Origin of the sequence: Schumannella sp. 10F1B-5-1 (assembly GCF_006517535.1) — a bacterium.
In the GTDB taxonomy this organism is placed as follows: domain Bacteria; phylum Actinomycetota; class Actinomycetes; order Actinomycetales; family Microbacteriaceae; genus Schumannella.
On record NZ_VHQH01000039.1, the window covers coordinates 56,182 to 113,852 of the forward strand.

The following is a 57,671-nucleotide window of genomic DNA, read 5'->3' on the forward strand; positions in this document are numbered from 1 at the left end:
CGACTCGGCATCGCCCTCGCCGATCTGCTCGACGAGCGGCCGCCGAGCGCGCGCGCCGCACTCGAGATCGAGCTCGACCGCGCGCAGAGCAGCGCCGCCTACGCCGAGCTCGGCTTGCCCGCGATCCGAGCCGGCCGCACGATGAGCGACGAGACGCTGGAAGCGATCGTCGGCCTGCACCGGGAGATCGCCCGCCGCGCGACCGAGGCCGTGGCGACGCCCGAGGAGGCGCGCCGCGCCAACACCGAGACCCGCGAGTGGATGCGCGAGCGCGACCACTTCGTGCCCGAGATCGACCGCCTCGCCGAGGAGCAGCTGAAGGCGGCGGGACACACGACCGGCGCGCTGACGCACCGCACGGTCAGTCGCATGGCCGAGCGCCTCGGCTTCCAGCTCGTGCACGTCAACGACCTGCCGCACTCGGCGCGCTCGGTCACCGATCTCGAGAACGGGCGCATCTACCTGCCGCCGGCATCCATCCCGGGCGGTCACGGCCTGCGCTCGATGGCGCTGCAGGCGATGGCGCACCGGGTGCTCGGGCACACCGCTCCGCGCAGCTACGCGGACTTCCTGCGGCAGCGGCTCGAGATCAACTACTACGCGGCCGCGTGCCTCATGCCGCTCGCGCAGTCGATCGCGTTCCTGCAGCAGGCCAAGAGCGAGCGCGACATCGCCGTCGAGGACTTCCGCGACGCCTTCGGCGTCACGCACGAGTCGGCGGCGCTGCGCTTCCTCAACCTGGCGACCGTGCACCTCGACATCCCGGTGCACTTCCTGCGCGTCGGCGACGACGGCGCCGTCACGAAGGCGTACGCGAACGACGGGCTGCGACTGCCGGTGGATGTGACGGGATCGACCGAGGGACAGCCGGTCTGCCGCTACTGGGCTGCCCGCACCGCGTTCGCGCGCACGAATCGCACGACCGAGTTCTACCAGTACACCGACACGCCCGAGGGCACGTTCTTCGAGTCGAGCCAGACCGGCACGGGCACCCACGACGAGTTCTCGATCACCGTCGGGGTGCCGTTCGCGCACGCGAAGTGGTTCCGCGGCCGGGAGACGACGCTGCGCGAGACCTCACGCTGCCCCGACGCGAGCTGCTGCAAGAGGCCGCCGGTCGACCTGGCCGAGCGGTGGAGCGGCCGCGCCTGGTCGAGCGCGAAGGTGCACGCGCACATCTTCTCGCCGCTGCCCGCCGGGCGGTTCCCGGGCGTCGATGATCGCGAGCTGTACGAGTTCCTGCAGACGCACGCGGCGGACGCCTGAGTGCGGTGGTGGTCGTGCGACGCGCTGTGGATGACGTGTGAAGTGCGTCTGAGAGGATTCGAACCTCCGACACCCGCCTCCGGAGGGCGGTGCTCTATCCACTGAGCTACAGACGCCGGCGAGCCGAGCCTACCCGATCGCCGGAGTCCGTCGGCGCGGTCGCGCTAGCGTGGCGGGATGGCCGAGGAACCCGTTCTGCAGCACGGCGACTGGCGTCGTCGGCTGCGGGCGCTGCCGGTGCTCGAGGGCCGTCTCGACGGTCTCGACGTCGCCGCGCTGCCCGCGCATCCGCTGTCTCTGCTCGAGGAGTGGCTGTCGGCCGCGATCGATGACGGCCTGCCGCAGCCCCATGTCGCGGCGCTCGCGACGGCCGGCGCCGACGGCGCGGTGGCGAACCGGATGCTGATCGTGAAGGACCTCACGGCCGACGCGGTCTGGTTCTCGTCGTCGGCCCGCAGCCCGAAGGGCGTCGATCTGGCCGCGAACCCGCGGGCGGCGCTCACGCTGTACTGGCGCGAGCACGGTCGGCAGGTGCGTCTGAGCGGCACGGTGGATGCGCCGTCGACCGAGGTGAGCGCGGCCGACTTCCGGGAGCGCAGCACGTTCGCGCGCCGCGAGATGCTGGTGGATCGGCAGAGCTCGCCGCGCACCGACGAGGCCGAGGCCGCACGGCTGCTGGAGAGCGCGCAGACGGCGCTCGACGCGGATCCCGAGATCGTGGCGCCGTCGTGGCGCGCCTACCGGCTCACGCCGGACCGGATGGAGTTCTGGGCCGCCGCGACGGGACGGGCGCACGATCGCGTCGCCGCGACCCGCTCGGGGGAGACCTGGCACTGGGAGCGACTGTGGACCTGAACGCGGAGCCGGCATCGGCGCCGGGCGCGTCGCCGGCATCGACCCGCGTGACGGCGCGGATGCAGCTGAGACTGTCCGAGCCCGCCGAGATCGCGCTCGCGGTCGCCGTGTCGGGCCCGGGGCTGGTCGAGGAGGCGCTGAGGATCGAGAGCGCCGGACGTGCGCTGACGGGCCGGGAGCTGCGCGGGCAGCGCGGGACGCGCATCCACCGACTGTCGGCGCCGGCCGGCGATCTGCTCGTCGAGTACGGCGCGCTCGTCGTGAGCCCGACGCCGTCGCCGGAGCAGGGAAGCGATCTCGAGCTGCTGGAGGCGCAGCGCCCGAGCCGGTACGCCGAGTCGGATGCCCTGGTCGACCTGGCGAGGTCGGAGTTCGCGGGCGTGGCCCCGACGTCGCTGCCGGCGGCGATCGGCGAGTGGGTGCACGAGCGCCTCGCCTACGAGCTCGGCTCGAGCTCGCCGACCGACGGCGCGCTCGCGACGCTCGACGCGGGACGCGGCGTCTGCCGCGACTTCGCGCACGTGACCGTGGCGCTGCTGCGCGCGCTCGACGTGCCGGCGCGGCTCGCCGCCGTCTACGCGCCCCAGCTCGAGCCGATGGACTTCCACGCGGTCGCCGAGGCGCACGTCGACGGCCGCTGGGAGGTCGTCGACGCGACCCGGCTCGCGCCGCGCGAGGGGCTGGTGCGCATCGCCACCGGTCGCGATGCCGCCGACACGGCGTTCCTCACGAACTGGGGATCCGACCTCGAGCTGCGCTCGCTGGTCGTGGATGCGCACCGCTCCGTGCGGTTGGCTGCCGATGAGGGGGCGGGACCGGTGCTGCTCGCCTGAGGTGCTGGCCGGAACCGGCTAGGCGACCGCCGCCGCCGCGGAGTCGACGAAGATCTTCGCGTCGAGCGACTGCCCGAACACGACGGAGGACGCCACGATCCACACGCTCCCCTCGACGGCGGAGGCCGTGCCCACGCCGCCGGAACTGGCGAAGTAGCCGCGGTCGGCGGCGTAGTCCGCGCTCGCGGTGCCGGCCGTCGCCTCGAGCGCGGCGAGCTGGTCGGCGTCGCGTGCTTCGGCCGAGACGTAGATCAGCACGCCGCTCGTCGTGTTCTGCCAGGCGCACCCGACACCGCCGTCGGCCTCGGCCTGGGCGGCGGCCGAGCCGGCGGGCAGGTCGGGGTCGTCGAGCAGGACGAAGTTCGGGTTGAAGTCGTAGACGGTGCCGGCCGACACGAGATCGCCGCAGTCGAGGTCGATGCCGGCGGGGTCCGACGCGGAGGCGGAGGGCGAGGGCGACGCGGATGCGGTCTTCGACGGCGAGGGCGACGTCGTGGACGCGGCGTCGTCGTCGCCGGTCGGGGTGCAGCCGACCAGGGCGAGCGCGGCGGCGGCCGCGGTGACGAGCAGGACAGGGGCGCGGAGGGAACGGCTCACGCGCACATCCTGCCGCGGTCGCGCGTGGCGGCGGCTCCGGCACGCGGTGGCGGCGGGATGCGATCGTCGTCGCCGCGCCCACTCGGACAGGGGGACCCGTCGCGGCGAATAGACTCGGTGCCCGTGAATCCCGCCGAGCTCTCCGCCGCCATCCTCCGTGTCGTCACCGCCGCCGCGGAGCGACGCGAGGCCGCCGCCCCGACGGCCGACGGGATCGTGCTCGAGCGCCCGCGCAACCGCGATCACGGCGACTGGACGACGAACGTGGCGATGCGTCTGGCGAAGCCCTGGGGGCTCGCGCCGCGCGACCTCGCGCAGGAACTGGCCGAGGGCATCCAGGGCATCGACGGCGTCGCCTCGGTCGAGGTCGCCGGTCCCGGCTTCCTCAACATCCGACTGGATGCGGCGGCCGCGGGTGCGCTCGCGCTGACGATCCTCGAGCGGGGCGACGTCTACGGCCACAACGACTCCGCGGCCGGCCAGTCGATCAACCTCGAGTTCGTATCGGCGAACCCGACGGGCCCGTTGCACATCGGCCACACCCGCTGGGCCGCGCTCGGCGACGCGATGGCGCGCCTGCTGAAGGCGTCCGGCGCCGATCTGGTCAGCGAGTTCTACATCAACGACGCCGGCGAGCAGATGGACCGCTTCGGCGCCTCGGTGCTCGCCGCGCTGCGTGGACGCCCCACGCCCGAGAACGGATACCCGGGCGCGTACATCACCGACCTCGCCGCCCGCGTGCTCGAGGCCGAGCCGAGCATCGAGGACCTCTCCGACGACGATGCGCTGCCGCGCGCCCGCGAGCTCGGCTACCAGCTGCAGCTCGCCGACATCACGGCGTCGCTCGCGCGCTTCAACGTGCACTTCGACGTGTGGTTCAGCGAGCGCGCGCTGCACGCGCCCGACGCGGCGACCGGCGTCAGCCCGGTCGACGGTGCTGTCGAGCGCCTGCGCGAGCAGGGCCACGTCTTCGACGCCGACGACGCGATCTGGGTGCGCACGACCGAGTTCGGTGACGACAAGGACCGCGTCATCCGCCGCGGCAACGGCATCTACACCTACTTCGCCGCGGATGCCGCGTACTACCTGTCGAAGACCGACCGCGGCTTCCAGCACAAGATCTACCTGCTCGGCGCCGACCACCACGGCTACGTGCACCGTCTGAAGGCGATCGCGGGCGCGGCCGGCGACGACCCGCAGAAGGACATCGAGGTGCTGATCGGGCAGCTCGTGACGATCAACGGCGCCCGCCTGTCCAAGCGCGCGGGCAACATCATCGAGCTCGACGACCTGCAGGCGTGGCTCGGCACCGACGCGCTGCGCTACTCGCTGGCGCGCTACCCGGCCGACTCGCCGATCACGCTCGATCCCGAGATCCTGCAGCGCCGCACGAACGACAACCCCGTCTTCTACGTGCAGTACGCGCACGCCCGCACGCAGGCCGTGGCGCGCAACGCCGCCGGGCTCGGCGTCGAGGCGACGGAGTTCGACGCGAGCCTGCTGGTGCACGAGACCGAGAGCGCGCTGCTCGGCGCCCTGGCCGACTTCCCCCGCGTCGTCGCGCAGGCGGCCGAGCTGCGCGAGCCGCACCGCGTCGCGCGCTACCTCGAAGAGCTCGCGGGCAGCTACCACCGCTGGTACGACAGCTGCCGCGTCACGCCGATGGGCGACGACCCGGTCGAGACGGTGCACCGCACGCGTCTGCAGCTGAACTCCGCCACCGGTCAGGTGCTGCGCAACGGCCTCGACCTGCTCGGGGTGAGCGCTCCCGAGCGCATGTGAGACGATCTCGGCAGCCGCGACCCCCGCGCGGCGCCGCCGAGAGGATCGACATGAGCGACCCCGCCGCCACGCCCGACACACCGGTCGCGACCGCCGAGGCACCCGCGCCGGGATCTCCGCGACGGCGACGCCCGCGCGCGCTGATCGTGGTGGCGGCCATCGTGGTCGTGATGATCGTGCTCGTAATCGTCGCCGAGTTCGCGGGTCGCGCGGTCGCCGCCGGCTACGTGCGCGATCGCGTGGTCTCGGCCCTCGACCTGACCAGCAGTCAGCGGGTCGACGTCGACCTCGGCGGCGGCTCGATCCTGCTGCAGGCGCTCGCCGGCCGCGCCGACCGGGTCGTCGTCGAGGTGCCCGACGCGAAGATCGCCGGCGTGACGGGTCCGCTGTCGCTCACGGCCTCCGGCATCCCGATCCGCGGCGGAGGTGCGGCCGAGCGGGTCGCCGCCCGCTTCGTGATCGAGAAGGAGCAGGAGGCCGGCTTCCAGAGCTACTTCCAGCGCGCGGGATTCGACTCGGTCGCCTTCGACGGCGACCGCGTCGAGATCGCCAGCTCGCTGTCGCTGCTGGAGCAGAGCATCCCGGTGCAGATCGATCTCTCGCTCGGGGCCGACGGCGGCGCGCTCGTCTTCACCCCGACGACCGTGCACCTCGGCGGCGAGGCGATCGAGCTGGCCGAGGTGGCCGACAGCCCCTTCGGTCCGGCGCTCGAGCGCTACATCGGTCCCAAGACCTTCTGCGTGAACGAGCAGCTGCCCGCGGGCATCGGCCTGCGCAGCGCCGTCATGAAGGACGGCGACATCACGCTGCGCTTCGCGGGCGACGACGTCGCCCTCGCTGGCGGCGCCGCGAAGGGCACCTGCAGCTGACGACGCCGCGCGGGTGAACGCCGGGCGTCGCGGAGGGGTCCGCGCGATTCGCTAGCATGGATGCGGCTTCAGGGACCAAGCCGGGTCCGCTCGCCTCGATCCGATCATCTCCGACCGCGAGGCCCAGCGTGACCGTGAACCCGCTCGCTCCGGCGTGGCTCGACCACCCGGCCGACGCGAACGCTCTGACCCCCGCCGTGTGGCCGTCCTCGGCCGAGCGCGACGCCGACGGACGGCTCGTGATCGCCGGCGTGGCCGCGACCGCCCTCGCAGCCGAGCACGGCACTCCGCTCTATGTCGTCGACGAAGTGGATGCGCGGTCGCGCGCCGCCCGCATCCGCTCGGCGTTCGAGTCGGCCTTCGAGCGCCTCGGCACGACCGTCGGCGTCTACTACGCCGGCAAGGCGTTCCTCAGCGCCGCCGTGGCCCGGTGGATGCGCGACGAGGGCCTGCGCATCGACGTGTGCAGCGGGGGTGAGCTGGCCGTCGCCCTGGCGGCCGGTGTGGAGCCGGCCGCGATCGGCTTCCACGGCAACAACAAGAGCCTCGCCGAGATCGACCGTGCGGTCGGCATCGGCGTGGGCGCGCTCGTTCTCGACAGCGTCGTCGAGATCGATCGTGTCGCCGAGGCCGCACGTCGTCATGGCCGCACGCAGGCGGTGCGTCTGCGCATCAACAGCGGCGTGCACGCGAGCACGCACGAGTACCTGGCGACCTCGCGCGAGGACCAGAAGTTCGGCATCCCGATCGCGGATGCTCCCGACGCGGTCGCCCGCATCCGCGCGCACGACGGTCTCGAGTTCCTCGGCCTGCACTCGCACATCGGCTCGCAGATCTTCGAGTCGTCGGGCTTCGCCGAGGCGGCGCGTCGTCTGCTCGCGCTGCACGCGGAGCTGTCGGCCGCAGCCCCGGTGCCCGAGCTCAACATCGGCGGCGGCTTCGGCATCGCCTACACGGCCGCCGACGAGGTCATGCCGATCGAGACGATCGCCGACGAGCTCGCCCGGGCCGTCGCGGGGGAGTGCGACCGGCTCGGCATCCCTGTGCCGCGCATCGCGATCGAGCCGGGTCGCTCGATCATCGGCCCGGCGGGCGTGACGCTCTACGAGGTCGGCACGATCAAGGACGTCCGGGTCGGCGACGGCGCCGACGCGGCCGTGCGCCGCTACGTCAGCGTCGACGGCGGGATGAGCGACAACGCCCGTCCGTCGCTCTACGGCGCCGACTACTCGGTGCGTCTCGCCGGCCGCGTCTCCGCCGCCGACGCCGCCCTGGTGCGGATCGCCGGCAAGCACTGCGAGTCGGGCGACATCGTGGTGCAGGCCGACTACCTGCCCGGCGACGTGACGGCGGGCGACCTCGTCGCCGTCCCGGCCACGGGCGCCTACTGCTGGTCGCTCGCCAGCAACTACAACCACCTCGGCCGTCCCGCCGTCGTCGCCGTGCGCGACGGCGCCGGCCGCGTCATCGTGCGCGGCGAGGCGATCGACGACCTCCTCGCCCGCGACGTCGACGCCGCGGCCCCCGCCCTGACCGCCCCTGCGCCGCGATCGGCGGCCGAGACGACAGAGAAGACCGCGTGATCGAATACCGCAACCTCCGCATCGCCCTCCTCGGATCCGGCTCCGTCGGGTCGCAGGTCGCCTCGCTGCTGCTCGAGCACGGCGACGAGCTCGCCCAGCGCGTCGGAGCGGGCCTCGAGCTCGTCGGCATCGCGGTGCGCGACGTCGAGAAGCACCGCGGCCAGGGCATCCCCGACGAGCTGTTCACGACCGACGCGGAGTCGCTCATCCTCGGCGCCGACATCGTCGTCGAGGTCATGGGCGGGCTCGAGCCGGCGCGCGAGCTCATCACGCTCGCCATGACGAGCGGTGCGGATGTCGTCACCGCCAATAAGGCACTGCTCGCGACCCACGGTCCGGAGCTGTTCGAGCTGGCCGAGCAGCTCGGCGCCCAGCTCTACTACGAGGCCTCGGTCGCGGCGGCGATCCCGATCATCCGGCCCCTGCGCGAGAGCCTCGCCGGCGACCGCATCGAGCGCATCTACGGCATCGTCAACGGCTCGACCAACTACATCCTCGACCGCATGGACGTCGACGACCTGCCCGCCGAGGAGGCGCAGCGCATCGCGCTCGAGCTCGGCTACCTCGAGGCCGACCCGACGCTCGACGTCGAGGGCTACGACGCCGCGCAGAAGGCCGCGATCCTCGCGAGCCTGGCGTTCCACACGACGGTGCCGCTCGAGGCGGTGCACCGCGAGGGCATCTCGGGCGTGACCCGCGAGCAGGTCCGCGCCGCGCGCGACGCCGGCTACGTCGTCAAGCTCCTCGCGGTGTGCGAGCGCCTGACCGACCCGGCGACCGGCGGCGACGGAGTGAGCGTGCGCGTCCACCCGGCCCTCGTGCCGCGCACGCACCCGCTCGGCGCGGTGCACGGCGGCAATAACGCGGTGTTCCTCGAGGCCTCGGCGGCCGGCCCGCTGATGTTCTACGGCGCGGGCGCGGGCGGCATCCAGACCGCCTCGGCCGTGCTGGGCGATGTCGTGTCGGCCGCGCGCCGGCACGTGCTCGGCGGCCCGGGTGTGGCCGAGTCGACCCACGCCAATCTGCCGGTGCTGCCGATCGCGAACGTCGTCACGCGCTACCAGGTGACCCTGCGCGTCGTCGACGAGCCCGGGGTGCTGGCGCACATCGCCGGCGTCTTCAGCGAGCACGGCGTCTCGGTCGAGACCGTGCAGCAGTCGCCGTTCTCCGGCGGCACGGAACCGGGTGCGGCCACCGCTACCCTGGTGATCGTGACCCACGCGGCCACCGAGGCGGCCCTGACCGCCACCGTCGCCGCTCTGACGGCCAGTGACGCCGTCACCGAGGTCGCCAGCGTGCTCCGAGTCGAAGGAATCTGATCATGGCCCACCAGTGGCGCGGAGTCGTCCGCGAATACGCCGACCGTCTCGACGTCAGCGACGCGACCCCGATCATCTCGCTCGGCGAGGGCGGCACCCCGCTCATCCCGGCCCCGGCCCTGAGCGCCCGCACCGGCGCCCGCGTCTGGGTCAAGTTCGAGGGCATGAACCCGACCGGCTCCTTCAAGGACCGCGGCATGACGATGGCCGTCACCAAGGCCGTCGAGCACGGTGCGAAGGCGATCATCTGCGCCTCGACCGGCAACACGTCCGCCTCCGCGGCCGCCTACGCGGCGCACGCCGGCATCGCGGCGGCGGTGCTCGTGCCCGAGGGCAAGATCGCCATGGGCAAGATGAGCCAGGCGGTCGCGCACGGCGCCTCGATCATCCAGTTGCGCGGCAACTTCGACGACTGCCTCGACATCGCCCGCGAGCTCGCGACGAACTACCCCGTGCATCTGGTCAACTCGGTCAACAACGACCGCATCGAGGGCCAGAAGACGGCCGCGTTCGAGGTCGTCGAGGTGCTCGGCGACGCGCCTGACATCCACATCGTGCCGGTCGGCAACGCCGGCAACTACACGGCCTACCACCGCGGCTACACCGAGGAGCTCGCCCGCGGCGCCGCCGGTCGCAAGCCCCGCATGTTCGGCTTCCAGGCCGAGGGCAGCGCGCCGATCGTGCGCGGCGAGGTCGTGCGCGAGCCCGAGACGATCGCCAGCGCGATCCGCATCGGCAACCCCGCCTCGTGGGAGCTCGCGCTCACGGCGCGCGACGACAGCGACGGCTACTTCGGCGCGATCAGCGACAGCGACATCCTCGAGGCGCACCGCATCCTCTCCCGCGAGGTCGGCATCTTCGTCGAGCCGGCCTCCGCGATCAGCGTCGCCGGCCTGCTCGAGCGCAGCGCCGCCGGCGCGATCCCGAAGGATGCCACGGTCGTGCTGACGGTGACCGGTCACGGACTCAAGGACCCGCAGTGGGCCCTCCGCGCCGCCGACGGCGGCGAGGTCTCGCCGACCGTCGTCGACGTCGACGTGCAGGACGTCGCCGGGCAGCTCGGACTCGTGCCGAGCCCGGCCGGCTCGACGGCATGAGCCTCGTCGGCCGCGCCGTCGCGGTGAAGACCCCGGCGACCACCGCGAACCTCGGCCCCGGCTTCGACACGCTGGGCCTCGCGCTCTCGGTCTACGACGAGCTCGAGGTCACCGCGGTCGCCGAGCCGGGCGTCGTCGTCGAGGTGCACGGCGTCGGCGAGGGCGAGGTGCCCACCGGCGAGACGAACCTCGTGGCGCGCTCGATCGCGCACGTCTTCGCCGACCAGAGCATCGAGATGCCGGGCCTGCGCCTCGTGGCCCGCAACGGCATTCCGCACGGCCGGGGGATGGGCAGCTCGGGCGCCGCGATCGTCGCCGGCGTGATGGCGGCGAAGGGTCTGCTCGAGGGCGTCGTCGAGCTCGACTCGCGCGCGCTGCTGCGTCTCGCGACCGAGCTCGAGGGGCACCCCGACAACGTCGCGCCCGCGCTGTTCGGCGGGCTCACGATCGCCTGGATGTCGGAGGACGGCCCCGAGCACAAGAAGCTCTCGGTGCACCGCGGCGTGTCGCCGCTGGTCGCCGTTCCCGAGCAGATCACCATGTCGACCGCGCTGGCGCGCAGCCTGCAGCCGTCGTCGGTGCCGCACGAGGACGCGATCTTCAACGTCTCGCGGTCGGCTCTGCTGATCGCCGCGCTCATCCAAAGCCCCGAGCTGCTGCACGCCGCCACCGAGGACAAGCTGCACCAGAGCTACCGCGCGAGCGCGATGCCCGAGACGGATGCGCTGATCCGCCTGCTGCGCCAGGAGGGTCTCGCGGCGGTGGTCTCCGGCGCCGGCCCGTCGATCCTCGTGCTGGGCAGCGACCCCGCGCAGCGCCTGGTCGCCGCCGAGCTGATCGAGCGACACGCCACGACCGTGTGGCGCCCGCTCATGCTGGCCGTCGACTTCCGCGGTGCTACAGTGGGACCGCTTCCGGCCGCCGCAGTGGCCTAGCCCGCACGGCCCGGAGCATTCACCCGGCATTCGCCGAACGCGGTTCCGCACGATCCCGCAGTGCTCCGGCATGGAGCGGAGGAGTGCATCCGAACCGCGGAAACCCGTGTGTCCCGTCCCCGAGCGTTTCTGTGCTCGGATCGAGAGAAGGAACCGCAATCCGTGTCTGATGTCACTGCACCCCTGCCCGGCGACCGCGCCGCGCTGACCAAGCTGAAGCTCGCCGAGCTGCAGGCCCTCGCCGCCGAGCGCGGCGTGCCCGGCGCCGCCCGCCTGCGCAAGGGCGAGCTCGTCGAGCTGCTGATCTCCTCGGCGAACCCCGAGGCCGCCGCTGAGGCGCCGGCCGAGAGCGCCCCCGCTCCGGCCGCCGAGACCGCGGCCGCCTCGGCCGAGGCGCCGGCCGCCGAGGTCGTCGCTGAGGCGCCCGCCGCCGCGCCGGCCCGTCGCTCGCGCCGCGCCACCGCATCCACCGCCGACGCCGCCGCTCTCGCGACCGCGCCGGCCGAGACCCCCGCTTCCGACAACGCCGCGACCGCCGACGCCGCCGCGTCGGCGACCGAGCAGCCCGCCGAGCGCCCGCAGGGCGAGGGCCGCGGTCGCGGTCGTCGCGGCGGAGAGCGCCGCGGCGCCGACCAGCACGCCGCGGGCGGCGCGACCGGAACGCAGTCGGCCGGCGCCGACGCGCCGGAGAAGGCCGACTCGGCCGAGAAGGCCGGCGCGTCCGACAAGCCCGCCGAGTCGGAGCAGTCCGCCGACGGCGAGACCCAGCCCCGCGAGGGTCAGGGCTCGAGCCGTCGCCGCGGTCGCAACCGCGGCAAGGGCCAGCAGAACGGCCAGAGCCAGAACGGCCAGCAGAACCAGGGCGGCCAGAACGGCAACGGCGCCTCGAGCCAGGCCGAGGAGTCGAGCTCGCAGAACCAGGGCGGCAACGGCCCCGACCAGCAGGGCGCCCACGATGACGACCAGGACGGCCAGGGCGGCAGCCGCCGCAGCCGCTACCGCGACCGCAAGCGCGGCCGCGGCGGCCAGAACGACGACGAGCCCGAGATCAGCGACGACGACGTGCTGATCCCGATCGGCGGCATCCTCGACGTACTCGACAACTACGCCTTCGTGCGCACGACCGGCTACCTGCCCGGCCCGAACGACGTCTACGTCTCGCTCGGCCAGGTGAAGAAGTACCACCTGCGCAAGGGCGACGCGGTCGTCGGCGCGATCCGCCAGCCGCGCGAGGGCGACAGCCAGAGCGGCCGTCAGAAGTACAACGCGCTCGTGAAGGTCGACCTGGTCAACGGCCAGCCCGTCGATCAGCTCGAGAACCGCGTCGAGTTCGGCAGCCTGACCCCGATCTACCCGAACGAGCGCCTGCGCCTCGAGACGGAGCCCGGCAAGCTGTCGACCCGCATCATCGATCTGATCTCGCCGATCGGCAAGGGCCAGCGCGGCCTCATCGTCGCGCCCCCGAAGGCCGGCAAGACGCTCATCCTCCAGGCGATCGCCAAGGCGATCGCCGAGAACAACCCCGAGACGCACATCATGGTCGTGCTCGTCGACGAGCGCCCCGAAGAGGTCACCGACATGCAGCGCTCGGTGCGCGGCGAGGTCATCGCGTCGACCTTCGACCGCCCGGCCGAGGACCACACGACGGTCGCCGAGCTCGCGATCGAGCGCGCGAAGCGCCTCGTCGAGCTGGGCAACGACGTCGTCGTGCTGCTCGACTCGATCACCCGCCTCGGCCGTGCCTACAACCTCGCCTCCCCGGCGAGCGGTCGCGTGCTCTCGGGCGGCGTCGACGCCTCGGCGCTCTACCCGCCGAAGCGCTTCTTCGGCGCCGCGCGCAACATCGAGGGCGGTGGCTCGCTGACCATCCTCGCGACCGCGCTCGTCGAGACCGGATCGAAGATGGACGAGGTGATCTTCGAGGAGTTCAAGGGCACCGGCAACATGGAGCTGCGCCTCTCGCGTCAGCTCGCCGACAAGCGCATCTTCCCGGCGGTCGACCTCTACGCGTCGAGCACCCGCCGCGAGGAGGAGCTGCTCAGCGCCGACGAGGTCAAGATCACCTGGCGCCTGCGCCGCGCTCTGGCCGGTCTCGAGCTGCAGCAGCAGCTCGAGGTCGTGCTCGGCAAGCTCAAGGAGACCTCGTCGAACACCGAGTTCCTCGTGCAGATCCAGAACTCGCTCCCGAGCGGCGGCCACCAGAACGGCGCCGGCCACAAGGAGTAACCCGTGTTCGAATCGGTCGCCGCGCTGCGGGCCGAGCACGACCAGCTTCAGGAGCAGCTGGCCGACCCGGCCCTGCACGCGGATGCCGCGCGCGCGAAGAAGGTCAATCGGCGCTACGCCGAGCTGAGCCAGATCGTGCACGCCCACTCCACGTGGAGCCAGGCGCAGGACGACCTGGCGGCCGCGCGCGAGCTCGCGAAGGAGGACGACGCCTTCGCCGAGGAGGTGCCCGGCCTCGAGGAGGGGCTCGCGGCATCCCAGGAGAAGCTGCGCCGGCTGCTGATCCCGCGCGACCCGGACGACGGCCGCGACGTGATCATGGAGATCAAGGGCGGCGAGGGCGGCGAGGAGTCGGCTCTGTTCGCGGCGGACCTGCTGCGCATGTACGTGCACTACGCCGAGTCGCGCGGCTGGAAGACCGAGCTGCTCGAGCGCACCGAGTCGGACCTGGGCGGCTACAAGGACGTGCAGGTCGCGATCAAGTCGTCGGCCAGCGACCCGGCCGAGGGCGTGTGGGCCAGCCTGAAGTACGAGGGCGGCGTGCACCGCGTGCAGCGGGTTCCCGCGACCGAGTCGCAGGGGCGCATCCACACCTCGACGACGGGCGTGCTCGTGTTCCCCGAGGTCGACGAGCCCGAAGAGGTCGAGATCAACCAGAACGATCTCAAGATCGACGTGTTCCGCTCCTCGGGGCCCGGCGGCCAGAGCGTCAACACGACCGACTCGGCCGTGCGCATCACGCACCAGCCGACCGGCATCGTGGTCTCGATGCAGAACGAGAAGAGCCAGCTGCAGAACCGCGAGGCGGCCATGCGCGTGCTGCGTGCCCGTCTGCTCGCGCGCCAGCAGGAGGAGCTCGCGGCCGCGGCGTCGGATGCGCGCAAGACGCAGATCCGCACCATGGACCGCTCGGAGCGCATCCGCACCTACAACTTCCCCGAGAACCGCATCGCCGATCACCGCACCGGCTACAAGGCCTACAACCTGGATGCGGTCATGAACGGCGCCCTCGCTCCGGTCATCGAGTCCCTGATCTCCGCCGACGAGGAGGCCCGCCTGGCCGACCTCGGCGACAGCGCCGGATGAGGGCCGTGACCGAGAGCGCGCCCACCGGCCACGCCGTGCCGCGCACGATCGCCGAGCTGCGCGGCGAGGCCGTGCGCGTGCTCACGGCGGCCCGCATCCCGACGCCCGAGGCCGACGCCGAGCTGCTGATCGGCCACGTGCTCGGGCTCAGCCGCGGCCAGATCCAGGCGAAGTCGCTCACGGGCGCCGGCGTCGACGCCGAGCAGCGCCTGCAGGTGATCGAGGCGGTCGAGCGCCGCGCCGCGCGCGAGCCGCTGCAGCACATCACCGGCCGCGCTCCCTTCCGGATGCTCGAGCTCGCGGTCGGACCCGGCGTCTTCGTGCCGCGCCCCGAGACCGAGTCGGTCGCGCAGATCGCGATCGACGCGCTGCGCGCCGTCGCGAGCCCCGAGCCGATCGCGGTCGACCTCGGCACGGGCAGCGGCGCGATCGCGATCGCGCTCGCCACCGAGGTGCCGCACGCGCAGGTCGTCGCGGTCGAGAACTCGCCGCAGGCCTTCATCTGGACCAAGCAGAACGCCCGCGAGAGCGGCGCCGACAACCTCCGTCTCGTGTTCGCCGACCTCGGCGTGGCCGTGCCCGAGCTGGATGGCCGGGTCGACGTCGTGGTCTCGAATCCGCCCTACATCCCGCTCGCCGCGGTCCCGCGCGATCCGGAGGTGCGGCTGTTCGACCCGCCCGCCGCCCTCTACGCGGGAGAGGACGGACTCGACGTCGTCCGCTCCCTGTCGCAGCGCGCGCTGGCGCTGCTGCGACCCGGCGGCACGCTCGTGATCGAGCACGGCGAGCTGCAGGGCGAGCAGATCCGCGAGCTTCTGACGGCGGACGGCTGGCGTGCGGCCGCGACGTCGCGCGACCTGCTGGGCCGCGACCGGGCGACTACCGCTCTGCGTTGACCGGGTCGTCGGCGCCGCCCGCAGGCCCGCCTTCGAGATCGGCGTGGGCGGCCGCGAACGCCTCGATCGCGGCACGCAGTCCCGGCGCATCCCGGTACTGGTGGGCGGTGATGCCGACGGACGCGGCGCCCGCGACGTTCTCGGCCAGGTCGTCCGCGAAGAACACCTCGCCGGGATCGCGGTCGTAGGCCTCGAGCAGCGAGCGGAAGACGGCGGGGTCGGGCTTGCGCGCGCCGTAGTACGACGTCGAGCGCAGGCCGTCGCCGAACAGCTCGGCGACCTCGGGCACGAGTCGGTGCAGGTTCTCGCCGATGAAGGCGCCGTTGTTGGTCAGCATCGTCACCTCGCCGAGCTGCTTGGCCCGCTCGATCGCGGCGATGACGGCCGGGCGCGGCGCCATCGCGTCACGACGCGCCGCGAGCCAGGCGTCGCCGGGCACGTCGACGCCGAGCGCCGTGTTGACGGCCTCCAGGTACTCGGCACCCGTGCGCCAGCCGCCCGCCTCGGCCTTCATCTCGCCGTCGGGGTGAATCCACCACCGCTCGCGAAGCTCCTGGAAGGGGAGCCCGGTGAGCTCGCTCAGCCCCGCCATCCGGCGGCGCCAGTCGTAGTCGTAGATGACCTCGTCCATGTCGAAGGCGAAGAGCAGTGTCACGGGTCCAGTCTTCCAGGTGGCCGACAGTAGGATTGCCACCGCCATGACCACGCTCTACGACTGCTCCGAGCCCTCCGAGCTGCTGACCGGGATGCGCCTCGCGCGTCAGGCGATCGGCCGCGGCGAGCTCGTGGTGCTGCCGACCGACACCGTCTACGGGGTCGGCGCCGACGCCTTCTCGCCGGCGGCCGTGCAGCGGCTGCTCGACGCGAAGGGACGCGACCGCACCGCGCCGCCGCCCGTGCTCGTGCCGGGCAAGCAGACCCTCGAGGCGCTGGCCGAGACCGTTCCCGACCTCGTGCACGACCTCGTCGACGAGTTCTGGCCCGGCGGGCTGACGATCGTGCTCCGGGCGCGGCCGACCCTCGACTGGGACCTCGGCGAGACCCGGGGCACCGTGGCACTGCGCCAGCCGAGCGACACGCTCGCCCTCGAGCTGCTCGCCGAGACGGGGCCTCTCGCCGTCTCGAGCGCCAACCTCACGGGCGAGCCCGCCGCCATGACCGCTCAGTCGGCGCTCGACATGCTCGGCGACAGTGTCGCCGTCTACCTCGACGGCGGGCCGGCGGGGGAGGGCTACGCCGATGCGGTCGCCAGCACGGGCTCGACCATCGTCGACGCGACCCTGCTCGAGCATCCCGAGGGCAAGCTGCGCATCCTGCGCCACGGCGTGATCCCCGACGAGGAGATCGTCCGGGTCGTGGGAGCCGATCGGTGCGCATAGTCTTCTACGCCCTCGTCCTCGGCATCGCCGCCGTCGTGACGTTCACGGTCTCGCTGCTGATCTGGAGGCTGAGCCACAAGTACCGGCTGTACCCCAAGATCAGGGCGCGCGACGTGCACACCCGGCCGACCCCGCGTCTCGGCGGCATCGCGATGTTCGTCGGCGTGATCGCCGCGTTCGCGGTCGCGTCGAAGCTGCCGGCCTTTGAGCTGGTCTTCTCCGACACCGGCAAGATCCTGGGCGTGCTCGGCGCGGCGCTGCTCACGGTCGTGATCGGCGTGATCGACGACGTGATCGACCTGGACTGGGTGACCAAGCTCGCCGGTCAGGTCATCGCGGCCGCACTGCTCGCCTGGCAGGGCGCGCAGCTCGCCTCGCTGCCGATCCCCGGCGGCCTGCTGATCGGCTCGCCGTTCCTGTCGCTCGCGGCGACGATCTTCATCTGCATGCTCGTGATGAACGCCGTCAACTTCATCGACGGTCTCGACGGGCTCGTCGCGGGCGTCGCGATCATCGCCAGCAGCGTCTTCTTCGTCTACACCTACGTGCTCAGCGTCGGTCCGACCCAGACGGAGTACTTCAACCTGGCGTCGTTCCTCGCGGTGACCGTGATCGGCATCTGCCTCGGGTTCCTGCCGCTGAACTGGCGACCCGCACGGCTGTTCATGGGGGATGCCGGCGCCCTGCTGGTCGGGCTCCTCATGGCCGCCTCGACGATCGCCGCCACCGGTCAGCTCGACCCCGGCACGGTGACGGTGCAGGTTCCGACGCCCGACAGCGGCGTCGTGCTCGGCGGATCGGGTCTGCTCCCGGCGTTCATCCCGATCCTGCTGCCCTTCGCGGTGCTCATCGTGCCGCTGCTCGACTTCGGCCTCGCCGTCACCCGGCGTCTGCGGGCCGGCAAGTCGCCGTTCAGCGCTGATCGCAAGCACCTGCACCACCGCCTGCTCGACATGGGCCACTCGCACCTGCACGCCGTGCTGATCTTCTACGGCTGGACCCTCGCGGCCTCGGTCGGGTGCCTGCTCTTCCTCTTCGTCGACTGGTGGTGGGCGCTCATCGTGACCGCCCTCGGCTTCCTGGTCTGCGCCATCATCACGCTGTCGCCGCTCAGCCGGCGCAAGGCGGTCGAGGTGGCGGTGCAGAGCGCCCGTGGCGACGAGCAGCTCGCGCAGTTCGATCCGCTCGACTCCGCCGCGCGCGACGAGGAGCCCAGCGACGCCGCGGCCGAGGCCGCCCTGCGCCGCGTCGCCACCGGCGGCATCCCCCTGCCCGGTCGTCGCCCCGGCGACACCCCCTCCCGACAGGAGCCCACCCCGTGACCACCGCCCCGCTGTTCCGCCGCGTCCTGCGCGACGGAGCCATCCTGGCCCTCGTCGTCGCCGTCCTCGGCGGCGGGATCGGTCTGATCGCCGCCGGCCTGCCCGGGCTCTGGGGCGGGCTGATCGGCGCGGTGCTCGCCGCCGTCTTTCTCGCCCTCACCGCCGCGAGCGTGCTGCTGGCGGGCCGGGCGACCGGTGGAGACCTCGCCAGCCCGGTGTTCTTCGGCATCGTGCTCGGCGTCTGGCTGCTGAAGCTCGTGCTGTTCCTGGTGCTGTCGATCGTGCTGCGCGGTCAGCCGTGGCTGAACCCCTACGTCTTCTTCGCGGCCGTCGTGGTCGCGGTGCTCGGCTCGCTCGTGATCGACGTCGTCGCCTTCCAGAAGAGCCGCGTGCCCTATGTGGATGCGCCGCTGCCCGGCGAGCCGACCGGCACGGATGTGCAGGCCGACGAAACCCGGAACGGTGACTGACCATCCGGAATCTTTGATAGGGTCTACTTACCTCCCCCCTGATGATCGTCGCGCGCTGGCGCGCCCCGATTCTGGAGAACTGCGCTGCTTTCCCACGCCCTCACCACCTTCCTTCCGTCGGCAACCGATGACGGGGGTGACAGCGGTTTCCACGGGCCGTCGCTCGACGAGTTCTTCCCCGAGGCCCTGCTCTTCCCGAACACTCCGTTCGAGCTCAACCGCATCATGCTCATCCGCCTGCTGGTGGTCGTCGTGCTGGTGCTGGTGTTCTGGCTCGGAACGCGTCGCCTGAAGGTCGTCCCCGGTCGCTTCCAGACGGGCCTCGAGTTCCTGCTCGGCTTCGTGCGGAACAACATCATCATCGAGACGCTCGGTGAGAAGGACGGCAAGCGCTTCATGCCGGTCCTCATGTCGATGTTCTTCCTGATCCTCGGGATGAACCTGACCGGCATCGTGATCTTCCTGAACATCTCGGGCAACTCGGTGATCGGCCTGCCGCTCGTGCTCGCGGTCATCTCGTGGGTGCTGTTCATCTACGCGGGCTTCCGCAAGCACCCGGCGCAGTTCATCCGCAACTCGCTGTTCCCGCCCGGGATCAACCCGTTCCTCTACATCATCGTCACGCCGATCGAGTTCATCTCGACGTTCATCCTGCGTCCGGTCACGCTGACCGTCCGACTCCTGATGAACATGGTCGCGGGCCACATGCTGCTGGTGCTCTGCTTCTCGGCCACGCAGTTCTTCCTCTTCACCGCCGGCGGCGCCTGGGGCCTCTTCTCGATCGGCACCTTCGCCTTCGGGCTCGCGTTCACGCTCTTCGAGCTCCTGGTCGCCGCCCTCCAGGCCTACGTCTTCACCCTGCTTACCGCCGTCTACATCCAGCTCGCGCTGGCCGACGAGCACTAAGAACGTCCAGGCACCCCGCCTCGGGCACCATTCCCCATTCGGAAGGAAACACAGTGAACCTCGCTGAAGTCACCGGACAGCTCGCCCCGCTCGCGTTCGGCGTCGCCACGATCGGCCCGGCCATCGGCGTCGGCATCGTCGTCGGCAAGACCGTCGAGTCGGTCGCCCGCCAGCCGGAGCTCCAGGGCCGTCTCACGGGTCTGATGTTCCTCGGCATCGCGTTCACCGAGGCGCTCGCGTTCATCGCGATCGCCGTCGGGTTCATCCCCTTCCCGTAATCCACGCTCGAGCCTGAAGGAGGCGGAATGCACAACGCATTCCTGGCCGTGGCGGCGGAGGAATCCCCGAACCCGCTGCTGCCCGCGCTGCCCGACCTCATCTGGGGCGCCGTCGCGTTCATCATCGTCTTCGTCGTCTTCGCCTGGAAGGTCGTGCCGCGTCTCAACGCCGCGCTCGACGCCCGTCGCGACGCGATCGAGGGCGGCATCGAGCGCGCCGAGGCCGCCCAGGCCGAGGCGAGCGCCGCTCGCGACAACTACACCGCTCAGCTCGCCGAGGCGCGCGCCGAGGCGGGTCGCATCCGCGAGCAGGCCCGTGCCGACGGACAGAAGATCATCGCCGAGCTCAAGCAGCAGGCGCAGGTCGAGGCCGATCGCATCACGGCGACCGCCCACGCGCAGATCGAGGCCGAGCGCTCCGCCGCTCTCGTCTCGCTCCGTGCCGAGGTCGGCGCGCTCGCGCTGGACCTCGCGTCCGGCGTGGTGGGCGAGGCGCTGAACGACGACGCGAAGTCGACGGCCCTGGTGGACCGCTTCCTCGCGGACCTCGAGGCCAGCGAGACCGCAGGCAAGGCAGGCAAGTAGATGGGTTCCGCGACCAGGGGCGCGCTCGAGGCCGGCATCGCCGCCCTCGATGCGCAGAAGCCGACCGCCGCGACCGGTGAGCAGCTGCTCGCCGCCGCGCGGGCGATCGACTCCTCGCTGCAGCTCCGCTCGCTCCTGGCCGACCCCGCGGTGAGCGTCGACGACAAGCGCGCGATCGTGTCGCGGGTCTTCGGCTCGCTCGACGTCGCTGCCGCCGAGGTGCTCGTCACCGCGGCAGGCCAGCGGTGGTCGACCGCGGCGGACCTCGTCGACGGGATCGAGGAGCTCGGCATCCGCGCTGCGGTGGCCGCCGCTCCGAAGTCGGCCGAGGTCGAGCGCGAGCTCTTCGACATCCAGAGTGCCGTCGCCAGCGACGCGGAGCTCGAGCTCGCTCTCAGCAGCAAGCTCGGCGAACCCGCCGCCAAGGCCGGTCTGGTGTCGAAGCTGCTCGAGGGCAAGGCCTCGGCCGCCGCCCTCGTGATCGCGTCGCACCTCGTGCAGAGCCCGCGGGGTCGCCGCGTGCGCCCGACGCTGCGTCGCGCGGCCGAGATCGTCGCCTCGGCGTCGAGCCGCGTCGTGGCGACGGTCACCGCCGCCGCGCCGCTCTCCGCGGCGCAGCAGAAGCGGCTGTCGACGGCACTGCAGGCGCAGTACGGCACGACCCCGCAGCTCAACGTGATCATCGATCCGGCCGTCATCGGCGGGATCCGCGTGCAGATCGCCGACGACGTCATCGACGGCAGCGTGGCATCGCGCCTGAACGATCTCAGAATCCAGCTCGCCGGCTGACCCGGCAGACAAGACAGGAACACTCATGGCAGACATCACGATCAGCCCCGACGAGATCCGCGCCGCACTCAAGGACTTCGTCGCCGGCTACGAGCCGGCGAAGGCCGGCACCACCGAGGTCGGCGTCGTCACCGACGCCGGTGACGGCATCGCCCACGTCGAGGGCCTCCCCGGCGTGATGGCGAACGAGCTCATCAAGTTCGAGGACGGCACGCTGGGCCTCGCCCTCAACCTCGACGAGGACGAGATCGGCGTCATCGTGCTCGGCGAGTTCGACGGCATCCAGGAGGGCCAGCAGGTCACCCGCACCGGCGAGGTGCTCTCGGCGCCCGTCGGCGACGGCTTCCTCGGCCGTGTGGTCGACCCGCTGGGCAACCCGATCGACGGCCTCGGCGAGATCGAGGCCGAGGGCCGCCGCGCCCTCGAGCTCCAGGCGCCCGGCGTCATGCAGCGCAAGTCGGTGCACGAGCCCCTGCAGACCGGCATCAAGGCGATCGACGCCATGATCCCCGTCGGCCGCGGCCAGCGTCAGCTGATCATCGGCGACCGTCAGACCGGCAAGACGGCGATCGCGATCGACACGATCATCAACCAGAAGGCCAACTGGGACTCGGGCGACGTCACCAAGCAGGTGCGCTGCATCTACGTCGCGATCGGCCAGAAGGGCTCGACCATCGCCTCGGTGAAGGGCGCGCTCGAGGACGCCGGGGCCATGGAGTACACGACGATCGTCGCCGCTCCCGCCTCCGACCCCGCCGGCTTCAAGTACCTCGCCCCCTACACCGGCTCGGCCATCGGCCAGCACTGGATGTACGGCGGCAAGCACGTCCTGATCATCTTCGACGACCTGTCGAAGCAGGCCGAGGCCTACCGCGCCGTCTCGCTGCTGCTGCGTCGTCCGCCGGGCCGCGAGGCCTACCCCGGCGACGTGTTCTACCTGCACTCGCGCCTGCTCGAGCGCTGCGCCAAGCTCTCCGACGAGCTGGGCGCCGGCTCGATGACCGGTCTGCCGATCATCGAGACCAAGGCGAACGACGTCTCGGCGTACATCCCGACCAACGTGATCTCGATCACCGACGGCCAGATCTTCCTGCAGTCCGACCTGTTCAACGCGAACCAGCGCCCCGCGGTCGACGTGGGCATCTCGGTGTCCCGCGTCGGCGGTGACGCCCAGGTCAAGTCGATCAAGAAGGTCTCGGGAACGCTCAAGCTCGAGCTCGCCCAGTACCGCGCCCTCGAGGCCTTCGCGATGTTCGCGAGCGACCTGGATGCGGCCAGCCGCCGCCAGCTCGCCCGTGGCGCCCGCCTGACCGAGCTGCTGCGCCAGCCGCAGTACTCGCCGTTCCCCGTCGAGCAGCAGGTCGTCTCGATCTGGGCCGGCACGAACGGCCACCTCGACGAGGTGCCGGTCGAGGACATCCTGCGCTTCGAGCGTGAGTTCCTCGACTACCTCGGCCGCAACACCGAGGTGCTGGCCACGCTGCGCGACACGAACGTGCTCGACGACGGCACGGTCGAGACCCTCTCGTCGAGCATCGAGACCTTCAAGCAGGAGTTCCAGACCGGCGAGGGCCGCGCCCTCGACGCGCCGGGCACCGAGCAGGTCGACGAGATGCCGCTCGAGGACATCAACCAGGAGAAGATCGTCAAGGGTCGGCGCTGAGCCACCCCGACTGATCACACCGCCGATGCGGTGCGGCGGCTCGGGGCCCGACCCTGACGCCGCCGCACCGGCACCGACCACAGACAAGGAAACGACATGGGAGCCCAACTCCGCGTCTACCGGCAGAAGATCCGCTCTGCCCAGACGACGAAGAAGATCACCCGTGCCATGGAGCTGATCTCGGCCTCCCGCATCCAGAAGGCCCAGCAGCGGGTGGCCGCGTCCACCCCCTACGCCCGCGCGGTCACGCGCGCGGTGTCGGCGGTGGCGACGTACTCGAACGTCGATCACATCCTCACGACCGAAGCTGAGAAGCCCACGCGCGCCGCGATCGTGATCTTCACCTCGGACCGCGGACTCGCGGGCGCCTTCAACTCGCAGGTGCTGCGCGAGGCCTCCGAGCTGCGCACGCGCCTCGAGAACGAGGGCAAGGAGGTCGTGCACTACCTCATCGGCCGCAAGGCGGTGCAGTACTTCCAGTTCCGCCGCCGCGAGTCCGAGGCGCAGTGGATCGGCGGCACCGACAGCCCCGAGTTCGAGACGGCGCGCGAGATCGGTCAGACGATCGTCGACAAGTTCGTGCAGCCGACCGACGAGGGCGGCGTCGACGAGATCCACATCGTCTACAACCGCTTCGTCTCGATGCTCGTGCAGACGCCCGAGACCGTGCGTCTGCTGCCGCTCGAGGTCGTCGAGGGCGTCGGCGAGGCCGACACCGATGCGCCGCTGCCGCTCTACGAGTTCGAGCCCGACGCCGACACGGTGCTGGATGCGCTGCTGCCGGTGTACATCGAGAGCCGCATCTTCAACGCGATGCTGCAGTCGTCGGCCGCGAAGCACGCCGCGACGCAGAAGGCGATGAAGGCCGCGAGCGACAACGCGGACAAGCTGATCCGCGACTACACCCGCCTGGCGAACAACGCCCGTCAGGCCGAGATCACCCAGCAGATTTCCGAGATCGTGGGCGGCGCCGACGCCCTCAGCTCGGCGAAGTGACCACAGGAAAAGAGAGACACGAGATGACTCCCACCGCGACCGAGAACCAGACCTCCGGGTCGTCGACCGCGCCGGCCGGCGTCGGACGCGTCGCCCGCGTCACCGGCCCCGTCGTCGACATCGAGTTCCCGCACGACGCGATCCCCGATATCTACAACGCTCTGCACACCGACATCACGATCGGCGACGACACCACGACGATCACGCTCGAGGTCGCGCAGCACCTCGGCGACGACCTCGTGCGCGCCATCGCGCTGAAGCCGACCGACGGCATCGTGCGCGGCCAGGAGGTGCGCGACACCGGCGCCGCGATCTCGGTTCCCGTGGGTGACGTCACCAAGGGCAAGGTCTTCAACGTCACCGGCGAGATCCTCAACGCCGAGCCCGACCAGAAGATTGAGATCACTGAGCGCTGGCCGATCCACCGCAAGCCGCCGTCGTTCGACCAGCTCGAGTCGAAGACGCAGCTCTTCGAGACCGGCATCAAGTCGATCGACCTCCTCACCCCCTACGTGCAGGGTGGCAAGATCGGCCTCTTCGGCGGTGCGGGCGTCGGCAAGACCGTCCTCATCCAGGAGATGATCCAGCGCGTCGCGCAGGACCACGGTGGTGTGTCGGTGTTCGCCGGCGTCGGCGAGCGCACCCGTGAGGGCAACGACCTCATCCACGAGATGGAGGAGGCGGGCGTCTTCGACAAGACCGCGCTCGTGTTCGGCCAGATGGACGAGCCGCCGGGAACGCGTCTGCGCGTGGCCCTGTCGGCCCTGACGATGGCGGAGTATTTCCGCGACGTGCAGAAGCAGGACGTTCTGCTCTTCATCGACAACATCTTCCGCTTCACGCAGGCGGGTTCCGAGGTGTCGACGCTGCTCGGCCGCATGCCCTCCGCCGTGGGCTACCAGCCGAACCTCGCCGACGAGATGGGTGTGCTCCAGGAGCGCATCACCTCGACCCGTGGTCACTCGATCACTTCGCTGCAGGCGATCTACGTGCCTGCTGATGACTACACCGACCCGGCGCCGGCGACGACCTTCGCGCACCTCGACGCGACGACCGAGCTCTCGCGTGAGATCGCGTCGCGCGGTCTCTACCCGGCAATCGACCCGCTGACCTCCACGTCGCGCATCATGGACCCCCGCTACCTGGGCGAGGACCACTACCGCGTCGCCACCTCGGTGAAGCAGATCCTGCAGAAGAACAAGGAGCTGCAGGAGATCATCGCGATCCTCGGTGTCGACGAGCTGTCGGAGGAGGACAAGATCACGGTGTCGCGTGCGCGCCGCATCCAGCAGTTCCTCTCGCAGAACACCTACATGGCGAAGAAGTTCACCGGTGTCGAGGGCTCCACGGTTCCGCTCAAGGACACGATCGAGTCGTTCGACGCGATCGTGAAGGGCGAGTTCGACCACGTGGCCGAGCAGGCGTTCTTCAACGTCGGCCCGATCACCGACGTCGAGGAGAACTGGGCCAAGATCCAGAAGGAGAACGGCTGATCATGGCCGACCTCCAGGTGAGCGTCGTCTCCGCCGACGCCGAGCTCTGGTCGGGGGCCGCGCGACAGATCGTCGCGCGGACCACCGAGGGCGAGATCGGCATCCTGGCCGGACACGAGCCGATCCTCGCGATCCTCGCCCAGGGCGAGGTGCGCGTGACGACGACCGAGGGCGAGGTCGTGACCGCGAACGCGGCCGACGGCTTCCTCTCGGTCGACAACGACGTGGTCACGGTCGTCGCCGGCGACGCGACCCTCGTCTGAGACCCGCACCCTCGTGCTGATCGCCATGGCCGGGCTTCCGGGCGTCGGCAAGAGCGCGATCGCGGATGCGGTCGGCGACCGACTCGGCCTCGCGGTCGTGTCGGTCGACCCGATCGAGTCCGCGATCCTGCAGGCCGGCATCGATGGCGATCAGCCGACGGGTCTCGCAGCGTACCTCGTCGCCGAGACGCTGGCGGACGCCGTGCTGCAGAGTGGTCGCGGCGTCATCGTGGATGCGGTGAACGCGGTCGCTCCCGCGCGCGAGCAGTGGGTGCACCTCGCTGCTCGGCGCGGCGTCGAGCTGCGCTTCGTCGCGGTCGAGTGCTCGGATCCCGAGCTGCACCGCTCGCGACTCGAGGCGCGCGAGCGCGGTCTCGCTCCGCTCGAGGAGCCGACCTGGCACGCCGTCGAGCAGAGTCTCGACGAGTGGGAGGACTGGTCGGGGGAGTCGGGCGCGGTCGCACGACTCGCGATCGACACCCGCGAGTCTCTCGAGGCGTGCGTCGGCGCGGTCGTGGAGTTCGTGCGCGCCTGATGCTCCTGCTGCTTCCTCCCTCGGAGACGAAGCGGCGTGGGGGAGAGGGGCCACCCCTCGACCTCACCGCCCTCTCGTTCCCGTCGCTCACGCGCGCGCGTCGCGCCACGATAGCGGCGCTGCGGGAGCTCTCGACCGATCTCGATGCCGCGGCCCGGGCGCTCAAACTGGGCCCGAAGTCGGCGGTGGATGCGGCCCTCAATCGCGATGTCCGCCGTTCGGCGACGATGCCCGCGATCGACCGCTTCGATGGCGTGCTCTACGAGTCGCTCGATGCGCCCGGTCTGGATGCGGCCGCCCGCGCGTGGCTCGGTCGCAACGTCGTCGTCTCGTCAGCGCTCTTCGGACTGCTGGGCGCCCTGGACGCCGTACCGGCCTATCGGCTGAGTGCGGATTCGCGGCTTCCGGGCCTGAGCCTCGGTCGGCACTGGCGTGACGCGCAGGCTGCCGTGCTCGCGGACCGCGACGGGCTCGTGCTCGATCTGCGCTCCGAGGCCTACGCCGCCCTCGGACCCGCGCCGGCACGGCACGACAGCGTCTACCTTCGCGTCGTGACCGAGTCCGGCGACGGCCGGCGACGCGCGCTCAATCACTTCAACAAGGCCGCGAAGGGCCGCCTGACTCGGGCTCTCGCCGAGTCGGACGCCGATCCGACCACGGTGGGCGAGCTGCTCGACTGGGCGGCGTCGGCGGGTCTCGACCTGCGTCCGGGCGCGTCGGGCGAGATCGATCTCGTCGTCGAGGCGGCTTAGCGCCCGCTCACCCCTCGGCGCGCCAGCAGCCGACGAGATGATCGTCGACGAGCCCGGCCGACTGCATGAGCGCGTAGAACGTCGTCGGCCCGACGAAGCGCAGCCCTCGTCGCCGGAGCTCCTTGCTGGCGGCGGTCGACTCGGGCGTCACCGCGGGGACGTCGGCGAAGGTGCGCGGGCGTTCCGACGCGGCGCGCGGCGCCGGCGCGAACCCCCAGACGAGGCGGTCGAGCGCACCCGGTTCGTCGCGCAGCATCTCGCGCAGCGTGCGCGCGTTCGCGATCGTCGCCTCGATCTTCAGCCGGTTGCGGATGATGCCGGTGTCGTCGAGCAGGCGGGCGACGTCGCGCTCGTCGAAGTCGGCGACCGTGTCGATCTCGAAGCCGGCGAAGGCGGTGCGGAACGTCAGCCGGCGTCGCAGGATCGTGATCCACGAGAGGCCCGACTGGAACGCCTCGAGGCTGAGCTTCTCGAACAGCGCGCGGTCGCCGTGCAGCGGCCGCCCCCACTCCTCGTCGTGATAGCGCTGGTACTCCGGATCGTCACCGCACCATCCGCACCGGGTGAGACCGTCGTCGCCGGTGACCAGCTCGGCGCGGGGACTCACGCGGCGGTCTCGGCGGCGCCGTCGCGCTCGAGGCCGAGCGCCAGCTCGACGGCGGTCTCGACCTCGTGCGTGCTCGGCAGGCGGAAGGGGATGCCCTCGTGCTCGAGCAGCCAGGCCTTGGTGGCGACGCCCTCGCCGGCGCTGTAGCCGGTGATACGGCCGTCGCTCGCCAGCACGCGATGGCAGGGGACGAGGATCGGCACGGGGTTCGCGCCGACCGCGCCGCCGACGGCGCGACCGGCCGTCGCGCGCCCGGTCGCGCGGCCCAGGTCGCCGTAGCTGACCACCTCGCCCCACTCCAGGTCGACGAGCTCCTCCCACACGGTGCGCTGGAACTCGGTGCCGACGAGCTTGACCGGCACATCGAAGTCGCGGCGCGCGCCGGCGAAGTACTCGCCGAGCTGTTCCGCCGCACGATCCAGCACCGCGTCGCTGGCCTCGGGTTCGGCGTCGTGCGGCAGGCGGCCGTTGCATTCGATGCTCAGCGCCACGACGGCCTCGCCGTCGCCGACCAGCTCGAGCCGCCCGAGCGGCGAGTCGACGCGGCGGAGGGTGTGGACGGGACGCGCATCGGGGGAGGTCATGCGCTCACGGTAGCGAGGGCCGCGGACATCGCGCCGGTGCCCGCGTCCGCTCGTGGAGAACAGGCGATGGTGGTGCGCTGGGGAGGAGAGCCGAGCCGTCGTGCGGGCGTCGTGCAGCCCGGCCTAGGGTGGTCGGGTGAGCATGGAGTATCGCACCCTCGGCCGTTCCGGCCTCCGCGTCTCGGCCGTCGGCCTCGGCTGCAACAACCTCGGGCGCACCGGCACCCTGACCTTCGAGCAGGAGGGCGCCGACGCGGTCGTGAACGCGGCGATCGATGCGGGAGTGACCCTCTTCGACACGGCCGACATGTACGGCGCCGAGTTCGGGCTGAGCGAGCGCATCCTGGGCCGTGCCCTCGGCTCGCGTCGCGACGAGGTCGTCGTGGCCAGCAAGTTCGGACACCAGGGCTATGACGCCCCGATCAGCGGATGGGGCGCGAAGGCCTCGCGCCGCTACATCCGGCAGGCGGTCGAGGGCTCGCTGACGCGGCTCGGCACCGACCGCATCGATCTGTACCAGCTGCACACGCCTGACCCGATCACGCCGATCGACGAGACGCTGAGCGCGCTCGACGAGCTCGTGCGCGAGGGCAAGGTGCTCTACATCGGCCACTCGAACTTCTCCGGCTGGCAGCTCGCCGAGGCCGAACTCACCGCCGAGCTGATCGGCACCGGCCACTTCGTGTCGGCGCAGAACGAGTACAGCCTGCTGAAGCGCGAGGTGGAGCAGGAGCTGCTGCCCGCCGCCGAGCACTTCGGGGTCGGGTTCCTGCCCTACTTCCCGCTCGCCAACGGACTGTTCACCGGCAAGTTCACCCGCAGCGAGCGCCCGGCCGACACGCGCATCTCGCGTCAGCGCCCGCACGTCGCCGACGAGGCGCCGTGGGATGCCATGGAGGCGCTTGCCGCGTTCGCGGCCGAGCGCGACATCACGATGCTGCAGGCGACGATGGGCTGGCTGCTCGCGCAGCCGGCGATGTCGAGCGTGATCGCCGGGGCGACGAAGCCCGAGCAGATCGAGCAGAACGCCGCCGCGGCGACCGCCTGGACGCCCGACGTCGAGGAGCTCAGCGCGATCTCGCGGCTGTTCCCGCCGGCCCTAGCCGCCTGACGCCGTGTTCGATTTGCACGAAACGATACACGGGGTCTGGGGCCATCGGATCGAGTACGGCGTTCAGCTCGGGGCGGACTCGCTCTCGTCTGCGGCGCTTTCGCGGCTGACCGCCAACGCGCGTTCGACGATCTCGTGTGCGGGAAGGATCGCGAGGCGCTCCGCGTCGACATCCGCTGTGCCATCGATCAATCCGAGGAAGCGCTTGAACTGTGCGGCGAGCGGCTCGTCGCCGCTGATCTCGGGAACTTCCATTTCCGTCGACTGACGGTAGCCAGCGCCCGCGTCGTCCGGATCCGTGATGTGCGTGTGACGGTACAAGGTGACGCCACGACGGAGCAGGTCGACTTCGATCATCGTGTCGAGACTCTGGACGACCATCGAGCGTACTTTCCGCTGCCCTATTCTGCTTGCGGACGCTGATGCGAGACCGCCCCTTCCGAAGCGGAGGGAGACGTCGATCACATCCTCGGCGCCGGGCAGAGACGACGGGTGGAACTGGCCGACCTCGACGTTCACGTTCGCCGGCGGCACGCTGCCGTACATGTGGGAAATCAGATCGACGTCGTGAACCAGCAGGTCCCAGGCGACGCCGGTCTTGATCCGCGGTACGTACGGCGAGTGGCGTTCGGCTCGGATGTACAGAGGCTCGCCCATCATGCGCCGTGCCTGGATGATCGCGGGGTTGTAGCGCTCCAAGAAGCCGCACATGATCGGCACCGACGACTTCTCGGCTAGAGCGATCAGCTCCTTCGTCTGCTCCAGCGACGGGCAGACCGGCTTCTCGACCAGAATGGGAAGGCCTCGGCCGATGAGCTCCTTGACGATGTCGTAGTGGTACTCCGTCGAGGCGGCGACCACGACGCCGTCCACATCGCCGATGCCGTCGAGATCAGCCACCCAGCTGGTCTGGTGGAGGTCCGCCGTAGCGCGGCCGACCTCTTCGAAGGGGTCGACGATCACGGAGAAGTCCGAATCCGGGTTGGCTGAGATCACTCGAGCATGATTCCGGCCCATCGAGCCGGCGCCGACGAGAGCGATACGCGGTGCGCTCACGCGGCGAGCACCTCCCGCATCGCCCTGGCGACGGCGTCGACGTCGTCATCGCTCAGATGCTGGTGCACCGGGAGCGACAGGCAGCGCCGCACGACGTCCTCCGCGACGGGAGTACTCGACGGGATCACGTCGGCACGAGACCGGTACGTGTCGTAGTCGTGTACGAGCTTCGGGTAGTAGATCCCGCTGCCGACGCCGCGCTCGGCGAGAGCGGCGACAACCTGATCACGATCGACGCCGACAGGCAGCAGAACCGTGTACTGGTGCCACACGTGCTCGCGACCTTCGAGCTGTCGTGGCAACTCCAGTCCTTCGATCCCCTCGAGCGAGGACGTCAGGCGTGCGGCGTGGGCGCGGCGGGTCGCGACAAGCTCATCGTACGTATCCAGCTGCGGCAGGACCACTGCCGCCTGAAGATCCGTGAGGCGGTAGTTGTGACCGGCGAGCACGTACTCATAGCGAGCGCGCATCCCCTGGTTCCGCAGGATCCGCAGACGGTCCGCCAGATCGGCGTCGTCGGTCGTGATGATGCCGCCCTCACCGGTCGTGAGGTTCTTGGTGCCGTAGAACGAGAAGGTTCCGACGCCGAAGGACCCTACACCACGGCCCTCGTATCGAGCGCCGTGTGCTTGAGCCGAATCCTCGATGATCCTGAGGTCATGCTTCTCGGCCAGGGCGACGAGTGGAGTCATGTCGACGGACTGTCCGTAGAGATGCACCGGAAGCAGGAGCCGAGTCGCGTCGGTGATCTGAGCCTCGACGGACGAGGCATCGAGGCCAAAGTCCTCCGCTCGGATGTCCGCGAATCGGACGGTGGCGCCCGTCTCCAGAATCGCATTCAACGTGGCGATGAAGGTGAAGGGCGTCGTGATCACCTCGTCGCCCGGTCCGACCTCCAGCGCCTCGATCGCCGCGCTCAACGCCGTGGTGCCGTTGTTGACGGCAACGGCGTGGCGAACCCCCTGCAGACGGGCGAACCGGTGCTCCAGTTCGGCGACAAGTGGACCCTGCGCGATCATCCCGGACCGGAGCACTTCGAGGACCTTGTTCTCGACGTCCGGTCCGAGCTTGACGGAGGAAATGGGGATCACTGGCGACTACCTCAGTTCTGTGGGGGACCTCAATCCTCGAGCATATCGCGCGGTCTCGTCGGTCAGTGAGCACGGCGAGCCTCCGGGTAGACTCTGCGGGTGCAGAACCGTCACAGCTCTTCAGCATGGATCGGCGACGGCGTCGAACTCGGGCGCGACGTCAGGATCGGCCCAGGAGCAGTCGTGATGGGACCCTGCGTGATCGGAGATTCCGTCTTCATCGGACCCGGCGCGTTGATCGGCGGTCCGCCCGAGATCAGCAGTCTGGAGCAGACTGCCGCATGGCACGGCGAACTCGGCGGCGCCGGGATCGTGATCGGCGACGGCGCGGTGATCCGCGAGGGGGCCGTGATCACCCAGGGGAGCCACCGCACAACGACGGTGGGGCCCGGCGCCTGGCTGCTCAGCCGGTGCTACGTCGCTCACGATGTCGTGATCGGAGCTGGTGCGACGGTCTCCGCGGGAGTCAGCATCGGCGGACATGCCGAAATCGGCGCGGGTGCGAACCTCGGTATGAATGCGTCGGTTCACCAGCGACGCAGGGTCGGGCCCGGCGCGATGGTCGGGATGTGCACGCCGCTGAGTCGGGACGTCCCGCCGTTCGCAAAAGTCTTCGGCACGCCGCCGCGGCTGCACGCCGCGAATCGATTTGCGCTGGCGCGACTCGGCATCGATCCGGTCGTGATCGAGCGCGTCGAGACCGCGCTGCTGCACGGCGGCCATCCCTACGAAGGAATTCCTGAACTCGCTGAAGCGAATGCCTGGTGGAGCGCGGCCGAGTCGTCCTCCTGGGTTCGTCCCGCGGTCGGCTGAGTCGGGAAAAGTAAGGTGTTCCGTCCTCGGAGCATCTTCGTAAGATGAAAGAGATGTAGTTGTGAACTCCTGGATGACGATCGTGGCGCCCGTGCTGGCGGCGTTGCTGGTGATCTTCCTTCCGGGAGCGCTGATCGGTGTCGCCGCCTGCATCCGCCCTGTCCACGTTCTCGGTCTCGCGCCCGTCCTGAGCGTGAGTGCCATCACTCTGGCCGCTCTCGCTGATCAGCTGGTGCCGCTTCCCTGGACGCCTGCGAATCCGCTGCTTGCGGCGATCGTGATCGCCGCAGTGACCTGGACCGGTCGGCGAGTGTGGGAGCGGCGCTGGCCGCGGACGGCAGTCGCGTCCAGGTCGATCCGACTTCTGACCGCCGGCATCGTCGGGGCTGTCGTCGCCGGGGTCCTGATCGGCGGACGGCTCCTCGTCGCGTTCGGCGCTCCTGACAACATCTCCCAGACCTTCGACAACGTGTACCACCTGAACGCCGTCGAGTGGATCCTGCAGACCGGAATAGCGTCCCCGTTCCAGCAGCTCATCCCGGGCTTCTACCCGGATGCATGGCATGCGTTGACGGCGACGGTCGCCTCGCTCAGTGGGTCTGACGTGCCGACCGCGGTGAATGCCGTTGCGTTGGTGATAGCGGCGATCGTCTGGCCCCTGTCGAACATGGTGCTGGTTCGCGCTCTGACCTCCTCGGTCTGGGGAGTGCTCTTCGCGGCGGTGGCGTCTGCCGGTCTCGCCGCGTTCCCTCTGGCGCTCCTCGACTTCGGCGTGCTCTACCCGAACGCCCTCTCCCTTTCCCTCGTGCCCGCGGTCTTCGCTCTCGCGATTCGCGCGGCAGGGTTGAGTCGAGACCAGTCGCTCGAGCGGGCGAGCGCCTGGTGGATCTTCCTGGTTGCGCTCCCCGGTCTCGCCCTTGCTCACCCCAGCGCGGTCATGGCGCTCATTGCTATGTCGACGGCGCCGGGGCTCACGTGGTTCGCTCGAGTCATCCGATCACAGCGCCGATCCGGGGTGTCTTCGTTCCGCCGCGTCGCGACCGTCATCGTCTGGGCAGGTGTGCTGGCGGGCGCCGCCGTGCTGCTTATCAAGGCCCGACCGACGTACGAGCAGGCGTTCTGGGGTCCGATCATGTCGGTGCCGCAGGCACTGTGGGAGGGTGTGACCAACTCGGCGATGAGCAAGCCCGTCCCGTTCGCCGTCACGATCGCGATGCTGCTGGGCGTCATGGCCGCCTTCGCCCTCCGGCGCGGCCGGTGGCTGGTGGTCTCGTGGGGTGTGATGGTGACACTTTGGGTAGTCTGCGCCTCACTGCCCCGTGGTAGCCTGCGTTACTGGCTCACCGGCACCTGGTACAGCGACAACCAGCGTCTGGCGGCGCTTCTCCCACTGGTCGCGGTGCCTCTCGCCGCATGGGGCGCGTCGTGGCTGGTAGGCGTGGTCGCGACCCGAGTGCGGATGACGCATTCGATCAGGCGGCTGATTCCGGTCGCGGGACTGCTGATCCTCGTTGTGGCGAGTCAGGCCACCCCGCCGCTTCAGGTTGCAACCGCGTCGGCCCAATCCACGTATCGCCTCTCATCGGCGTCGGTGCTGGTCTCGTCCGACGAGCGCGAGCTCCTCGAACGGCTCGACAAGACGGTGCCGAAGGGTGACGTGATCGTCGGGAGCCCCTGGACTGGTGCTGCTCTCTCGTTCGCAATCGGCGGCCGGTCAGCGTTGATTCCGCACATCTACTGGGGGTGGACGAAAGATGACGAGACCATCCTCCTGCGCCTCGACGAGGCGGATACCGATCCATCGGTCTGTCGGGCTCTCAGCAGGACGAAGACCCGTTGGGTTCTCGACTTCGGCAAGAAAGAGGTCCACGGAGACCGGCACGACTATCCCGGTCTCGATGATCTCTCACGATCGGATGTCGTGACGTTGGCCGATTCGGTCGGAGACGCGCGTCTCTATCGGATCACAGCCTGCAATTAAGCGTGGTTGCGGCTTGCGCGACCTCGCGGCTGCGAATATTTTCAAGTGTCTGAGCGACGGGGGATTCGCCATGATCAGGTTCATCAAGATGATCGCCGCCGTCGTGGTCGCGGCGCTGGTCGGCGCCGGTCTCGTCGTGTCGGTGGCGCCGGCTGAGCGCGCGGATGCACTCACGGGCTCCGAGTTCTCGGCCGGAATGATCATCACCGACGATCTGTTCTATGACTCGTCGGCCATGACGACCCAGGAGATCCAGAACTTCCTGGATGGCAAGATCGGTTCCTGTCGCACGTCGGGCTGCCTGAACGTGGTGCCGGTGGATGTGACGAGCCAGCCGGTGGTGACGTCGCGTGCGACCGGTCAGATCCGCTGTGGTGCGCTGGTGGGTGGCCGGATGAGCGTCGCCGAGCTGATCTTCCGAGTTCAGCGCGCCTGCTCCATCAGCGCGAAAGTCATCCTCGTCACCCTGCAGAAGGAGCAGGGTCTCGTCACCAACAAGGCGCCCTCGCAAAGCGCGCTCGACCGGGCCATGGGCATGGCCTGCCCGGATACCGCGCCGTGCGCGCCGTACGCGCTCGGGCTGGCGAATCAGATCTATAAGGGCGCGCTCCAGCTCAGCACGTACAAGACCGATCAGTTCGGCATGCAGCCGGGGTGGCATTCGATCGGCTACAGCCCGAACTCCAGCAAGTGCGCGGCGCCGACGATCAACATCCTCAACTATGCCACCGCGGCCCTCTACAACTACACGCCCTACCAGCCCAACGACTCTGCACTGTCGAACCTCTACGGTCTCGGCGATGGCTGCGCGTCGTATGGCAACCGCAACTTCTGGGTTTACTACAACTCGTGGTTCGGATCCACCACCGGCGCCCCACCCGCACTTGTGAGTGATGCGACCGTGGGGGAGCCCGGGCTGTATCTGACCGCTCGCGACGTCAACGGGGACCTCTACATCTACCCGCAGGATCGCAAAGGCGGCTGGGGGGCGCGTGCCCTCGTCGGTCGAGGCTGGGGCGGCATGACCGCCCTCACCGCCGCGGGCGATTTCAACGGGAACGGTCGTCAGGAGATGTTCGCCCGCGACAGTTCCGGGGCACTCTACCTCTACCTGCGAGATGGCAAGGGCGGTTGGTCGGGGCGGGCCCTGGTCGGCACGGGATGGAATCCGTTCGTCGATCTGGCCGGCGGAGTGGACTTCGATCGTGACGGACGCCCGGACCTGCTCGCTCGTGGTGCCGACGGCTATCTCTATCTCTATCCCGGAAATGGCGGCGGAGGGTGGCTTCCGCGGACCGTGATCGGTGCGGGATGGGGGAGCATCCGGACCTTCCAGGTCGCGACGGACTTCAGCGCGCCGGGCTCTCGCGACGTGCTGGTCGTCGTCGGAGACTCGCTGCAGCGGTTCACGCGAACCGACTCCGGGTGGGCGCCGGCGGCGACGCTGAGCGCTGGATTCACGGGGGTGACATCCTTCACGGTCACGACCGACTTCAACGGCGATGGTCGCGCTGACGTGCTCGCACGCGACGGCGCGGGATCGCTGTGGATGTACCCGGGTGACGGCAAAGGCGGCGTCTCCGCTCCGACGCGAGTCGGCACGGGGTGGAACGTCATGAATGCGATCCTGCCGTCGGCTGACACGCAGCCTCGGGCAGGGACTCCCGGGCGTGTGGATGCTGTCCGCTCGGGATCTGGCGACTTCGATGGAGACGGCGCCGTGGATGTAGCCGCCAGGAACCTCTCGGGTGATCTCGTGATGTATCGCGGGGACGGCGCGGGCGGCTGGAAGGGGTCATCGGTCCTAGTGCGCAACACGGGTGACTATCGACAGCTCTTCGGTGTCGGCGATCTGCGTGGCAAGGGCGAGCGGGGGATCATCGGCATCGACGCCGCGGGGATCATGTGGTATCTGCCGACCGTGGATGGCCGGCTCAGCGGTTCTCGTGCGGCCATCGGATCCGGATGGTCGGGCTTCGCCTGGGTCGGATCGCCGGGCGACTTCGACGGTGATGGGAAGGCGGACGTTCTGGCTATCGACTCGCTCGGCCGGATGCTGCTCTACTCTGGTGATGGTGCCGGCGGGTGGCGTGCTGCTCGTGAGATCGGCGCGGGATGGGGTGCCTACGCTCGGGGGACCTTCACCGCGGGCGACCTCGACGGAGACGGCGCTGTCGACGTGGCGGTGATCGACGCGCGAGGACAGCTGCTCCTCTATCCGGGAGACGGGAGGGGCGGATGGAAGCCGCGGTCGACGATCGGTGCGGGTTGGGGGAGTTTCTCAGCGGTCTTCGGCGCTGGTGACATCGATGGCGACGGTCATGCCGACGTCCTCGCATGGGGAGCCGATGGGCGCTTGATCCTGTATCCGAAGCTGAGTGGCTCGGCGTGGAAGGCTCCGCGCGTCATCGGGCAGGGATGGAGCGGACTCACGCCGTTGCGCTGAATCAGGACGGACGACCCCGTCCGGTAGGGCGCGAGCTGCCGATCCGCACCGGAGAGCTGACAAGGGGGCAGGAGTGATCCTGCCCCCTTTCGCGGTTCGTCTGCGGGGCTCGTCGTCAGTCTTCGGCGCCTCGAGGCACGGCGAACGGATTCAGAGTCGGGTGCGATGGACTTGCCTGGATGTCGAGTTGCAGGGCGCTGATCAGCATCTGAGTTCCGAGCATCAGTGGCAGAGCGGCGAGCATGACGGTGGCGGCGGTCGCGACCACCGAGCCAGCGATCTGGAAGCAGACCCAGATCGCGACCGCGAGGCCGAAGACCACGAGCAGGATCCCCAGGAACAGCAGCAGTGCGATCGGCGAGAACGACCAGAGGACGTAGCGATACCAGATCCTGCGCCAGAATCCGGAGGTGAGGAGGGTCATGAGCTCCGGGATCACGCGGCTCAGGCGAATGCTCGAGACCTCGTCACCGTAGACGGCAGGGATCGCCACGTCAACCGCGGGAACCTGAAGAATGTTGAGATGGATGAGGAGGTCGTTCTCGAAGCTGTAGCGCTTCGCGACGCGATCGAGAGGAACACGCTCCAGCACTTCGGTGCGAACGGCGGTGTATCCGTTCTGCGGATCGAAGAGATGCCAGTAGCCGGAGGCGAGTTTCGTCATGAACGACAGAACGAAATTCCCGAACACGCGATACGGAGGCATGCCGCTCACCGATTCAGGAGAGAAGAAACGGTTTCCCTTCGCGAATCCGAATCCTCGGTCCGTGACTTCGTCAAGCAGAGCGGGGAGATGCTGGGGGTCCATCTGGGCGTCCCCGGCCATGATCACGTTCACATCGGCACCGAGCTCGATCGCCCGGCGATGCCCCGTGATGATCGCCCCGCCGACACCCTGATTGATCTCGTGCCGGATGAGCTCGACGCGAGGATCGACCGTTGAACGAACCACCCCGCTGGTGTCATCCGGGCTGCAGTCGTCGACGACCACGATGTGGTCGACGTAGTCGGGCATCGTCGTGATTACGGTGGCGATCATCGATTCTTCCTTATACGCCGGCACCACTGCCGCGATCACGGCTCCCTTGTACATCAGCTCTGTCCTTTCGTGGGCGATCTGAACACCCAGTAGCGATATGCGAAGTAGTTCCAGACGGTGGTGATCGCGGTCGCGACGATCTTGCCGATGGCCCAACCCTGCGTGAAGCCCGCTGAGTCGAGCAGGGTATCGAGTCCCGCGACGATGAGACTCGACGCGACGGTGTTGATTGCGACGAGGATCGCGTACCGCACGAGGGCGCGACCATGGGGCGTGTCGGCCGAGAAGGCGACCAGCCGCTGCAGGGTGTAGGTCACGACGAACGACACCAGGAAAGCGACACCAGTGGCGATCCACACCGGCCACCCGAGCACGGCCTTCAAGAGCGCAAGCAACGCGAAATCGACCAGGAAGCAGAAACCGCCGACCAGGAGGTAGCGCAACGCTGGGTGGGAGATCACGATACGGACGAGGCCGCTGCTCGGCGTCTGAGCCATCCTTGGATCGGTCCTCTCCTCTGGGCCGCCGTCGATCCTATCGCGATGCGCGTCAGCCGGGATCCGGCGCGCGGGTGGTAGTGGTGGGCCTGTCCCGGAACTCGCTGGGTGACGCCGTAGTGAAGGCGACGTCATCGCTGGTCCGGTTCAGATCGCCCGGGGCGGAAGTGCGCTATCTGGAGACATCGATCGTCGGCCTGGATTCCGTGACGATCACTGAGAGCGGTTCAGCACCGCCAGCGCCGCGTTGAGCGTGGTGGCGTAGAGCACCCACGCCCAGTACGGGATGAGCAGCACGGCCGCGAGGCGCCGCACCCGCCAGAACCGCAGCATCGTGACGAGCACGGCCGCGTCGAGCGCGACGATGATCGCGAGACCGATCCACAGCGCCGCCGGTCCGGCGAGCGGGTAGAGCCCGAAGAAGACCGGGGTCCAGACCGCGTTGAGCACGAGCTGCACGACGTAGGCGCCGAGCGCGCGTCGCGCATCCCGCCGCTCGCCGCTGCCGACGGCGCCGCGCCGCAGCCAGACGAGCCAGGCGCAGACCGACATGAGCGTGTAGAGCACGGTCCAGACCGGACCGAAGACCGCGTTCGGCGGATTCCAGAAGGCCTTGTCGGCGTCGGCGTACCAGCCCTGCACGTTCTCGAGCGTCGCGAGCGAGCCCACTGCCGCCACGGCGAACGAGATCGCCAGGAACACGACGAGCACGCCCGCAGCCGCGAGCGGGGGAGTGCCGTCGCGAGAGGCGGACGGAAGGGGAGCGGCGGCGCTGGAGCTCATGCCTCGAGCGTACGAAGAGAGGCCGGGGTCCGCACGTGCGGGCCCCGGCCTCTCAGGCGAAGCGGAGGTCGTTACTTCTGCAGCACCAGCTGGATTTACTTCTGCAGCACCAGCTGGATTTCGAAGCTCAGCGTGACGTCGTCGCCGAGCGTGAGACCGCCGGCCTCGAGGGCCGCGTTCCAGTTGACGCCGAAGTCGGTGCGGTTGATCACGGTCTTGGCCTCGAAGCCCGCCTTGGTCTGGCCGTAGCCGTCGACGACGACGCCGCCGAGCTCGCCCTTCAGGGTGACCGGCTTGGTGACGCCGCGGAGGGTCAGGTCGCCCTGAGCGGTGAAGTCGTCGCCGTCGAGTTCGACCGAGGTCGAGCGGAAGGTCGCGGTGGGGTGCTCCTCGACGAGGAAGAAGTCGCTCGTGCGCAGGTGCTCGTCGCGCTGGGCCTGATTGGTGTTGACGCTCGCGACGTCGATCGAGGCCTCGATCGACAGGTCGGCGGGGGTCTCGCCGGCGACGACGGTCACGTCGAAGGTCTCGAAGGAGCCGCGCACCTTGCTGATCGCGAGGTGGCGCACGCTGAAGTCGATCGTCGAGTGCGTCGGGTCGAGCTTCCAGGTGCCGGTGGCGAAGGAGGGATGGGTCTGAGTGGTCATGAATCCATGCAATCGCATCGATCCTGAATCCATTCCCCGAATCGCCGAAAATCTCGCCGAACGTGAAATGACGGCCCGGGATGCGCATCCCGGGCCGTCACGCAGAGCTCAGCGACCGCCGATCAGAGGCGGGTCCAGGCCTCCGTCAGCACGCCGCGCAGGATGCTCTCGATCTCATCGAACTCCTTCGGCCCGATCGTCAGCGGCGGCGCGAGCTGGATGACGGGGTCGCCGCGGTCGTCGGCGCGGCAGTAGAGGCCGGCGTCGTAGAGCGCCTTCGACAGGAAGCCGCGCAGCAGGCGCTCCGACTCGTCGTCGTCGAAGGTCGTCTTGGTCGCCTTGTCCTTCACCAGCTCGATGCCGAAGAAGTAGCCGTCGCCGCGCACGTCGCCGACGATGGGCAGGTCGGTCAGCCGCTCGAGCGCCGCGCGGAACAGCGGCGAGTTCTCGCGCACGTTCTCGTTGAGCTTCTCCTCCTCGAAGATGTCGAGGTTCTCCAGCGCGACGGCCGCCGAGACGGGATGCCCGCCGAAGGTGTAGCCGTGGTAGAAGCTCGTGGTGCCCGTGCGGAAGGGCTCGTAGATGCGGTCGCTGACGATGGTCGCGCCGATCGGCGAGTAGCCCGAGGTCATCGCCTTGGCGCAGGTGATCATGTCGGGCACGAAGCCGTAGGCATCGGCGGCGAACATGTGGCCGATGCGCCCGAAGGCGCAGATGACCTCGTCCGAGACGAGCAGCACGTCGTACTGGTCGCAGATCTCGCGCACGCGACGGAAGTAGCTCGGCGGCGGCGGGAAGCATCCGCCCGAGTTCTGCACCGGCTCGAGGAAGACGGCCGCGACCGTGTCGGGCCCCTCGAACTGGATCATCTCCTCGATGCGGTTCGCGGCCCAGAGCCCGAAGGCCTCGGCGTCGGCGCCCTGCGCGTCGCCCACGAAGCCCATCTCCTCGGCGCGGTAGGCGTTCGTGTTCGGCACGCGGAAGCCACCGGGCGTCAGCGGCTCGAACATGGCCTTCATGGCCGGGATGCCGGTGATCGCCAGCGCGCCCTGCGGGGTGCCGTGGTAGGCGACCGAGCGCGAGATGACCTTGTGCTTGGTGGGCTTGCCCTGCAGCTTCCAGTAGTACTTGGCCAGCTTGAAGGCCGTCTCGACGGCCTCGCCGCCGCCCGTCGAGAAGAACACGCGGTTCAGGTCGCCGGGGGCGTAGTCGGCCAGACGGTCGGCGAGCTCGATGGCGGCGGGATGCGCGTAGCTCCAGATCGGGAAGAACGCGAGCTCTTCGGCCTGCTTGGCCGCGACCTCGGCGAGGCGGCGGCGGCCGTGGCCGGCCGCGACCACGAACAGACCCGAGAGCCCGTCGAAGTACTTCTTGCCCTTCGAGTCCCAGACGTGGTGGCCCTCGCCCTTGACGATGATGGGGACGCCGTTCTCCATCGTCGACTGGCGTGCGAAGTGCATCCAGAGGTGGTCCTTGGCCTTCTGCTGAAGCTCGGCCTCGTTCAGCGTCGTCGTGGTGTCGGTCATCGGTATCACCGTGTTCCCCAGTTGTAGAACTGCTTGTGGAGTCGCAGATAGACGAAGGTCTCGGTCGAGAGCACCCCGTCGATGCCGCGGATGCGCTTGTTGAGCAGGTCGATCAGGTCGTCGTCGTTCTCGCAGACGACCTCGGCGAGGATGTCGAAGCTGCCCGCGGTGAGCACGACGTAGTCGACCGCCTCGATGGCGCCGATGGCCTCGGCGACCGCGGTGGTGTCGCCCGAGACCCGCACGCCGATCATCGCCTGGCGGTAGAAGCCGAGCTGCATCGGGTCGGTCACGGCGACGACCTGCATGACGCCGGCGTCGGTGAGCTTCTGCACCCGCTGGCGCACCGCCGCCTCGCTGAGGCCGACGGCTTTGCCGATCTCGGAGTAGGAGCGGCGTCCGTCGGACTGCAGCTGCTCGATGATCGCCTTCGACACGTCGTCGAGCACGAGAGGGCGCGTTCGTGAGGCCATGTCCCGATTGTGGCAGTGGGGCCGGTGGCTCACAAGCGGATCCGCAGGACCGGACGCTCCTCACCGCGGAATCCGAAGTGTCGCCCGGTGGGCTGGTGCTCGACCGCGCGCTCTCGGCGATGGGATGCGCGGCGTCGGCCCGTCCGGTCGCCGCGACGATGGCGGATGATGGGGTGATGCAGCTCGACGACGACGACACGCGGCCGCGGGCCGCCGTGCCGCTCGCCGGGCCGCCCGCCGCGGTCGACGACCTCGAGGAGACGCTGCGGCTGGGAGCCACGACGCAGCACCGCCTGCTCCGCGAGCCCACGCCGCGCCGGGCGCCGCCGGCGCGGCCGCCGGTCGCACCGGCCCACCTCACGCACCGCGTGCGCGTCGGCGGCGCTGCACCGCTGTCGCTCGGTGCGCCGGTGCTGGTCGGCCGCGCACCGCGGGCGCCGCGCATCCCGGCCGGGCTGCCGGCGCAGCTGGTCGTGGTCGCGTCGCTGACCGGGGAGATCAGCTCGACCCATGTGGAGCTGACCGAGGTCGGCCACGCGGTCGTGGTGCGCGACCTCCGCTCGACGAACGGAACCCGGGTCGTGACGCCCGGAGGCCCGGCGCGGATGCTGGCGCCGGGCGAGTCCGCCGTGGTGGCAGCGGGTACGGTGATCGAGCTGGGTGACGGCGTGGCCGTCGAGGTGCTGCCGCCGGGGGTCGCGGGTGCGACCGGGTCCGGCGGCGACGGGGGAGCGGGAACGCGATGACGGTTCTGGGCGAGTACACGGGCGAGATCGAGATCGAGGTCGCCGGGGCCGACCCCGTGCGCCTCGGCTGGGGCGTCGCGAGCGACGTCGGCCGCCGTCGTGCCAACAACGAGGACAGCGCCGTCGTGCGCCCGCCGCTCTTCGCGGTGGCCGACGGCATGGGCGGTCACTCGGCCGGCGACCTGGCATCCAAGGCGGCGGTCGTGCGCCTCGACGAGCACGAGCGCGGCGCGATGGGCACCGAGCAGGAGATCCTGACCCACCTCGAGCGCGCCGTCGACGACATCGCGCGGGTCGCGGCCGGGGTGCCGGCCGGCGCCGGCACGACCGTGACCGGCGTCGTGCTCGCCGACGCCGAGGACGGCGGCGCCGAGCTGCTCGTCTTCAATCTCGGCGACAGCCGCACCTACCGCTTCGCCGGCAACGAGCTGACCCGGGTGACGGTCGACCACTCGGTCGTCCAGGAGCTCGTCGACGCCGGCGCGATCAGCGAGGCCGAGGCCGAGTACCACCCCGAGAGCAACGTGATCACCCGCGCCCTGGGGTTCTCCGAGCATCCGGAGCCCGACTTCACGCGCATCCCGCTGCGGCCCGGGATGCGGCTGCTGATCTGCTCCGACGGGCTCACCCGCGAGGTCGAGGACGCGCACATCCGACTGCACCTGAGCGCGGGCCTCGACCCGCTCGTCACCGCCGACGCGCTCGTGGATGCGGCCCTCGCCTCGGGCGGACGCGACAACGTGACCGTGCTCGTCGTCGACGTGCGCTGAGCTCTTCGCGGCGGCGCGAGACGCCCCGCAGGCCCCCGATCCGGGCTGCCGCGCGGGCTCCCCCCGTTCGGGGGTGGCTGCCGGGATCGGGCGATGCGCCTGCCTACAATCGGGGGAGTTCCGAGGAGAGGGGGACGACATTGGCGCGCCGTCTGCCGTCTCAGCCCCCTGTGCTGCCGGGGTTCTCCTTCGTGCACATCCTCGGTTCGGGAGGCTTCGCCGACGTCTTCCTCTATGAGCAGAACATGCCGCGACGCCAGGTCGCGGTGAAGGTGCTGCTCAACGAGGTCGTCAACGAGAACGTGCGGCAGATGTTCCAGGCCGAGGCGAACCTGATGGGCCAGGTGAGCGCCCATCCCTCGGTCCTGACCGTCCACTCGGCGGGCGTCTCCGCCGACGGACGCCCCTTCCTGGTCATGGAGCTCTGCTCGGCGATCCTCAGCGAGCGCTACCGTCGCGAGCGCATCCCGGTGCCCGAGGTGCTGCGCGTCGCGGTCGCGATCGGCAGCGCGATCGAGACGGCGCACCGCGCGGGCGTGCTGCACCGCGACATCAAGCCGTCGAACATCCTCGTGACCGCCTACGGCCACCCCGTGCTGAGCGACTTCGGCATCGCGTCGACGCTGAGCGCCGAGATCGCCGAGGAGTCGATCGGCCTGTCGATCCCGTGGTCGGCCCCCGAGGTGCTGCTCGACGAGACGACCGGCACGGTCGCCTCGGAGGTCTGGGCGTTCGCGGCGACCGTCTACTCGCTGCTCGCCGGGCGTTCGCCCTTCGAGATCCCGGGGGAGTCGAACAGCTCGGCCGACCTCATGGGCCGCATCAACCGCGGTCGACCGCAGCCGATCGGACGTCCGGACGTGCCGGCGAGCCTCGAGCAGGCGCTGCGTCGGGCGATGTCGCGCCGTGCCGAGCAGCGCCCCGGCAGCGTGATCGAGGTCGTGCGCGAGCTGCAGCTCATCGAGTCGGAGCTCGGCATCGCGCAGACGCCGATCGAGCTGGCGATGGACGACTGGGCGCTCGCGAGCGCCGGCGACCTGGGCGAGCGCACGCGCGTGCGGGCGGCGCCGGGCGCGGCCGAGCCGGCGCGCCGCCGTCGTCGACGCGCGGCGGCCGGCGAGGACTACGCCGCGGTCGGCACCCTGCCCCGCGACTTGGGCGCCCCGGTGCCGTCGTCCGGGCGATCCGGCGGGCTGAGCAGGCGCCGCGGGCCGACCGGCTGGCTCATCGGCACGATCGTCGCGCTCGTCGCCGTGATCGGCATCGTCACGGGCGTGCTCGTCGTCACGGCCCAGGACGCGCAGTCCATCCCGCGCGTGGCGGACATCCGCGATCGGCAGACCAGCGGCACCGTGCGATTCAGCTGGGACGACCCGGGGCTGCGCGCGGGCGACCGCTACGTCGTGCAGGTCGACGACGACACCCCGAGCATCCAGCAGGCCGCGACCTTCCAGGTGGATGCGGCCGCCGGCTCGACCGTCTGCATCACCGTCACCGTCAACCGCGACGGGCGCACCGGCGAGGCCAGCTCGCCGAAGTGCGTCGACGTCGTGGCGGGATGAGGCGGCGATGATCCGCCGCTGGCTCGCCGCCCGCAAGGGAGCGGTCGCGACGGCCGTGAGCGGCGCCCTGATCACGGCCGTGGTCGCCGCCGGCGCGATCCTCTCCACCGGGTACACGGCGCAGAAGCTCGACCTCGATCCCGGTGCGGTCTGGGTCGTCAACGACGCCGAGCAGGCCGTCGGCCGCGCCAACACGCAGGTGCGCGAGCTCGACACGGTGGTGCGCACGACCGGCACCGACGTCGAGCTGCTGCAGTCCGACGACACCGTGCTCGTGGTCGACCGCAGCAATGCCTCCCTCGACACGCTCGACCCCGCCACGGGCGAGCTGGGCGAGACCGTGGCGCTGCCGCCGGAGCAGCCGGAGGCCTGGCTGGCCGGGGACAACGTCGTGATCCTCGCGCGCGGCACGGGAGAGGTCTGGATCGTCCCGCTCACCGATCTGCAGGGCTTCGATCCCTCGAGCGAAGCCGAGCTGAACTTCGGCCGTCAGGCCGTCGCGACCGTCGACGCCGACGGCATCCTCTGGGCCTACGGCCCGGAGACCGGCGAGGTCTACCGCGTCGACGCGGCGGCCGGCGCGCAGAAGTCCGATCAGCGCTGGACCGTCGATCTGCCGCGCGACGACGACAGCTACAGCATCTCGGCGGTCGCCGGCCGCTGGGCCGTCGTCGACGCCGACGACGGCCGCATCGCCCTGCAGGATCGCGGCGTGGTCTCGCTGCGTGGTCTGCTGGGCGCCGACGGCGACGCGGTCGTGCAGCTGCCGAGCGAGTCCGGCGACGCGGTGCTCGTCGCCGGTCGACGCGGCCTCGTCAGGGTGCCCTTCGGCGACGGCCGGGTGCAGCGGCTGGCCGACGGCGGCGGCACGCCGGCCGCTCCGGCCGTCGTGGGCACCTGCCGCTACGCCGCCTGGACCGGCGTCGGGGCCTGGCGGCAGTGCGACGGATCCGCTCGTCGCACGCTCGAGCTGGAGTCGCTCGACGGAGCCGCGCAGCTCGACTTCGTGCGCAGTGGCAAGCGCCTCGTGCTCAACGACACGCGCAGCGGAGGCAGCTGGGCCGTGCAGCACGACGGCGAGCTGATCGACAACTGGACCGCGCTGCTGCAGAAGGACGACGACCGCCAGGTCGTCGACGACGATGAGGACACGCCGCCCGAGGTCGCCGACAAGCAGGAGCCGCCCGTCGCGGTCGACGACGACCTCGGTGCGCGGCCGGGCCGGGCGACCGTGCTGCCGGTGCTGCTCAACGACTACGACCCCAACGGCGACGTGCTCGTCATCCAGAGCGCCGACACGCTGCCCGAGGCCGTCGGCCGCGTCGATCTGATCAACCGCAACCAGCAGCTGCTGCTCACGCTGCCGGCCGGCGCATCCGGAGTCGTCTCGTTCGCCTACACGATCACCGACGGCCGCGGCGGCTCCGCCTCGGCGACCGTGCGCGTCACCGTGCGCGAGCCCGGCGAGAACTCGCCGCCGCAGCAGGTGCGCGCCTCGAAGACCACCGTGCGCGCCGGCGGCGAGGTCACGGCCCAGGTGCTCGGCGACTGGATCGACCCCGACGGCGACGCCATGTTCGTGCGCACCGCCTCGGTCGCGCCGCCCGACCACGTCACCTCGAAGCCGGACGGCGCGGTGCTCTACTCCGACGCGGGCGAGGGCGGCGACCTCAAGTCGGTCACCCTGGTCGTCTCCGACGGGATGGCCGACGGCACCGGATCGCTGGCCGTCACCGTGCGCGCGGCCGGCCAGGTGCCGATCATCGCCGATCCCTTCGCCGTGATCGCCTACGCCGGCCAGACCGTGACCGTGGCGCCGCTCGAGCACGTGCGCGGCGGTAACGCGGTCGTGCGTCTCAACGCCGTGCCGGCGAAGTCGGGCGCGACCGTGGTGCCCAGCTTCGACGCCGGCACCTTCACCTTCGTCAGCGACCAGGTGCGCACCCACAACCTCGAGTACGTCGTGACCGACGGCACCCAGACCGTGACCGGCCAGGTGCGCATCGAGGTGCTGCAGCCGCCCGACGCGAACGCCAAGCCGATCACGATCCCCAAGACGATGTTCGTGCATCCGCTCGCGAGTCAGACGATCGACGTCGCCGGCAGCGACAAGGATCCCGCCGGGGGCGTGCTGCTCGTCACCGCCCTCAGCGGGGTGCCGGCGGGCAGCATGCAGGCCGAGGTGCTCGAGCAGCGCGCCGTGCAGGTCACCCTGACGGCGCCGCTCGAGGGCGCCGTGACGTTCGGCTACCGCATCACGAACGGCCTCTCGGAGTCGGACGGCACGATCACCGTGATCGAGATCCCGTTCCCGAGCGTCGTGCAGCCGCCCATCGCGCGCGACGACTCCGTGACGGTGCGCGTGGGCGATGTGATCGACATCCCGGTGCTCGACAACGACGAGCAGCCCGACGGTGAGGACATCACGCTCGACCCGGTGCTGCCGCAGGACGTGCCGAGCGGCTCCGGTCTGCTCTTCGTCTCGGGCGACCGGCTGCGCTTCCTCGCGCCCAGCCAGGCCGGCACCTTCACCGCCGTGTACCAGATCAGCTCGCTCGGGCAGACGGCGCAGGCCACGGTCAAGATCTCGGTGCGCGAACGCGACGCCGCGACCAACAACGCGCCCGTGCCGCAGGTCGTCACCGCCCGCGTGATCGCCGGGGAGACGGTCGACATCCGCATCCCGCTCAGCGGGATCGACCCCGACGGCGACGAGGTGCAGCTGCTCGGGCTCGCGACGAACCCGGAGAAGGGATCGGTCACCTCGACGACGGCCACCGGCATCGTCTACCAGGCCGGCGCCTACTCCACCGGAACCGACACCTTCACCTACACGGTCATGGACGGTCTCGGAGCTCGCGCCACCGGAACCGTGCGGGTGGGCATCGCCGCCCGGGTCGAAGCCGGCCGCAACCCCATCGCGGTCGCGGATGCCGTGATCGCCCGCCCCGGCACGACGGTCACGGTGCCCGTGCTCGACAACGACTCCGACCCCGACGGCGCCCAGCTGCACGTCACCGCGGTCAAGCCGAACGACGCGACGGTGACGGCGAAGGTCGTCGACGAGCGCTACGTGCAGATCGCGGTGCCGAAGGACGAGGGCAGCTACGGCCTCGTCTACAGCATCGCCAACGAGACCGGCGGCATCGCCTCGAACTTCGTCACCGTCACGGTGGCCGCCGACGCGCCCCTGTCCCGTCCCGTCGCCGAGGACACCGTGCTGACCGTCACCGATGTGCTCGGCAAGCGGAGCATCAGCGTGCCCGTGCTCGACAACGTCTTCTTCGCCGACGGCGCCGTGTCGACGCTCGGCGTCGCGCTGCTGCCCGGCTACGACGACGGCGCCCGGGTGCTCGCCGACAAGCGGATCCGCGTGGAGGTCGGCGACACGAGCCGGGTCATCCCCTTCGTCGTCACGCACCCGAAGGACCCGAGCGTGCGCGCCTACGCGTTCCTGCGCGTGCCGGGCTACGACGACGCGCTGCCGCAGCTCAACACGAAGGCCTCGAAGATCACGGTCAAGAGCGAGTCGACGGTGCGCATCGATCTCAACGACTACGTCGTCGCGCTCGGCGGATCGCGGGTGCGGCTGACCGACACCAGCACCGTGCGCGCCACGCACGCCAACGGCGACACGCTCGTCGTCGACGACGACACGCTGCAGTACACCTCCGCCGACCAGTATTTCGGTCCCGCATCGATCTCGTTCGAGGTCTCCGACGGCGACCCGTCCGACCCGAAGACCCGCAGCGCCGTGCTGACCCTGCCGATCCAGGTCGACCCGCGGCAGAACCAGCCGCCCGTGTTCACCGGCGCCTCGCTCGAGTTCGAGCCCGGCCAGCAGCGCGAGCTCGACCTCGTGCGGCTCACCAACTACCCCTATGCCAAGGACGTCGACGAGCTCGCCTACGCGAAGGTCGGAGCCGACCCGACCGGGTTCCGGGTGCAGATCAACGGGCAGCGGCTCGTGCTGACCGCTGACGCGAGCGCCGCGAAGGGGACATCGACGTCCCTCACCCTCGGGGTCCGGGATCGCGACAACACCGGAACCGCCGGCCGCATCCAGCTCAAGGTCGTCGCCTCGACCCGGCCGCTCGCCAAACCGGTCGCCGACGCCGCGATCGCGCAGCGCGGACAGACCACGACGGTCGATGTGCTCGCGAACGACGCCCCGAACAACCCGTTCCCGGGCAGCCCGCTCCGCGTCGTCCAGGTGCTCGGCATCGACGGGGCGTCGCTGCCGGATGGCGTCAAGGTGACGCCGAGCGCCGACAACTCCCAGCTCACCGTGCAGGTCTCGGCCACCGCCGCGCCCGGTGACACGAACCTCCAGTACCAGGTCGCCGACGCGACGCGCGACCTCGACCGCTACGTCTGGGGCGGGGTGCGCATCTCGGTGCAGGACCGCCCCGACCCGGTCACGAACGTGCGGGTGACCGAATTCGGCGACCGCACGCTCCGGGTCGCGTTCTCGCCGGGTGTCGCCAACAACTCGCCCATCACCTCCTACGAGGTGACCGCGACACGTGCGTCGGGCGGGGGCGGCGCGACGACGACGCGGTGCACCGGATCGGCCACCTGCCGCATCGCGACCGACGGCAACGGGCCCAGCAACGCGGTGTCGATCTCGGTCGTCGCGATCAACGCCATCGGACGTTCGGATGCCGCGACGCTGCCGGGCACGATCTGGTCGGACATCATCCCGCCGCCGCCGACCGGACTCAGCTCGCGTCCGCTGAACACCGGGCTGCGGGTCAGCTGGGCCAAGCCGGTCGACGCGGCCGCCGCGAGCCCGATCACGTACTACCTGGTGACCGTGGGCGGCATCTCGCGCACCGTGTCGGTGAGCGCGAGCGACGCCCCGGGCACCGTGTACTCCACGTCGATCACCGGCGCCTCGATCGTCAACGGCAGCGCGACCGGTTACACGGTCAGCGCCCGTAACGGCGCACCGAACTCCCTCGCGCAGTGGAATGAGGCCTCCGGCAGCGGGATCCCCGCCGGCGCGCCGATCGCGACGGTGTCGCCGACCGCATCCGGGCAGGGCACCACGCAGGCGACCCTCGGCTGGTCGGGCGTGTTCTCGTCGAACGGCCGGGACATCGGCAAGTACTACGCCGTCGCCTACACGGGCACCGCTCCCGAGTGCGCTGTCAGCACGTCGGACGACGCCGCGCCGGTCATCACGCCGCCCACCGGACCGAACGTGCAGTCGCTGCCATCGACGGCGACGAGTGCCACATTCTCGGGGCTCGCCGTCAACCAGAGCTACTCGCTCGTGGTGTTCGCCGACAACGGGCAGGGATGCACGTCCTCCGCCGCGGTGAGCTTCGTGCCGCGCGAGGCGCCTGGCCGCGTGACCCGCATCCTCTCGTCGGCGCCGAGCCCGGGCTCGCCCGATGGCGACGGAACCTGGAACTGGCGGATCGACTCGATCAGCGCCGACGGCGACTGGGATGCGGTGAAGTACCGGGTGATCGGCGACGGCGTCGACGCCTCGACGTCGGGCGCCGTGGTCCCCGGCTCGTCGTCGGCGATCATCACGACCGGCAACGGCTCGCACTACGGCCGCAGCATCGGCGTGCAGGCCATCGCCTGCAAGTACTACCCCGAGCTGGCGACGGGCGGATCCGACGGATACCTCTGCGGTTCCACCTGGTCGGACACCTTCGCGGTCGGCGTGCCGGTGAGCGCGCAGGTCGGCGGGCTCACCCACGCCGTCTCGGCCGACGACCCCTCGACCGCGACATGGTCCTGGACCTCCACGACCGCGGGCCCCGATTACGGCAAGGTCGAAGTGAGCTGCGATCGCGGCGCCACGTGGATCGACACCGGCAACCAGGGCGCGCCCGGAAGCTGCACGGTGACGGACCTCGGCGGGCTCGTCGGCATCTGGCCGCCGCTCACGATCCGGATCACGGCCAACGGACAGACCACCTACGACAGGAGCTACCAGTGGTAGACGGCACGACCGCCAGCCCCGCCCAGCGGGTCACGATGACGCCCGAGCAGGCGGCGTGGTACCAGGACACCTTCGCGCGGCTCGTGACCAACGTCGAGCAGGTGCTGGTCGGCAAGACCTTCGTCGTGCGCCTCGGATTCGTGGCTCTGCTCAGCGAGGGCCACCTGCTGCTCGAGGACTTCCCGGGCACCGGCAAGACCTCCCTCGCGCGGGCGATCGCGCAGAGCGTCGACGGCAGTTCCAGCCGCGTGCAGTTCACGCCCGACCTGCTGCCCGGAGACATCACCGGCGTCAGCATCTACGACCAGCGCACGGGGAGCTTCGAGTTCCATCGCGGCCCCGTGTTCGCGAACATCGTGCTCGCCGATGAGATCAACCGCGCCAGCCCGAAGACCCAGGCCGCGCTGCTCGAGGTCATGGAGGAGCGCCACATCACGGCCGACGGCGTCGAGCACTCCGTCGCGGCGCCGTTCATGGTCATCGCGACCCAGAACCCCATCGAGCAGGCCGGCACCTACCGACTGCCCGAGGCGCAGCTCGACCGCTTCCTGCTGAAGGCCTCGATCGGATATCCCGACCACGCCTCGACCCTGCGCATCCTCGAGACCGCCGGCAGCCGCTCGCACGAGATCACGCTCGACCCGGTGATCGGCGCCGCGCAGGTGGTCGAGATGGCGCGGCTCGCCCGCACGGTGCACGTCGACCCGACGATCAACGACTACGTCTCCCGCCTCGTCGAGGCGACCCGCACGGCGACCGAGGTGCGCCTCGGCGGCAGCGTGCGCGCCGCGCTCGCCCTGATCCGCGCCGCGAAGACGCTCGCCGCCGCATCCGGACGGCACTACGTCATCCCCGACGACGTCAAGGCCCTCGCCGAGCCCGTGCTCGCCCACCGCCTCGTGCTCGACCCTGAAGCCGAGTTCGACGGGGTCACGACCTCGGGCGTCGTGTCGCAGATCCTGATCGAGACCCCGCCGCCGAGCGATCGGCAAGCTGTGTGAGCAGTCCCGGACACTCCCGGGGTGTCACCCAGCGCACCGGCACCCGCACGCTCGACGCGCATACCTCCACCGACACTCTGAGCAACACGCGCACCCGCATCGTGGGAGCGCGCACCGGCGTGCTCGCCGACGGGGTCGTCGGCATCGTGCGCATCGGCAGTCGCGTCGGCGCCGGCATCGCCCGGGTCGCGCGGAGGGTGTCGGCCGTCATCACGCCGCTCGGCTGGGTCATGCTCGGCGTGCTCATCGCCGCGGCGGTCTGCGGCTACCTCGTGCTCGGCTGGGTCGAGGCCGTCGTGGCGTTCTGGATCGCCGCCGTGCTGATCGTGGTGGCCGCGCTCGCGCTGATCGGACGCAACGCCTTCCTCGTGCGCCTGGACCTGCCCCGCCGCAAGGTCGTCGTCGGCGAGCCGGCGTCGGCCAGCATCGAGGTGCGCAGCGCGGGCCGGCACCGCTCGCTCGGCGCCACCGCCGAGATCCCGGTCGGCGAGGGCCTGGCCGAGGCGGCGATCCCGGGACTGCGGCGGGATGCCGTGTTCCGGCATGAGTTCGCGGTGCCCACGCGACGGCGGGGCCTGGTCGCGATCGGCCCCGTGCGCACCGTGCGCGCCGACCCCATCGGGCTCGTGCGCCGCGAGCTGCTCTGGACGGGCCGCGAAGAGCTGGTCGTGCATCCCCGCACCATCGCGGTGCCCTCGACCAGCACGGGCCTCATCCGCGATCTCGAAGGCGCCGCCACCGCGGACCTGACGCCCAGCGACGTCTCCTTCCACGCCCTGCGCGAGTACCAGGCCGGGGATGACCGCCGCTACATCCACTGGAAGTCGACCGCGAAGACGGGCACCTACATGGTGCGCCAGTTCGAGCAGACGCGCCGCAGCCACCTCGTCGTCGGCCTCAGCACGGCGGCCGCCGATTACCTCGACGACGAGGAGTTCGAGCTCGCCGTCAGCGTCGCGGGCAGTCTCGGCGTGCGCGCGATCCGCGACGGCCGCACCGTCTCGGTCGTGGTGGGGGAGAAGACCCCCGAGTTCGCGAAGCGCCGCGTCTACGCGGTGCGCCCGCTCTCGACCGTGCGCCCCGGTCGCCTGCTCGACGATCTGGCCGTGGTCGCGTCGGCGCCCACGGCGCTGCCGGTGCGGGATGTCGCGCGGGTCGTCGCCGACACCGTCACCGGCGTCTCGATCGCCTTCCTGATCACCGGGTCGGCCACCGGCATCGCCGAGCTGCGTGCGGCCTCGGCCGCCTTCCCCGCGGATGTCGAGGTCGTCGCGGTCGTCTGCGACCCGGATGCGAAGCCCGGCCTGCGTCGGGTGCCCGGTCTCAACGTGCTGCGCGTGGGGCTGCTCGACGATCTGCGCCACGCTCTCGCCCGAGCGGCGGCCGTCTCATGAGCGCCGCCACCCCGCGACCCCGCCGCGGACCGGTGATGATCCTGGTCACGCTCGGCTTCGCGGAGCTGCTGCTCGCCCTGGCCGTCGTGAAGCTCTGGCCGATCTATCGCGACGGCAGCTTCCTGCTCGCCGCGGGCGGCGCGATCGTGCTGGGCAGCCTGATCGCCGGGCTCGGCGCGCTGTTCCGCTGGCGCGTCTGGGTGCTGATGGTCGCGTCGTTCCTCGTCTTCCTGGCCGCGGGCGTGCCGCTCGCGGTGCCGTCGCAGACCGTGCGCGGGGTCGTGCCGACGCTCGACGGCGTGCGCGATCTGCTGTCGGGCGTCGTGCTCGGCTGGCGTCAGCTGCTCACCATCACGCTGCCGGTCGGCGACTACCAGGCCCTTCTCGTGCCGGCCTTCGCGACCCTGCTCGTCGCGAGCGTCATCGCCGTCTCCGTCGGGCTGCGGGCGCGCTACGGCGAGCTCGGGGCGATCCCGCCGATCGTCGTCATCGTCGTCGCGATCCTGTTCGGCGCCGAGCGCGTCGAGTCGGGCGGGCTCATCACCGGGACCGCCATCGCGATCGCGCTGCTGTGGTGCGTCTGGCGCCGCGCCGCCCGCCGTCGCGCCGCCGTTCGGCAGCTGCTCGGCGACGCGGGCGAGCCGGTGCGCGCGCTGGGGGTGCGATCCCTGCTGGCGGCCCTCGGCATCCTGGTCCTGGCGGGGTCGGGTGCCGGCATCGCGGCCGCCGAGCTGCCGTCGTCGCAGGCGCGCACCGTGCTGCGCAGCGCGGTCGCCCAGCCGTTCGACCCCCGTGACTACGCGAGCCCCCTGGCGGCGTTCCGCAGCTACCTCAAAGACGGTCGCGACGACGAGACCCTGCTCACCGTGACCGGACTCGAACCGGGGGAGCGCATCCGCATCGCCACCCTCGACGACTACGACGGCGTCGTCTACCGCGTCGGGGCGGGAACCGCCGACAGCGGATCGGGGACCTTCGTGAGGGTTCCGACGACCGTGGACCGCCCCGGCGAGCAGGGGCGGCGCATCAGCCTCGACGTGCGCGTCGACGGATACCGCGGCGTGTGGGTGCCGACAGTCGGCGATCTGTCCTCGGTCGAGTTCACCGGTGACGACGGAGATGCGCTGCGCGGCCGCTTCTACTTCAACCGCCTCAGCGGCACCGGCGCCGTGCTCGGCGGGCTGACCGCCGGCGACAGCTACCGGCTCACGGCGCTCGAGCCGACCGAGCCGACCTCCGCCCAGCTGGCGAGTGCGACGCCGGGCACCGCACGCGTGCCCGCCGCCACGACCGTGCCCGACTCGGTCGGCGCGCGGCTCGAGCAGTACGACGCCGGGGCGACCACTCCCGGCGAGCAGCTGACGGCGGCGCTCGACGGACTGCGCCGCGACGGCTACATCAGCCACGGCATCGACGTCGACGAGCCGGCCAGCCGCAGCGGTCACTCCGCTGAGCGGATCGACGAGCTGCTGACCGCGCCCCTCATGATCGGCGACGCGGAGCAGTACGCGGTCGCGGCGTCGCTCATGGCCCGTCAGATCGGGTTCCCGTCCCGCGTCGTGATCGGCTTCGCGCCCGCCGACGACAGCGGCGGCGCGATCACGGGTGCGGACATCTCAGCCTGGATCGAGGTGAGCACGGCCGAGTACGGCTGGGTCTCGCTCGACCCGGTGCCCGAGGTGCGGCCGATCCCGGATGCGCCGCCCACCGATCCCACGCAGATCTCGCGCCCGCAGACCCCGGTCGAGCCGCCGCCGGACGAGCCGGAGCCGCACACGGAGCAGAACCAGCCCGACAGCACGCAGGACGACGACTCGGGTGACGACGCCTGGCTGCAGGTCGTGCTGGCGTTGCTGCGTATCGCCGGGCCCATCGCGCTCGGCCTCGGTCTGCTGGCCTCGCCGTTCCTGGTGATCGTCGCGCTCAAGGCGCGCCGGCGTCGACGGCGCCGCTACGCACGGGTGCCGCTCGAGCGCATCAGCGGCGCCTGGGACGAGTTCCACGACGCGGCGGTCGACCGCGGTCACCCGCCGCTGCCGTCGTCGACGCGCACCGAGTTCGCCGAGTCCGTCGGGCTGGCGCAGTCGCGCACGCTCGCCGCCGTCGCCGACCGCGCGGTCTTCTCGTCGGACGTCGTCGACCCGGCTGAGGCCGATCGCATGTGGCGCGCCCTGCGCGAGCTCGACTACTCGCTCGATCGCGGACTGACCCGCTGGCAGCGCATCCGATCCCGGGTGTCGCTGCGCTCGCTCGGCGCAGACCCCCAGCGCAGGCGACTGCGCGACAGGAGAACACCATGACCAGCTGCCGCTTCTGCGGAAGCCCCCTGCCCGTCGGCGCGCTGTTCTGCGGCGAGTGCGGCCGTGCCGTCGGCGCGACGTCCATCCCGGCAGCCGTGCCGGTCGTCGTCGAGCCCGTGCCGGTCGTGGCGGTTCCGTCGGGCGAGGGAGCCCGCGGGTCGGCGGCCGTAGCGGCGCGTCCGCCGGTCGCGCAGCCGACGCCGCAGGCGGAGCAGCGGCTTGTGCCGCAGCCCGAGCTGCAGCCAGAGCCGCAGCCCGAGTCCGAGTGGATGCGCGACCCCGACCCCGAGCCTGAGCGTGCGCCCGAGCCCGGAGCCGAGCCGCCGCCGTCGGGTGCGCCATCCGCCGGGGCGCCTCCACCTGCCCCGGCACAGGCCCCGACGGCCGAGCCTCTGCTGCCCGTGCCCGACCTCCCGCTCCCGCCGCCCGCACCCGGTCTCGCTCCCGGGCTGCCGGGGCTGCCGCCGGGACAGCGGGAGATGCCGGTCGACCTCGAGCAGACGCGCTTGGTGCAGCGAGGGTCTCGGCCCGCGAGCTGGGTTCTGCAGTTCTCGACGGGGGAGTCGTTCACCGTCAGCGGGTCAGGTCTCATCGGGCGCAACCCGGTGGCCCAGCCCGCCGAGTTCATGGATCAGCTCGTGCCGCTCTTCGACGCGGGCAAGTCGGTGTCGAAGACGCATCTCGAGTTCGGCCAGGACGAGGGCCGGTTCTGGGTGGCCGACCGGTTCTCCACGAACGGCACGGTGGTGCGCCCGCCCGACGGCCCGCCGCGGCGGTGCGAGCCGGGTCGTCGCTACCTGGTCTCGCGCGGCACGCGGATCGATATCGGGGAGCAGTTCTTCGTCGTGAGCTGAGTCCTCCCCAGCCCGTCGTGGATCCGCGTTCTCCACGGATCGCGGTCGAGCGCGGTCGCCGCGCCCGCGACGCTGGTGCGATGAGCGCATGCTCCTGCTCCCCGAGCCGCTGACACTGACTCTGCCGCGCGCCGATCCGCCCCCGACTCGCTCCGGACTCCCGATGCTCGGCGCGCTCGCCCCGCTCGTCATGGCGATCGTGCTCTGGGCGGTGACCCAGTCGATCGTGTCGCTGCTGGTCGGGCTCCTGAGCCCGATCCTGGCTCTCGCCGCCCTCCTGGATCGGCGACTGGCGGCACGGCGTCATCGTCGTGCCGACCATGAGCGGCTGCGCGTGGAGCTCGAGCGGCTCGCGGAGCGGGTCGGTCGGCATGGCGACGAGGAGCGCCACCGGCTGACGCGCGCGTCGGCCGGCACGACCGCCGGCCGCCGTGCGCTGCGCATCGGCACGGGGTCGATGCCCTCGGGCATCGCGTGGAACGCCGAGAGCGGCGCGCCGCTGCCGGCGGACCTCGCGGCCCGGGCCGACGGGCTGGCGGCGGGCTCGGCGCGGATGTCGTGTCCCGTCGTCCTCGAGATCGACGACGGCATCCGCGTCGTCGGCTCGGGCGTCGTGATCGCGGCGGTCCGGCGCGCGCTGGCCCTTCAGGTCGCGCAGATCCTGCCGCCGGAGGACTGGATGCTGACCGCGTGGCCGGACGAGGAGGCGGCGTGGATCGACCTGCTCCCGCATCGACGTCGGCGACCCGACGGCGCCGGTCGCGACGCGGTCGACTATGTCTTCCGGGAGGTCCGCCCGGCGGGGGAGGCGCGAACGGTGCGGATCGGAGCGGCTCCCGACTCCGGCGGGTCGATCCCGGTGCTCGAGATCGATCCCGCGGGACGCGCATCCCTCGATCTCGACGGCGAGCACGTCGACGCCGCGGGCCTGCGTCTCGAGACCCGCACCCGGGCGCAGGCCGCCGACACGGCTCGCCGGCTCGCGCGCGCCTCAGGGGGCGAGGCGACACGATCCGCGCTGCCGTCCTACCTCGCCTTCGCCGACCTCGACCAGGAGGATGACGGGGCCCTGGCAGCGGCGGTCGGGATCGACGCCGCGGGCGACACGGTCGCGCTCGACCTCGACCGCGACGGACCGCATGCGATCGTCGGCGGGACCACGGGCTCGGGCAAGAGCGAGCTGCTGGTGACCTGGGTGCTCGCGCTGGCGGCCCGGTCCGGCCCGGATCGCCTGGCCGTGCTGCTGGTCGACTTCAAGGGCGGGGCGGCGTTCGCGCCGCTCGAGGCGCTTCCCCAGGTCGTCGGCGTGCTCAGCGACCTCGATCAGCGTGCGGCCCGCCGCGCGGTGACGAGCCTGCGCACCGAGCTGCTGCGCCGTGAGCGGCTGCTGGCCGACAGTCGGGTGCGCTCGGTCTCCGAGCTCGCTCCGGATGCGCTGCCCCGCCTGCTGGTCGTGATCGACGAGTTCGCGGCGCTGGTCGCGGAGCAGCCCGACCTCAGCGCCGTCATCGCCGATCTCGCGGCGCGAGGGCGATCGCTCGGCATCCACCTGATCCTGTGCACGCAGCGCCCGGCAGGTGTCGTGAAGGAGTCGGTGCTCGCCAATGCGACGCTGCGGTTGAGTCTCCGGGTCAACAGCCGTGCCGACAGCTC

General features: G+C 70.8%; 50 protein-coding genes and 1 tRNA gene (2 of these 51 only partly in view). 38 read left to right on the forward strand and 13 right to left on the reverse strand.

Going from position 1 to position 57,671, the window contains the following annotated elements; genetic code table 11:
• Nucleotides 1-1,266, forward strand: the 3' portion of a protein-coding gene (locus FJ658_RS11015) for a helix-turn-helix transcriptional regulator (RefSeq protein WP_141145440.1). It extends 168 nt beyond the left edge of the window; the window shows 1,266 of its 1,434 coding nt (coding positions 169-1,434); the start codon falls outside the window, past its left edge; its stop codon occupies nt 1,264-1,266.
• 43 nt (nt 1,267-1,309) lie between these two features.
• Here FJ658_RS11015 and FJ658_RS11020 read toward each other — a convergent pair.
• A tRNA-Arg gene (locus FJ658_RS11020) sits at nt 1,310-1,382 on the reverse strand.
• Between the two features lie 61 nt (nt 1,383-1,443).
• Here FJ658_RS11020 and FJ658_RS11025 point away from each other — a divergent pair.
• Nucleotides 1,444-2,121: a pyridoxal 5'-phosphate synthase gene (locus FJ658_RS11025; protein ID WP_141145441.1), complete on the forward strand. Its 678-nt coding sequence runs from the start codon at nt 1,444-1,446 to the stop codon at nt 2,119-2,121.
• A gap of 59 nt (nt 2,122-2,180) precedes the next feature.
• Nucleotides 2,181-2,954, forward strand: coding sequence for a transglutaminase family protein (locus FJ658_RS11030; protein WP_141145442.1), 774 nt, complete (start codon nt 2,181-2,183; stop codon nt 2,952-2,954).
• An 18-nt stretch (nt 2,955-2,972) separates the two neighbouring features.
• Here the strand turns inward: FJ658_RS11030 and FJ658_RS11035 are convergent, their stop codons facing one another.
• Nucleotides 2,973-3,551 (reverse strand): hypothetical protein, encoded by a 579-nt coding sequence (locus FJ658_RS11035; protein WP_141145443.1) that lies wholly within the window; start codon nt 3,549-3,551, stop codon nt 2,973-2,975.
• A 123-nt stretch (nt 3,552-3,674) separates the two neighbouring features.
• Here FJ658_RS11035 and FJ658_RS11040 point away from each other — a divergent pair, with 123 nt between their 5' ends.
• From FJ658_RS11040 to prmC, 9 genes are all read left to right on the forward strand, one after another.
• A complete protein-coding gene (locus FJ658_RS11040) occupies nt 3,675-5,333 on the forward strand; it encodes an arginine--tRNA ligase (RefSeq protein ID WP_141145444.1) in 1,659 nt (552 codons plus the stop codon).
• A 50-nt stretch (nt 5,334-5,383) separates the two neighbouring features.
• Nucleotides 5,384-6,202, forward strand: a complete 819-nt coding sequence (locus tag FJ658_RS11045; protein WP_141145445.1) for a DUF2993 domain-containing protein — start codon at nt 5,384-5,386, stop codon at nt 6,200-6,202.
• Nucleotides 6,203-6,330: 128 nt separating this feature from the next.
• On the forward strand, nt 6,331-7,785 hold the full coding sequence (gene lysA, locus FJ658_RS11050; protein WP_141145446.1) for a diaminopimelate decarboxylase: 1,455 nt from the start codon (nt 6,331-6,333) through the stop codon (nt 7,783-7,785).
• On the forward strand, nt 7,782-9,104 hold the full coding sequence (locus FJ658_RS11055) for a homoserine dehydrogenase (protein WP_141145447.1): 1,323 nt from the start codon (nt 7,782-7,784) through the stop codon (nt 9,102-9,104). Before lysA ends, FJ658_RS11055 begins: the two co-directional genes overlap by 4 nt.
• Before the next feature lie 2 nt (nt 9,105-9,106).
• Nucleotides 9,107-10,201: a threonine synthase gene (gene thrC / locus FJ658_RS11060; RefSeq protein ID WP_141145448.1), complete on the forward strand. Its 1,095-nt coding sequence runs from the start codon at nt 9,107-9,109 to the stop codon at nt 10,199-10,201.
• Nucleotides 10,198-11,136, forward strand: a complete 939-nt coding sequence (gene thrB, locus FJ658_RS11065) for a homoserine kinase (RefSeq protein ID WP_141145449.1) — start codon at nt 10,198-10,200, stop codon at nt 11,134-11,136. Before thrC ends, thrB begins: the two co-directional genes overlap by 4 nt.
• 162 nt (nt 11,137-11,298) lie before the next feature.
• Nucleotides 11,299-13,362 (forward strand): transcription termination factor Rho, encoded by a 2,064-nt coding sequence (gene rho, locus FJ658_RS11070; protein ID WP_141145450.1) that lies wholly within the window; start codon nt 11,299-11,301, stop codon nt 13,360-13,362.
• A gap of 3 nt (nt 13,363-13,365) precedes the next feature.
• Nucleotides 13,366-14,448: a peptide chain release factor 1 gene (prfA, locus tag FJ658_RS11075; protein WP_141145451.1), complete on the forward strand. Its 1,083-nt coding sequence runs from the start codon at nt 13,366-13,368 to the stop codon at nt 14,446-14,448.
• Entirely contained in the window at nt 14,445-15,344 is a 900-nt protein-coding gene (prmC, locus tag FJ658_RS11080; RefSeq protein ID WP_141145452.1) for a peptide chain release factor N(5)-glutamine methyltransferase, read from the forward strand. The genes prfA and prmC overlap by 4 nt, the downstream gene beginning before the upstream one ends.
• Here the strand turns inward: prmC and FJ658_RS11085 are convergent.
• Complete coding sequence (locus FJ658_RS11085; protein WP_141145453.1) at nt 15,328-15,999, reverse strand: HAD family hydrolase; 672 nt, start codon at nt 15,997-15,999, stop codon at nt 15,328-15,330. The two genes, prmC and FJ658_RS11085, sit on opposite strands and share 17 nt — an antisense overlap.
• A gap of 43 nt (nt 16,000-16,042) precedes the next feature.
• Between FJ658_RS11085 and FJ658_RS11090 the strand changes: the two genes are divergently transcribed.
• The 13 genes from FJ658_RS11090 (at nt 16,043) to FJ658_RS11150 (ending at nt 26,775) form a co-directional block, all read left to right on the forward strand.
• Complete coding sequence (locus tag FJ658_RS11090) at nt 16,043-16,723, forward strand: L-threonylcarbamoyladenylate synthase (RefSeq protein ID WP_141145454.1); 681 nt, start codon at nt 16,043-16,045, stop codon at nt 16,721-16,723.
• Nucleotides 16,720-18,045, forward strand: coding sequence for an MraY family glycosyltransferase (locus FJ658_RS11095; RefSeq protein ID WP_141145860.1), 1,326 nt, complete (start codon nt 16,720-16,722; stop codon nt 18,043-18,045). Before FJ658_RS11090 ends, FJ658_RS11095 begins: the two co-directional genes overlap by 4 nt.
• Nucleotides 18,042-18,515, forward strand: a complete 474-nt coding sequence (locus FJ658_RS11100; protein WP_141145455.1) for a hypothetical protein — start codon at nt 18,042-18,044, stop codon at nt 18,513-18,515. Before FJ658_RS11095 ends, FJ658_RS11100 begins: the two co-directional genes overlap by 4 nt.
• 84 nt (nt 18,516-18,599) lie before the next feature.
• The gene (atpB, locus tag FJ658_RS11105; protein WP_141145456.1) at nt 18,600-19,421 is read left to right on the forward strand and encodes a F0F1 ATP synthase subunit A; all 822 of its coding nucleotides are present in this window, start codon (nt 18,600-18,602) and stop codon (nt 19,419-19,421) included.
• Nucleotides 19,422-19,474: 53 nt separating this feature from the next.
• A complete protein-coding gene (atpE, locus tag FJ658_RS11110) occupies nt 19,475-19,699 on the forward strand; it encodes an ATP synthase F0 subunit C (RefSeq protein WP_141145457.1) in 225 nt (74 codons plus the stop codon).
• A 27-nt stretch (nt 19,700-19,726) separates the two neighbouring features.
• Nucleotides 19,727-20,284, forward strand: a complete 558-nt coding sequence (locus FJ658_RS11115; RefSeq protein ID WP_141145458.1) for a F0F1 ATP synthase subunit B — start codon at nt 19,727-19,729, stop codon at nt 20,282-20,284.
• Entirely contained in the window at nt 20,285-21,073 is a 789-nt protein-coding gene (locus FJ658_RS11120) for a F0F1 ATP synthase subunit delta (protein WP_141145459.1), read from the forward strand.
• Nucleotides 21,074-21,098: 25 nt separating this feature from the next.
• On the forward strand, nt 21,099-22,736 hold the full coding sequence (gene atpA, locus FJ658_RS11125) for a F0F1 ATP synthase subunit alpha (RefSeq protein WP_141145460.1): 1,638 nt from the start codon (nt 21,099-21,101) through the stop codon (nt 22,734-22,736).
• A gap of 96 nt (nt 22,737-22,832) precedes the next feature.
• A complete protein-coding gene (locus FJ658_RS11130; protein ID WP_141145461.1) occupies nt 22,833-23,732 on the forward strand; it encodes a F0F1 ATP synthase subunit gamma in 900 nt (299 codons plus the stop codon).
• 23 nt (nt 23,733-23,755) lie between these two features.
• Nucleotides 23,756-25,225, forward strand: a complete 1,470-nt coding sequence (gene atpD / locus FJ658_RS11135) for a F0F1 ATP synthase subunit beta (RefSeq protein WP_141145462.1) — start codon at nt 23,756-23,758, stop codon at nt 25,223-25,225.
• Nucleotides 25,226-25,227: 2 nt separating this feature from the next.
• Entirely contained in the window at nt 25,228-25,488 is a 261-nt protein-coding gene (locus FJ658_RS11140) for a F0F1 ATP synthase subunit epsilon (protein WP_141145463.1), read from the forward strand.
• A 25-nt stretch (nt 25,489-25,513) separates the two neighbouring features.
• Nucleotides 25,514-26,023 carry an ATP-binding protein gene (locus FJ658_RS11145; RefSeq protein WP_181408428.1) on the forward strand — a complete coding sequence of 170 codons (510 nt, stop codon included), beginning with the start codon at nt 25,514-25,516 and terminating at the stop codon, nt 26,021-26,023.
• Entirely contained in the window at nt 26,023-26,775 is a 753-nt protein-coding gene (locus FJ658_RS11150) for a YaaA family protein (protein WP_141145465.1), read from the forward strand. Before FJ658_RS11145 ends, FJ658_RS11150 begins: the two co-directional genes overlap by 1 nt.
• 7 nt (nt 26,776-26,782) lie before the next feature.
• On the opposite strand, the gene FJ658_RS11155 is transcribed toward FJ658_RS11150, so the two are convergent.
• On the reverse strand, nt 26,783-27,382 hold the full coding sequence (locus FJ658_RS11155; RefSeq protein ID WP_219995768.1) for a DNA-3-methyladenine glycosylase I: 600 nt from the start codon (nt 27,380-27,382) through the stop codon (nt 26,783-26,785).
• Entirely contained in the window at nt 27,379-27,966 is a 588-nt protein-coding gene (locus FJ658_RS11160; protein ID WP_141145466.1) for a methylated-DNA--[protein]-cysteine S-methyltransferase, read from the reverse strand. The genes FJ658_RS11155 and FJ658_RS11160 overlap by 4 nt, the downstream gene beginning before the upstream one ends.
• A gap of 142 nt (nt 27,967-28,108) precedes the next feature.
• On the opposite strand from FJ658_RS11160, the gene FJ658_RS11165 reads away from it, so the two are divergent.
• On the forward strand, nt 28,109-29,077 hold the full coding sequence (locus FJ658_RS11165; protein ID WP_141145862.1) for an aldo/keto reductase: 969 nt from the start codon (nt 28,109-28,111) through the stop codon (nt 29,075-29,077).
• A gap of 63 nt (nt 29,078-29,140) precedes the next feature.
• Here FJ658_RS11165 and FJ658_RS11170 read toward each other — a convergent pair whose 3' ends face one another.
• Together FJ658_RS11170 and FJ658_RS11175 are read right to left on the reverse strand one after the other, a co-directional pair.
• Entirely contained in the window at nt 29,141-30,133 is a 993-nt protein-coding gene (locus FJ658_RS11170) for a Gfo/Idh/MocA family protein (protein ID WP_141145467.1), read from the reverse strand.
• A complete protein-coding gene (locus tag FJ658_RS11175) occupies nt 30,130-31,224 on the reverse strand; it encodes a DegT/DnrJ/EryC1/StrS aminotransferase family protein (protein ID WP_141145468.1) in 1,095 nt (364 codons plus the stop codon). Before FJ658_RS11175 ends, FJ658_RS11170 begins: the two co-directional genes overlap by 4 nt.
• A 99-nt stretch (nt 31,225-31,323) precedes the next feature.
• On the opposite strand from FJ658_RS11175, the gene FJ658_RS11180 reads away from it, so the two are divergent.
• The 3 genes from FJ658_RS11180 to FJ658_RS11190 all read left to right on the forward strand — a co-directional run bounded on the left by FJ658_RS11180 (nt 31,324) and on the right by FJ658_RS11190 (nt 36,464).
• Entirely contained in the window at nt 31,324-32,037 is a 714-nt protein-coding gene (locus FJ658_RS11180) for an acyl-ACP--UDP-N- acetylglucosamine O-acyltransferase (protein ID WP_255447686.1), read from the forward strand.
• 73 nt (nt 32,038-32,110) lie between these two features.
• Nucleotides 32,111-34,018, forward strand: a complete 1,908-nt coding sequence (locus FJ658_RS11185; RefSeq protein ID WP_141145469.1) for a DUF6541 family protein — start codon at nt 32,111-32,113, stop codon at nt 34,016-34,018.
• Nucleotides 34,019-34,088: 70 nt separating this feature from the next.
• Nucleotides 34,089-36,464, forward strand: a complete 2,376-nt coding sequence (locus tag FJ658_RS11190; RefSeq protein ID WP_141145470.1) for an FG-GAP-like repeat-containing protein — start codon at nt 34,089-34,091, stop codon at nt 36,462-36,464.
• Nucleotides 36,465-36,579: 115 nt separating this feature from the next.
• On the opposite strand, the gene FJ658_RS11195 is transcribed toward FJ658_RS11190, so the two are convergent.
• From FJ658_RS11195 to FJ658_RS11220, 6 genes are all read right to left on the reverse strand, one after another.
• Nucleotides 36,580-37,557, reverse strand: a complete 978-nt coding sequence (locus tag FJ658_RS11195; protein ID WP_141145471.1) for a glycosyltransferase family 2 protein — start codon at nt 37,555-37,557, stop codon at nt 36,580-36,582.
• Complete coding sequence (locus FJ658_RS11200; protein ID WP_181408429.1) at nt 37,557-38,000, reverse strand: GtrA family protein; 444 nt, start codon at nt 37,998-38,000, stop codon at nt 37,557-37,559. Before FJ658_RS11200 ends, FJ658_RS11195 begins: the two co-directional genes overlap by 1 nt.
• Before the next feature lie 213 nt (nt 38,001-38,213).
• Nucleotides 38,214-38,783 carry a TspO/MBR family protein gene (locus FJ658_RS11205; protein WP_141145473.1) on the reverse strand — a complete coding sequence of 190 codons (570 nt, stop codon included), beginning with the start codon at nt 38,781-38,783 and terminating at the stop codon, nt 38,214-38,216.
• Nucleotides 38,784-38,878: 95 nt separating this feature from the next.
• Nucleotides 38,879-39,430: a YceI family protein gene (locus FJ658_RS11210; protein ID WP_141145474.1), complete on the reverse strand. Its 552-nt coding sequence runs from the start codon at nt 39,428-39,430 to the stop codon at nt 38,879-38,881.
• A gap of 122 nt (nt 39,431-39,552) precedes the next feature.
• Nucleotides 39,553-40,956 (reverse strand): aspartate aminotransferase family protein, encoded by a 1,404-nt coding sequence (locus FJ658_RS11215; RefSeq protein WP_141145475.1) that lies wholly within the window; start codon nt 40,954-40,956, stop codon nt 39,553-39,555.
• A gap of 5 nt (nt 40,957-40,961) precedes the next feature.
• Nucleotides 40,962-41,429 (reverse strand): Lrp/AsnC family transcriptional regulator, encoded by a 468-nt coding sequence (locus FJ658_RS11220; protein ID WP_141145476.1) that lies wholly within the window; start codon nt 41,427-41,429, stop codon nt 40,962-40,964.
• 176 nt (nt 41,430-41,605) lie between these two features.
• On the opposite strand from FJ658_RS11220, the gene FJ658_RS11225 reads away from it, so the two are divergent.
• The 9 genes from FJ658_RS11225 to FJ658_RS11265 form a co-directional block, all read left to right on the forward strand.
• A complete protein-coding gene (locus FJ658_RS11225; protein ID WP_181408430.1) occupies nt 41,606-42,175 on the forward strand; it encodes an FHA domain-containing protein in 570 nt (189 codons plus the stop codon).
• Nucleotides 42,172-42,945: a PP2C family serine/threonine-protein phosphatase gene (locus FJ658_RS11230; protein WP_141145478.1), complete on the forward strand. Its 774-nt coding sequence runs from the start codon at nt 42,172-42,174 to the stop codon at nt 42,943-42,945. Before FJ658_RS11225 ends, FJ658_RS11230 begins: the two co-directional genes overlap by 4 nt.
• A 170-nt stretch (nt 42,946-43,115) precedes the next feature.
• Nucleotides 43,116-44,507 (forward strand): serine/threonine-protein kinase, encoded by a 1,392-nt coding sequence (locus tag FJ658_RS11235; RefSeq protein ID WP_255447687.1) that lies wholly within the window; start codon nt 43,116-43,118, stop codon nt 44,505-44,507.
• A 7-nt stretch (nt 44,508-44,514) separates the two neighbouring features.
• Nucleotides 44,515-50,469, forward strand: coding sequence for an Ig-like domain-containing protein (locus FJ658_RS11240; RefSeq protein WP_141145480.1), 5,955 nt, complete (start codon nt 44,515-44,517; stop codon nt 50,467-50,469).
• Nucleotides 50,470-50,504: 35 nt separating this feature from the next.
• Nucleotides 50,505-51,470: a MoxR family ATPase gene (locus tag FJ658_RS11245; protein WP_141145863.1), complete on the forward strand. Its 966-nt coding sequence runs from the start codon at nt 50,505-50,507 to the stop codon at nt 51,468-51,470.
• A complete protein-coding gene (locus FJ658_RS11250) occupies nt 51,467-52,864 on the forward strand; it encodes a DUF58 domain-containing protein (RefSeq protein ID WP_255447688.1) in 1,398 nt (465 codons plus the stop codon). The genes FJ658_RS11245 and FJ658_RS11250 overlap by 4 nt, the downstream gene beginning before the upstream one ends.
• Complete coding sequence (locus FJ658_RS11255; protein ID WP_141145481.1) at nt 52,861-55,164, forward strand: transglutaminase domain-containing protein; 2,304 nt, start codon at nt 52,861-52,863, stop codon at nt 55,162-55,164. Before FJ658_RS11250 ends, FJ658_RS11255 begins: the two co-directional genes overlap by 4 nt.
• Nucleotides 55,161-56,018, forward strand: a complete 858-nt coding sequence (locus FJ658_RS11260; RefSeq protein ID WP_141145482.1) for an FHA domain-containing protein — start codon at nt 55,161-55,163, stop codon at nt 56,016-56,018. Before FJ658_RS11255 ends, FJ658_RS11260 begins: the two co-directional genes overlap by 4 nt.
• A gap of 88 nt (nt 56,019-56,106) precedes the next feature.
• Nucleotides 56,107-57,671, forward strand: partial view of an FtsK/SpoIIIE domain-containing protein gene (locus FJ658_RS11265; RefSeq protein WP_141145483.1) — the 5' portion only. 1,153 nt of this gene lie beyond the right edge of the window; only the first 1,565 of its 2,718 coding nucleotides appear in the window; the start codon lies at nt 56,107-56,109; the stop codon falls past the right edge of the window.

Excerpts from the sequence above, each read along its gene's own strand:
- FJ658_RS11205 (WP_141145473.1), bottom strand. The coding sequence starts at position 38,783 with ATGAGCTCCAGCGCCGCCGCTCCCCTTCCGTCCGCCTCTCGCGACGGC.
- FJ658_RS11025 (WP_141145441.1), top strand. The coding sequence starts at position 1,444 with ATGGCCGAGGAACCCGTTCTGCAGCACGGCGACTGGCGTCGTCGGCTG.
- FJ658_RS11165 (WP_141145862.1), top strand. The coding sequence starts at position 28,109 with ATGGAGTATCGCACCCTCGGCCGTTCCGGCCTCCGCGTCTCGGCCGTC.
- FJ658_RS11090 (WP_141145454.1), top strand. The coding sequence starts at position 16,043 with ATGACCACGCTCTACGACTGCTCCGAGCCCTCCGAGCTGCTGACCGGG.
- FJ658_RS11210 (WP_141145474.1), bottom strand. The coding sequence starts at position 39,430 with ATGACCACTCAGACCCATCCCTCCTTCGCCACCGGCACCTGGAAGCTC.
- atpA (WP_141145460.1), top strand. The coding sequence starts at position 21,099 with ATGGCAGACATCACGATCAGCCCCGACGAGATCCGCGCCGCACTCAAG.
- atpD (WP_141145462.1), top strand. The coding sequence starts at position 23,756 with ATGACTCCCACCGCGACCGAGAACCAGACCTCCGGGTCGTCGACCGCG.
- thrC (WP_141145448.1), top strand. The coding sequence starts at position 9,107 with ATGGCCCACCAGTGGCGCGGAGTCGTCCGCGAATACGCCGACCGTCTC.
- FJ658_RS11240 (WP_141145480.1), top strand. The coding sequence starts at position 44,515 with ATGATCCGCCGCTGGCTCGCCGCCCGCAAGGGAGCGGTCGCGACGGCC.
- FJ658_RS11225 (WP_181408430.1), top strand. The coding sequence starts at position 41,606 with ATGCAGCTCGACGACGACGACACGCGGCCGCGGGCCGCCGTGCCGCTC.
- FJ658_RS11160 (WP_141145466.1), bottom strand. The coding sequence starts at position 27,966 with ATGACCTCCCCCGATGCGCGTCCCGTCCACACCCTCCGCCGCGTCGAC.
- FJ658_RS11215 (WP_141145475.1), bottom strand. The coding sequence starts at position 40,956 with ATGACCGACACCACGACGACGCTGAACGAGGCCGAGCTTCAGCAGAAG.
- FJ658_RS11130 (WP_141145461.1), top strand. The coding sequence starts at position 22,833 with ATGGGAGCCCAACTCCGCGTCTACCGGCAGAAGATCCGCTCTGCCCAG.
- FJ658_RS11260 (WP_141145482.1), top strand. The coding sequence starts at position 55,161 with ATGACCAGCTGCCGCTTCTGCGGAAGCCCCCTGCCCGTCGGCGCGCTG.
- FJ658_RS11255 (WP_141145481.1), top strand. The coding sequence starts at position 52,861 with ATGAGCGCCGCCACCCCGCGACCCCGCCGCGGACCGGTGATGATCCTG.
- FJ658_RS11190 (WP_141145470.1), top strand. The coding sequence starts at position 34,089 with ATGATCAGGTTCATCAAGATGATCGCCGCCGTCGTGGTCGCGGCGCTG.
- FJ658_RS11200 (WP_181408429.1), bottom strand. The coding sequence starts at position 38,000 with ATGGCTCAGACGCCGAGCAGCGGCCTCGTCCGTATCGTGATCTCCCAC.
- FJ658_RS11220 (WP_141145476.1), bottom strand. The coding sequence starts at position 41,429 with ATGGCCTCACGAACGCGCCCTCTCGTGCTCGACGACGTGTCGAAGGCG.
- FJ658_RS11185 (WP_141145469.1), top strand. The coding sequence starts at position 32,111 with ATGACGATCGTGGCGCCCGTGCTGGCGGCGTTGCTGGTGATCTTCCTT.
- FJ658_RS11245 (WP_141145863.1), top strand. The coding sequence starts at position 50,505 with ATGACGCCCGAGCAGGCGGCGTGGTACCAGGACACCTTCGCGCGGCTC.
- FJ658_RS11045 (WP_141145445.1), top strand. The coding sequence starts at position 5,384 with ATGAGCGACCCCGCCGCCACGCCCGACACACCGGTCGCGACCGCCGAG.
- FJ658_RS11120 (WP_141145459.1), top strand. The coding sequence starts at position 20,285 with ATGGGTTCCGCGACCAGGGGCGCGCTCGAGGCCGGCATCGCCGCCCTC.
- FJ658_RS11230 (WP_141145478.1), top strand. The coding sequence starts at position 42,172 with ATGACGGTTCTGGGCGAGTACACGGGCGAGATCGAGATCGAGGTCGCC.
- FJ658_RS11115 (WP_141145458.1), top strand. The coding sequence starts at position 19,727 with ATGCACAACGCATTCCTGGCCGTGGCGGCGGAGGAATCCCCGAACCCG.
- FJ658_RS11030 (WP_141145442.1), top strand. The coding sequence starts at position 2,181 with ATGCAGCTGAGACTGTCCGAGCCCGCCGAGATCGCGCTCGCGGTCGCC.
- thrB (WP_141145449.1), top strand. The coding sequence starts at position 10,198 with ATGAGCCTCGTCGGCCGCGCCGTCGCGGTGAAGACCCCGGCGACCACC.
- prmC (WP_141145452.1), top strand. The coding sequence starts at position 14,445 with ATGAGGGCCGTGACCGAGAGCGCGCCCACCGGCCACGCCGTGCCGCGC.
- FJ658_RS11140 (WP_141145463.1), top strand. The coding sequence starts at position 25,228 with ATGGCCGACCTCCAGGTGAGCGTCGTCTCCGCCGACGCCGAGCTCTGG.
- FJ658_RS11195 (WP_141145471.1), bottom strand. The coding sequence starts at position 37,557 with ATGTACAAGGGAGCCGTGATCGCGGCAGTGGTGCCGGCGTATAAGGAA.
- FJ658_RS11150 (WP_141145465.1), top strand. The coding sequence starts at position 26,023 with ATGCTCCTGCTGCTTCCTCCCTCGGAGACGAAGCGGCGTGGGGGAGAG.
- FJ658_RS11145 (WP_181408428.1), top strand. The coding sequence starts at position 25,514 with ATGGCCGGGCTTCCGGGCGTCGGCAAGAGCGCGATCGCGGATGCGGTC.